The organism is Mammaliicoccus fleurettii (genome assembly GCF_003970575.1).
GTDB classification, from domain to species: Bacteria; Bacillota; Bacilli; order Staphylococcales; family Staphylococcaceae; genus Mammaliicoccus; species Mammaliicoccus fleurettii.
In genome coordinates, this window is the sequence record NZ_RXWZ01000066.1 from 1 (window position 1) to 57,671 (window position 57,671).

Consider the following 57,671-nt stretch of genomic DNA (forward strand, 5'->3'; position numbering starts at 1 on the left):
AATGAATTAACTAAGTATATCCATTTTTATAATACTAATAGAATTACATTAAAAATGGCCGAATCCATAGCTTAGCTATGAATTCGGCCAAAAATCCATTTTTATTATTTAGTTGTCTACTTGACAGGGTACAGTTCAATAAGTCTTTGCTCTTTTTTATATATTTAAGTTTTCTAGTTGTTTTAGTAATTTTTTTGTTCTGAATACAACTCCAACATATTCATCATACATATTATCAATCAAAATTACGATTTCTTTCTTAACTTGATCATTAATTGTAAAGCTATTTAAATGTTGTATTGGTAGCTGGTACATTAAATTCATAAAATATAATGCTCTATTTGAAATTCGATAAGCATGTTCATCATTTACGAGTGCTTGGTTACTTAATGGGCCATTATATTTAAAGCTATACGCATTTAATTGTTGTTGATCCATATCACCTGTAATGACACATGCATTAAATCTAGGTTCATAACCATATTTAGGCATACATTTCAAAGCGACTATCATACTCATTGTATCGGCATCAACGCCTTTTTCAACAGCTTGAAATACACTTAAAAGCAAGTCATAGAAAAATACATCATGTTCATCTTCTTCCAACGCTTTATCAACTATCTCTATACAATAAGCACCATAAGCACTTTTAAAAATATCGCTTTGCATCATTCTATGACTATTTATAATATCAGCTGACGACAACGTTCCCATACCTTTAAACTTTGAAAAAATAAACAAGCCATGTACAAAGGGCTGTGTAGCACCTTGTAAAGGATGACTTGTTTTTTTAGCACCGCGTGCCATTAATGGAACTTTATGTCCATGTTCATTTAATATAGTTATGATTTTATTATTCTCACCATAATTTACTGAGCGAATGACAAATCCTTCTTGTTTAAAAAGCATTTTATCATCGCCTCCATTCTAAATATTACTCGTCTTCTCTGTAACCAATTTGCTTAATGAAATTAGGTTTATTACGCCAGTCTTTTTGAACTTTTACCCATAGATCTAAATATACTTTCGAACCAAGTAACATTTCTATGTCTCTACGTGCACGTTTCCCTATTTCTTTAAGCATTTTACCACCTTTACCGATAACAATGCCTTTTTGAGAATCACGTTCTACATAAATTGTAGCTTCAACATGCACCTTTTCACCTTCAACTTTAGTCATTTTATCAACACTAACGCCAATTGAATGTGGTATTTCTTGGCTAGTTAAATGTAGTGCTTTTTCTCTAATCAATTCTGATACAACAAATTGCTCAGGATGGTCAGAAATTTGATCTTTAGGATAATACATTGGACCTTCTTCTAAATATTTCTTGAATTGTGCTAGAAGCGTCTCAATATTTAATCCTTCTAGTGCAGAGATAGGTACTATTTCTGCAAATTCCATTCTTTTTTGATATTTTTCAATCTCAACTAGTAACTGATCTGGATGTACTAAGTCTATTTTATTTAATACTAAAAATACTGGCGTCTTAGTATCTTTTAACAAATCAATGATAAATTCATCGCCTTTACCGATACTTTCATCTACATTAACCATAAACATAATTAAGTCTACTTCTTTTAATGTATTTTTGGCGATTTTCATCATGTAATCACCTAACACGTGTTTAGGCTTATGGATACCTGGTGTATCAATAAATATCATTTGAGAATCATCAGTTGTTAAAACACCTTGCACTTTATTTCTTGTCGTTTGTGCTTTATCTGACATAATTGCTACTTTATGACCTATAACTTTATTCATAAAAGTAGATTTTCCAACATTAGGTCTACCTATAATAGATATAAAACCTGATTTAAATTCATTCATTTATTCTAAATCCTTTCCTGAGAAACCTAAAGGTAATAAATCATTAACAGTAGTTTCAATTCTTTCATCTGTTTGATGTGTTAAATAAACAGGCATGTCATCATCACAAAGCTCTTTTAAGACTTGTCTACAAGTACCACATGGTGATGAAGGTTTATCTGCATCAACAGTTATTGTAATACATTTGAAGTCTCCAGGTCTATAGCCATCTGACATTGCAGCAACTAAAGCTGAGCGTTCTGCGCATATTGTAGATGGATATGCAGCATTCTCAATATTTGCACCATAATATGCTTTGCCATCTTTAGTGATTAAATATGCACCAACATTAAATTTCGAATATGGTGTATAAGCCCTTTTCTGTGCTTCTCTTGCGCCATCGTACCACTCTTGTTTAAATTCCATAATTCTTCCCCCTTATACTTACTATATAATTTTTGGTAAAAATATAATTATCCCGATTATTGCTGCCATAATTGATGACATTAATACAGCTAATGCAGCTGTATCTTTTGCATGTTTAGCAAGTGCATGATATTTATCTGTATACATATCAACAACATATTCTATAGAAGTGTTTAAAATTTCTGTTATTAAAACACTAAATATCGCAAGTATAATCCATAGCCATTCGTTTTGATTTAAATTTAATATTAAACTAACAATGATGACAATAATTGCAAATGCTAAATGTAAAATAAAATTACGGTCTTTCTTCAGTATCGTTATTAAACCAGCTAAAGGAAATTTAAAACGATTAATAAATTTAATCACGAGTTAAACCAAATTCATTTAAAATTTCATCTTGTCGAGAAAACATTTCTTTCTCATCAACTTCAGTCATATGGTCATAACCTAATAGATGTAAGAAGCCATGTAATGCTAAGAACCCTAATTCCCTACTTAAACTATGATTATATGAATCAGCTTGTTCCTTAGCGACTTCTAAACATATGATTATATCCCCTAATACTCTAGGAATATCTAGCCCTTCAATCTCTGGTTCATCCTCTTCAAGTGAAAATGAAATGACATCAGTAACTTTATCTTTATCTCTATAATCACGATTAATAGCTTGTATTTCTTCTTCATCGACAAATGAAATAGAAAGCTCTGCTTCTTGAGTTATATTTTCTTTTTTAGCAGCAAATGTCAGTAATGATTCAATTTGATTTTTTGTATCTTCATCAATCACTTGTTGTTCATCAATAAAATCCATTGTTAGCATATTAAATCTCCTCTTCGTATGCATTTATTATTTTACCTACTAATGGGTGTCTTACAACGTCTGTTTGTTCTAAATAAGACATTGAGATACCTTTGACTCCACTTAATCTTTGGTCAGCTTCAATCAGACCACTTTTAACGCCTTTTGGTAAGTCGATTTGTGTTCTGTCACCAGTAACAACCATCTTAGATCCAAAGCCTAACCTTGTTAAGAACATCTTCATCTGTGGATGTGTTGTATTTTGTGCTTCATCAAGAATAACAAAGGCATCATCAAGTGTTCTACCTCTCATATAAGCTAAAGGAGCAATTTCAATTGTACCTCTCTCAATTAATCGAGCCGTTTGCTCTGTACCCAGTACTGTATGTAGGCCATCATATAGTGGTCTTAAATAAGGATCTACCTTTTCTTTCAGGTCACCTGGTAAGAATCCTAGTGATTCACCTGCTTCGACTGCTGGGCGCGTTAATACGATGCGTTTAACTTGTCCTAGACGCAATGCTCTTGCTGCCATTACAACGGCTAAGAACGTCTTCCCTGTCCCTGCAGGACCTATACCGAAAACTAAGTCATTTTTTTTAATATTATTAATATAAACTCTTTGGCCCATTGTTTTTGCTCTTATTATTTTACCATTACTATCTTTAGTAATTTCTTCGTCATATAAATTAATAAGCTGATCTATTGTGCCTTTTTCAGCCATTTTAACAGCAGCTTGAACATCATTGATTGTTATACTTGCTCCACTTTCAATCACTTTTAGTAAGTTCATTAGGACTTTTTCTGCTTTTTCAACATTTTCTAAACGTTTTCCGCGAACACTAATTTCTTGTCCTCGAGTTAAAATATCCACCTCGAGTTCATTTTCAATATATTTTATATGCTCATCTCCATTACCTAATAATGCTTGAGCTTGATCCATATTTTCGATTTGAATTAATGTAGGCATTAAATATCTCCTTTATAAGTTGAATTGTTAACACTTTAAATGTACCAAACCTTACTATAACGTGCAATCTTATGCACTTTATTTTGCATATTATTTAATTTTTCTTGTGAAGTTATCAAATGACTTACTTTTTCAAATTCACGTAATCTATTACTGTTATTTAATTTAATTTTAGGATTGATACGCATAAGCGCAATGATAAATTCTCTTTCTTCAAGCGGACTAACCTTTTCAACTAATTCACCACTTGATACGATTTCTAACATGCTATTACCTTCTATAGATTTAGTCATGTTAATTTGCTCAATTTCAAAGATGTTATATGTGTTTTTAAAAAGACCTCTTCTAATCGTTAAAAAATGTTCTTTTATTGTGTACCTTTCAAAAAGAATGTTTAAAATAATAAGAAATACCAAGACGAAAGTTATCATTATTAAGTATTTGTTACTAATAAAAAGAGGTATTAAAGCAATTAAAAACACTATAAATGAAATCCATATAGATAAAAAACTAAGCTTTTTCTTAAATACCATTTTTATCACACCTTCTTGATTCCTACTTATATTGTAAGACTAAATGGTATTTTTGTGAATAAAAAAACAGGCTGAGACAATTAATTTGTCTCAGCCTGTATCAATATATTAGCAGTAGATGACTGAATTGAATATATGATTATATTAAGCTTATTTCAACTCATTTGGTCTTTTAAGTATTTCTGACCAAATTATACCGTTAACCACTTGGTTCTCATCAACGTTTATAGCTTCATCATTAAATTTATGTTTACTGTTCAAATAAAGTTGTTTAACCATTGAACGTCTTGTTCTCTCAGAAAGTTGAATATTCTTAATAATTTGTTCTGCCTCAACTTCAATTTGAGAAATGTTTTCTCTTTGTAAGTTTGATAAAGAATTTTTTTCATCTTCACTAAATTGTAATAGTTGTTTTATTACTTGCTCTTGTTTTTTAGGTCTATTTTTATGAATTTGCTCTTTTTTCTCATTTATATACGCATTTTCATGTTCATTAGATGTGTGTTGAGCAGTATTTTCTTTAGGTCTTTCACTTACTTTAGGTTGTTCAACGTCAATATTATATTGTTTAAGATGAGTTGCAAGTTGGTCAGCTAAATTTTTATAGTGACCTGACATACGATCAGTAGAACTCGTTTCAGCTTTTTGTTTATAAGATTCATATTTATTAACTAAATCTTGTAATTGTTGCTGAGCTTTATCTGTTTTTTCTGTTGCTTGTTTATTTACTGGATTTGGTCTTTGATTATTTTGGGGTTGTTTATTCTTTTTCTTTTTAGAGCTACCTTCAATAATTCCACTAACTACACTAAAAATCACCCAAATAACAAAGACGATAATGCCTATTTCCATTTCAAATCACCTCTCTTATTGGTTCGGTGAATTAGAATCTTGTGGCTTTGTACTCTTGTTAATTGCTTCTCTCATGCCAGTATCAGCTTCTACATTTTTTAAATTGTAGTAATCTTTAACACCTAAATTACCTGATTTAAGTGCTTCTGCCATTGCAAGTGGTACTTCTGCTTCTGATTCAACAACTTTAGAACGCATTTCTTGTACTCTTGCTTTCATTTCTTGTTCAGTTGCTACAGCCATAGCACGACGTTCTTCGGCTTTAGCTTGTGCAATGTTTTTATCTGCAAGTGCTTGTTCAGTTTGAAGATCTGCACCAATATTTTTACCGATATCTACATCAGCTATATCGATAGATAAGATTTCAAATGCTGTACCTGAATCAAGACCTTTACTTAATACAGTTTGAGAAATACTATCTGGATTTTCTAGAACTTTTGTATGGTGTTGACTTGAACCAATTGTAGAAACAATACCTTCACCAACACGAGCGATGATTGTATCTTCACCAGCACCACCAACTAAACGTTCAATGTTAGCTCTAACTGTAATTCTGGCTTTCGCTTTCACTTCAATACCGTTCATTGCAACACCTGAAATAAATGGTGTTGCAATAACTTTAGGGTTTACTGACATTTGAACTGCTTCTAAAACGTCACGGCCAGCTAAATCTATTGCTGCACCTCTTTCAAATGCTAAATTAATTTCTGCTCTTTGTGCCGCAATAATCGCATCTACGACTCTATCAACATTACCTCCAGCTAAAAAGTGAGACTCTAGTTGATTTGTTGTTAATGCTAAACCTGCTTTGTGTGCTTTAATTAATGGATTGATAACACGTCTTGGTGATACACGTCTTAAACGCATACCGACTAAAGTACCAATTCCAACTTTGACACCTGCTGCTACAGCTGAAATCCATAATCCTACTGGAACAAATGAGAATAAAATCATAAGCAGTACGATTAAAATGACAGCAATAATTATAAAGGCAATTAAACCTGATAACATATGCAATTCTCTCCTTCACTATCTTAAATTTCTCTTACAACAACTCTTGTACCTTCAACCTGTACAATCTTTACTTGTTTATCATTCTGAATAAATGTACCATCTGAAACAGCATCTATTCTTTCATCATCAACAAGGATAATGCCTGAGGGCCTTAATGCAGTGTATGTTGTACATATTTTGCCAATCAAATGACTTCTATCTTCGTGAGATGTATAGCCAGATTCTTTATTTGTAGAATCTCTAAGAATGACTTTATCAAAGAATGGTATTTTACGATTAAATCCTTTCACTAATATCACCCACTCTATCGTCGTTAAAATTAATGCTACAGCAATAATCATACCCATAACTAATATATTCTCTCCAACTAATATAAAACTACCTATAATAGCTACAAAGCCTAGGATACCCAAAATTGCGCCAATAACAAATAATTCAATTATTACTAATAACGCTCCAATACTAAAAAGTAAAACAGAAATCAAACTTATTTCATCAATTATAACGTAACCTATAAAGAATATAAGTGTACAAATGAAACTTAAAATTCCAGCAAAATTAATATGTTCAGAATATAATTGATAAAGAGCGCCAAGAAAAATAATACAAGTCAAAATTAACGTCACTAGAGGCGAAGTTATAAAGTCGCCAATAGTTGAAATACTATGACTTGAAACAATACCTAAATTCAAATTATGTTGAATAAAAGCAAATATGTATTCATACGCTGATGTCAATAATCTCACCCCTCATTAATATTATACAATAAAACAACTACGAACTAAAACGTATACACGTATTATTTTATATATATATGTACTTAAATATTTTTAATATAAGCAAAAGAACACATAAACAAGATGTTTATGTGTTCTTCATACATTTTAAACGTTAAATTTGTTCATTATAATTAATTAATATTCATTGAGGGAGTTCAATAAACTATTAATTATTTAACTTTACGTTTACGAGCTGCTTCTGATTTCTTCTTACGCTTAACGCTTGGTTTTTCATAGAACTCACGTTTACGCACTTCTTGAATCGTACCGCTTTTTGAAACTGTACGTTTAAAGCGACGTAATGCATCTTCGATTGATTCGTTTTTACGAACTACTGTTTTAGACATCTGTATTTCCCTCCCTCCAAATATCAACAAAGCTTTATATGTCATTTACATAGTAAATAAATTACTATGTACTTTAACATTATAAAATAACTCATTTTTTAAGTCAATAATCATTTGTTATGAATATTAAAATGTAACTAATCTTTCATCTTTATTAGTTGCATGATTGACTAATTTTACAAGTTTTCCTTCATTTATAGGATAACCTGGTGTCATTACTTTAACTTTCACTATTTCACCAATTAATGTTTCATCGCCATCAAATTCAATCTTCATGTAATTATCAGCATAACCAATTAATTTCCCTTCAGATGAACCACTCTCTTCGGGAATAACTTCTAAAACAGTTTGATCAAATTTAGATGCATAGTCTTTTGCTAATTGGTTAGATAACTCAATTAGGCGATGCACACGATCATTCTTAACATCTTCATCAACTTGATCTGTCATTCGTGCAGCTGGTGTACCTGTTCTCATAGAATAAGGGAATACATGTAATTCTGAAAATTGGTGTTTCACGATAAAATCATATGTTTCTTGAAATTCTTCTTCAGTTTCACCAGGGAAACCAACAATAACATCACTTGTTACAGCTAAACCAGGTAATGCTTTATGAAGTTTCTGCAACCTTTCAGAGAAGTGTGCCATCGTATACTTTCTTCTCATACGTTTTAACACAGTATCTGATCCTGATTGTAATGGAATGTGTAAATGTCTTACTACTTTAGTAGACTTATCAATTACATCAATCACCTCATCAGTAAGTTGACTTGCTTCAATTGAAGAAATTCTAATTCTTTCAAGATTCTCAACTTGTTCCAAATCTCTAAGAAGTTGTGCTAAGTTATAGTCTTTTAAATCTTCACCATAGCCACCTGTATGAATACCAGTTAAAACGATTTCTTTATATCCTGAATTAACTAAAGTTGTTGCTTGACTCACAACTTGTTCAGGATCTCTTGATCTCATTAAGCCTCTTGCCCACGGAATGATGCAAAATGTACAGAAGTTATTACATCCTTCTTGGATTTTTAATGATGCGCGAGTTCTGTCAGTAAAATATGGTACTTCTAATTCTTCATATTTTCTGTTCTTCATAATATTACCTACACCATTAATTGGTTGTCTACTTTGCTTATATTCTTCAATATAAGAAAGTAATTTATGTCTATCTTGAGTACCTACAACTATATCAACACCAGGTATTGCCATGATTTCTGCTGGAGAAGTCTGAGCGTAACAACCCGTTACACAAACAACTGCATCTGGATTTTTACGAATAGCTCGTCTGATTACTTGTCTACTTTTTTTATCCCCAGTGTTTGTAACAGTGCATGTGTTTATAATAAACACGTCAGCATTTGTTTCAAATTCTACTCTTTCGTAATCATTTTCCTTAAATAATTGCCAAATCGCTTCAGTCTCATAGTGATTAACTTTACAACCTAAAGTATGGAACGCTACTGTAGCCAAATATATTCACCTCATTAATTCTAATTGATAGCTTAAAGCAGCTAAAGCATACAATGGAGCAGTTTCAGCCCTTAAAATTCTAGGTCCTAAACTCATCTTTACTGCATCTTTAAAAAGATGGACTTCACTTTCTGTTAAGCCACCTTCTGGACCAAAAATAATTAAAATTTTCTGTCCATGTTTAAGATTAGAACCAATTTGATGTAATTTACTTGTTTCCCCACGTTTAGCCTCTTCTTCATAAGCTATTAATATATAATCATATTCATTCATATTATCATAAATACCTTTAAAATTCGACTTATACTTAATATCTGGAATTGTAAGCCTCATACTTTGCTCGCTTGCTTCTTTTACAATTTTTTGCCATCTTTCGAGTTTCTTATGAAGTTTCTTTTCTTCTAATTTAACAATTGATCTTTCTGATTGAACCGCAATAAAATGATGAGCACCCATCTCTGTTGCTTTTTGAATCATCCATTCGTATTTGTCACCTTTAATGAGTCCACTAGCAATTGTGACTTCAACAGGAAGTTCAGTTTGTCTTGTTGTATCTTCAAGTGTAAGTACTTCAATACAATCATCATGATAAGCAGTTATTTCAGAAATTAGAGATTTTTTATCTTTAAAAGTTAAAATAATTTTTTGTTCCACATTCATACGCATCACATTTTTAATATGATGTATATCATCAGTATTATGTATAAAAAAACGCAGATTTAACTCAGCGTTTTCGAGTAAGAAATATCTTTGCATCATTTCTCCTACTTTCTAGCTCTTATTGAAACCCATCCATCTTCTCGTAATACTTTTTCGATAGTATAACCAGTTTCTTTTAGTTTTTCAATAATTTCATCAGATTTTTCTTCTATAATTCCAGAAGTAATAAAGTAACCATTATCGTTTAGCCTTGTATAACTATCCTCAATCATTAAATCAATGATATGTGCCAAAATATTTGCAATAATCACATCATACTGTTCAGTTTCTTCAGTCAATAAATTACCTGTATCAGCTAATATATCTTGCTCACAATTATTTTTCTCGAAGTTTTCCTTAGCAACTTTAATAGCTAAATCATCTAAATCTACAGCTTTTATTGATTTGACACCAAGCAAATGACAAGCAATACTTAAAATACCTGAACCAGTACCAACATCAATAACTTTATGGTTTGGGTTCACAACTTCTTCTATATGCTTCAGACACATGCTTGTTGTTGGATGGTCACCAGTTCCAAATGCCATTCCGGGATCAAGTTTTATACATAAATCATCATCTTGGTTATCATATTCTTCTTCTTCCCAACTTGGTACTATAGCAAATCTCTCAGAAGCTTTAAATGGATGGAAATAATTTTTCCACTCATTTTCCCAATCAGATTCTTTAATTATTGTTTTAGAAAAAGAAAGAATTTCTGAATTTATTCCTTCGACATCAGCAATTGAAACTTTAATTTCTTTTTCTAAATCATCTGTAAAGACTAATTCATTAAAGTAACATTTTATCCTAATATCGTTATCAGGATAGTCGTCAGGATTCAACTCATATATTTCACCATATACATCTGCATGGTCTTTTTCTAATTCAGCTGAATCTTCAATTACTACTCCATTTGCTCCTAATTCATTTAAAAGAGCAGTAACAACTGGTTCTGCTTCTTTATTAATCATTATAGAATACTCAATCCAATTCACAGGCTATTCTCCTTTAAAAAACTTTTTGGCTCTATCTTTTAAACTAGATGGTTGTTCTGTTAAATCTTCTCCACCAATTTCAGCAAACTCACGAAGAAGTTCTTCTTGTCTTTCTGTCATTTTATCTGGAGTTACAACTTTAACAGTTACAAAATAATCACCTTTTCCATAACCATGAACATTTTGTACACCTTTTTCTCGTAGTCTAAACTGTTTACCTGTTTGAGTACCTGCAGGAACAGATAGAGATACATTACCAGTTAGTGTAGGGACCGTTATTTCATCACCAAGTGCTGCTTGTGGGAATGAAAGGTTTAGATCATAGAATATATCATCGCCTTCACGTCTGAATTTATTATGAGGTTTAACTCTAAATACTACATATAAATCACCAGCTGGACCACCATTAACACCTGGACCACCTTTGCCTGCAAGACGTATTTGTTGGTCATTATCAACGCCTTCAGGTACTTTAACTTTAATTGTAACTTTTTTGTTTTGTGTACCTTTACCATGACAATCTGAACATTTTTCTTCGAATATTTCTCCAGAACCTTCACATTCAGGACAAACTTTTTGAGTTTGCATTCTTCCAAGAATAGTATTTTGTTCTACTGTTACATGTCCTTGACCATTACAATAAGTACATGTTTTTTTCTTAGTTCCTGGTTTAGCGCCTTTACCATGACAAGTATCACATTCAACGTCTTTGCGAACTGTAATATCTTTTTCAGTACCGAATACAGCTTCTTCAAATGTTAGAGTCATACTGTATTGTAAATCATCACCTTGTCTTGGAGCGTTAGGATCTCTTCTAGCGCCACCGCCACCAAAGAATGAACCAAATATATCTTCAAATCCACCGAATCCAGAGAAGTCTTGTCCACCAAATCCTTGTGAACCACCGAAACCTTGTTGCGGTCCATTATGTCCAAAACGGTCATATTGAGCACGCTTATTTTCATCACTTAATATTTCATAAGCCTCAGATATTTCCTTGAATTTAGCGTCAGCACCTTCTTCCTGATTAATGTCAGGATGGAACTTTTTTGATAATTTTCTATAAGCTTTTTTTATTTCGTCTTTAGAAGCATCTTTAGATACACCTAGCACTTCATAATAATCTCTTTTCGCCAATATAATCTCTCCTTTACACACTGATTTATAATACGGATATGCATTAAAAAAGTCAAAGCCAATCACATTGACTTTGACTTTTTAATAATGAGTATTATTTTTTATCGTCTTCGTTAACTTCTGTATAATCAGCATCAACTACGTCGTCATCGTTTGAAGTAGATTGGCCTTCAGCTGATTCAGCACCTTGTTGTGCTTGAGCAGCTTGTTCATACATTTTTACTGATAATTGTTGAACGATTTCTTGAAGCGCATCTTTTTTAGTTCTGATGTCTTCTATATCAGTGCCTTCTAATGCTTTTTTCAATTCTTCTTTAGCATCTTCAGCTTTAGCTTTTTCGCTTTCATCAACATTATCACCAAGATCAGTTAATGTTTTTTCAACAGTAAATACCATTTGGTCTGCTTCGTTTCTTACATCTATTTCTTCACGACGTTTTTTGTCTTCTTCAGCATTTTTTTCTGCATCTTGTACCATACGATCGATTTCTTCATCAGATAATGATGAACTTGATTCGATTGTAATTTTTTGTTCTTTGTTTGTTCCTAAATCTTTAGCTGTAACATTTACGATACCATTTTTATCGATATCAAATGATACTTCAATTTGAGGTACGCCACGTGGTGCTGGTGGAATATCAGTTAATTGGAATCTACCAAGTGTTTTGTTATCTGCTGCTAATTGACGTTCACCTTGTAACACGTGAATATCTACTGCTGGTTGATTATCAGCTGCTGTAGAGAACACTTGTGATTTAGATGTTGGAATTGTTGTATTTCTTTCAATTAATACTGTAGATACGCCACCCATAGTTTCAATACCTAAAGACAATGGTGTAACATCAAGTAATACTACATCTTTAACATCACCAGTGATAACGCCACCTTGAATAGCTGCACCCATTGCTACAACTTCATCAGGGTTAACACCTTTGTTTGGTTCTTTACCAATTTCTTTTTTGATCGCTTCTTGTACAGCTGGGATACGAGTTGATCCACCAACTAAAATTACTTCGTCAATTTCAGAATTAGATAAACCAGCATCTTTCATAGCTTGTTTAGTTGGACCCATAGTTCTTTCAACTAATTCACTTGTTAATGATTCAAATTTAGCTCTTGATAAAGTAGTTTCTAAGTGTAATGGTCCATTTGCTCCACCTGAAATGAATGGTAATGAAATTTGTGTTGAAGATACACCTGATAAATCTTTTTTAGCTTTTTCAGCTGCGTCTTTAAGACGTTGTACTGCCATTTTATCTTGTGATAAATCTATACCATTTTCTTTTTTAAATTCTTCAACTAAGTGTTTAATGATAACATCATCAAAGTCGTCCCCACCTAGTTTATTGTCACCCGCTGTAGCTAATACTTCAAATACACCGTCACCTAATTCAAGGATAGATACGTCGAAAGTACCGCCACCAAGGTCAAATACTAATACTTTTTGATCAGTTTCAGTTTTATCTAAACCGTATGCTAATGCAGCTGCAGTAGGTTCGTTAATGATACGTTCTACTTCTAAACCAGCAATTTTACCAGCATCTTTAGTAGCTTGACGTTCAGAGTCATTGAAATATGCAGGAACAGTGATTACTGCTTTAGAAACACTTTCTCCTAAATAGCTTTCTGCAGTTGATTTTAAGTTTTGTAAAATCATTGCTGAAATTTCTTGTGGTGTATACTCTTTATCTTCTACTTTTTCTTTATAATCAGTACCCATATGACGTTTAACTGATTGAATCGTGTTAGGGTTTGTTACTGCTTGACGTTTAGCAACTTCACCAACTTGTGTTTCTCCATCTTTAAATGCTACTACTGATGGTGTTGTTCTGTTACCTTCTGGGTTTTGAATTACTTTAGGTTCTCCACCTTCTAATACTGATACTACTGAATTTGTTGTACCTAAGTCTATACCTATTACTTTACTCATAATAATTATTCCTCCAATTTATAGTTACGTTTGAATTAAATTATTTATTCGTTCACTTTAACCATTGCTGGTCGTAGAACGCGGTCTTTTAATTTATAACCTCTTTGTAGTTCTTCAGTTACGACACCTGATTCGAAATCAGGATTACTATCTTGCATTACTGCTTGATGTATATTTGGATCGAATTGTTTATTATACGATTCTATTTCTTCTAATCCATTATCTTTCAATGATCTTAGTAAATCGTTATAAACCATATCAACACCCTTTTTGAATGTTAAAAAGTCTTCAGATTCGCCTTCTTGTTGTAAAGCGCGATCCATGTTATCTAAAGCAGGTAATACATCAGTAAGCACTCTTTGTGCTTGATAGTCTTTCATGATACTAGATTCTTGTTTCATTCTGCATTTATAATTTTCAAATTCCGCATATAAACGTAAGTATTTTTCTTCTTCTTCATCAGCTTTTTGTTTTAATTGTTCGAGTTCAGCTTCCGGAATTTCGACTAACTTTTCTTCTTCAACCTCTTCTACATCTTCTACTGAATCATGAGTATTTGCTTCTGCTTCTTCAGTAGCGACAGATTGAGCTTGATCATTTGTTTCGTCGAATTGTTCATTTTGCTTTTCTTCCGTCATTTCATGCCCTCCATATTTTCTTATTTAAAAATGATTCAGTAATTGAATCACTTTGTTATAATGCATAGCAGTTGGACCGATAACGGCTAAATGACCGCTTATATCTCCAGAAATTTCATAATTTGTACTTACAATCGATATACCATGTAAGTCTTTATTAATTTCTTGTCCAATATTGACACTTATTGAATCATTAGTCGTTTCATTTAAAAATTGAGCAATGCGTTCTGATTCAAGATATTTTAATATAGATTGAATCATCGTTATATTCGTAACATCCATTGCCTCAATCAGGTGCATCTTTCCACCTAGAAACATTTCTTCACTTTGATTATTAATTTGAGTTAATAATGCATGTTTAAACTTCTTGATAAAGTTGTGATCTATGAATGACAACGTTAATGATTCTAACGTGTTTATCATTGTAGATAAAGTATTTTGCTTAAAATGTTGATTTAAAAAGTTCATTAGTTTCTCTATTTGTTGCTGATTCAAAGATTCTAATACTTGAACATGAATTTTCTCAACATATCCATCAGTAAATACAATGACACTCATTAGATGAGTAGGGTTAACTCTAACAAAATGAATTTCAAATATATATCTTGAAAATTTATTTGGTCCAAGTACAACAGTCGTATAATGTGAACGATTTGATATTTCTAAAGCTAACCATTTGAGCATAGCATTTACATCGTATTGGTTTTCATCATGGAATTGATTAAACCAATTTGCGCTTTTCTTACTTTGTGACTTAGACTTTAGTAATTGATCTACATAATGTCTAATTCCACTTTCAGAAGGAATACGCCCAGATGATGTATGTGTCTTTTCTAACAAATCTAAATCTTCAAGTTGCTTCATTTCATTTCTAACTGTTGCTGGACTTATAGGCAATTGATGCCTTTCGATAATCGACTTAGAACCTATTGGTTGTCCTAACTCAACATAATCCTCAACAATCACATTTAATATTTGTAATTGTCTCTCAGTAATCATGTCATCACCTCGATTAGCACTCTCTCTTATCAAGTGCTAATTACAATTTATCAAATTGGTCAAAGAAAGTCAACGTTAAAGCATTCGATTTTTCAAAACTTTTTTCAAAATAATAATTAACTTAACAAAAATCTCTCAAACACTTCATTACCAATGTTTTGACCCCTATTACTCAAACGTAAATAATCATTTTCATCTATTAATAATTCTCTTGAAGTTAATTCATTAACATGATCACCGAACACATCTTCTATTGATCTTTTGAATTTATTTTTAAATTTAGACTTGGAAACACCTTCAGTCATTCTAAGACCAAGAAACATTTCCTCTTCCATTTGTTCTTTAATAGATACATCGCTACTTTGTAATTTAGGCATTTCATTATGATTAATCTTTTTAATGTATTGATTAACGGGGTTAATGTTTCCATATCGAACCCCTTTTATATAGCCATGCGCACCTGCACCAAATCCGTAATATTCTTCGTTTTTCCAATAAACCATATTATGTAGGGATTCATGTCCAGACTTTGAAAAGTTTGAGATTTCATATTGATTTAAATTTGAATTTTTCATTTTTTCCTTTAAATGCTGATACATTTCTTCCCCTAAATCTTCATTTGGTAATTTTAATTTACCTTTTCTATATAAATTATAAAATTGAGTTTTTGGTTCAAGTATAAGTGCATAGCTTGAGATATGATCAACATCTAGCGCTAATGCTTTGTTTAGTGAGTCATCAAATTGTTTTAATGTTTGTCCTGGCAAATGAAACATTAAGTCAAGACTAACAGAATCAATTTGATGCTTTCTAGATAAGTTGACTGCTTTTTCAATATCTCCACTATGATGTGTTCTTCCTAACACTTTAAGCAATTCATCGTCAAATGTTTGAACACCTAACGACAATCTATTTACGCCATATTGTTTTAATAATTTTATTTTAGCTTCAGTCAATTCATCTGGATTAGCTTCAAAAGTATATTCTTTTGTAATTACGAACAAGTCATTAATCGCTTGAAGCAATTTTTCTAATTGTAGTTCTGATAAAGCTGTAGGTGTACCACCACCTACGAACATTGTTTCAACTATTTTATCTTCCCTAGTTGCCATTTCTTTAATCAAGCAATCTAAATATTCATCAACTGGTTGATTGGCTATATAAAACTTATTAAAATCACAATAAGTACAAATTCTCACACAGAAAGGTATATGAATATATACACTTTTAGCCATATAAACTCTCCTTTAAAAATAGAAACAGCTACATATTATGCAGCTGTTTCAAAATTAGTCTTCATCCATTTTAAGTACAGCTAAGAATGCATCTTGAGGTATTTCAACATTACCTACTGATTTCATTTTAGCTTTACCTGCTTTTTGTTTTTCAAGTAATTTACGTTTACGGCTAATATCTCCACCATAACATTTTGCTAATACATTTTTACCCATCGATTTAATATTTGTACGTGCGACTATTTTATTACCAATTGCTGCTTGAACTGGCACTTCAAATTGTTGTCTTGGGATTAATTTTTTTAATTTTTCAACTATTACTTTTCCTCTATCATATGCAAAATCTTTATGAACGATAAAACTTAATGCATCCACTTTTTCACTATTTAAAAGTATATCCATCTTAACTAATGTACTTTCTTGATATCCAATTAGTTCGTAATCAAACGAAGCATAACCTTTTGTATTAGATTTTAGCTGATCGAAGAAATCAAACACAACTTCTGATAATGGAATTTCATAAATAATATTCACTCTAATATCATCTAAATAATCCATTGTTTTAAAGTTACCACGTTTTTTCTGACACAGTTCCATAACAGCACCGACATAATCATTAGGAACCATCATTGTTGCTTTAACATATGGTTCATAAATTGTATTTATTTTTTGTGGGTCTGGAAATTGTGACGGATTATCTATTTGAACTTTTTCTCCATCTGTTAGTTCACATTCATATACAACTGAAGGAGCAGTAGCAATCAATTCAATATTAAACTCTCTCTCAATTCTCTCTTGAATGATTTCCATATGCAATAATCCTAAAAATCCAGTTCTAAAACCAAATCCTAGTGCTTGCGAAGTCTCAGCTTCAAATTCTAATGAAGCATCATTAAGTTGTAATCTCTCTAACGCTTCTCTTAAATCATTATATTTACTATTATCAATCGGATATAATCCACAGAATACCATTGGATTCATTTTTTTATATCCTTGTAGTGGTTTTTCAGCAGGTCTATTCGCTAATGTTATAGTATCACCAACGTTTGAATCTCCAACATTTTTAATAGATGCAACAATATAACCTACATCACCAACTGATAAATTTTGAACTGGAAGTTGTTTAGGTGTATTAATACCTACTTCTGTAACTTCAAATGTCTTCCCAGTAGACATCATTTGAATTTTATCTCCTACTTTAACAGAACCTTCAACTACTCTAATTGAAGAAATTACGCCTCTGTATGCATCAAATGAAGAATCAAATATTAAGGCTTGTAATGGATTCTCAGGATCACCTTCAGGAGGCGGAACCATTTCTACTACTTTTTCTAAAATATCTTCAATTCCAATATTGGCTTTAGCACTAGCTAAAACGGCATCACTTGCATCTAAACCAATTACGTCTTCAATTTCTTGTTTCACACGTTCAGGCTCAGCAGCAGGCAAATCAATTTTGTTAACCACTGGTATTAATTCCAAATCGTTATCTAACGCTAAATAAACATTAGCTAAAGTTTGAGCTTCTATCCCTTGAGCAGCATCTACTACTAATATCGCACCTTCACACGCTGCCAAAGAACGTGAAACTTCATATGTAAAGTCGACATGTCCTGGTGTGTCTATTAAGTGTAAAATATATGTTTCCCCATCTTTTGCTGTATAGTTCAATCGAACAGCATTAAGTTTAATCGTAATACCACGTTCTCTTTCAAGATCCATAGAATCAAGCAATTGTGCTTTCATGTCTCTTGTCTCTACAGTTTTAGTATTTTCCAATATTCTATCTGCTAACGTTGATTTACCATGGTCAATGTGAGCAATAATTGAAAAGTTTCTAATTTTATTTTGGCGCTCTAGGCGTTTAGTTCTGTCCATTTGAACTCCAACTTTCTCGTTAATTTTACATCTCTTAAATGTAAGTCGCATCTTTGATATGATACCGTCTTTATGAAATAAATGCAAACGTATTACCAAACTAACAATAAAGTGGTATGCTTTATAAGGAATGTGCAAATAATGATTGCACTTATGTCCTACATTTGATAAAATATTTTTTGTTGCAATCAAATAATTTTTGATCACGGACAACATACTTAGGAGGTGACTCTCATGCCAAACATTAAATCTGCAATTAAACGTGTTTCTGTAACAGAAAAGAAAGACGCTGCAAACATATCACAAAAAAATGATATGCGTTCAGCTGTAAAAGCTGCTAGAACTGCTATCGAAAATAATGCTGATAACAAAGGTGAATTAGTTTCATTAGCTGTTAAAAAAATTGATAAAGCTTCTAAAAAGAACTTAATCCATTCAAATAAAGCTGATAGAATTAAATCAAGCTTAATGTCTAAAGCTAACTAATTATTAAAGCTACAGAATTTTCTGTAGCTTTTTTATTTTTATATTTTTAAGATGAATAGTTCTAAAATAAGCACTTTATCCATATATGAAGATTTTAAATCATAGTCTGTTTCTGCACATACATCAATTGTTGCTAACAATCTTTCCAAAGATAATTTCCTCACTATACGAAGTGCAAGTTTAACTCTATATGGATGAACGCCTATTGTTTTAGCTATTTGTTGTTCACTATAATGCTTACTAGCTAATATTTTACATTGATAATATAACCTATAATTACTTGTTATCAATGCTAATAGTTTAATAGGCTCTTCTTTCATATTAATTAAATCTTTCAATAAGTTTATAGACTTCTCTTTCTGCCCTTTTTGTATATATTCTGTAAGTAAAAATACGTTTTGCTCTAACGAACGACTCACAATATCTTTTACATCTTGTTTATTTATTACCGCTTCATCGCCTATAAATAATACTAATTTATCAAGTTCAGCTTTTATTATATTAAACTGTATACCTGTAAGCTCTAAGAACGCTACTAATGCATCTTCTTTAATATCTTTGTATTGTTCATTTAAATAAGACTTAATCCACTGTTTTATTTCTTGCTCTGTCATTTGATCAATTTTATTTAATCTAGCATTTTTCTTAACAGATTTGACTAACTTTTTCCTTTCATCTAACTTTTCATTGAATACATCAAAAACAACTAATGTTTCCCCGTCATATTGCTCAATAAAACCAATCAATTGATCAACATTTTGATTAATATTATTTGTTACTTTTTCTCCTGTAAAAAGGTATGCATTCTTAATATGTACTACTTTCTTATCTGAGAGGAATGGTAAAGTTAATGCTTCTTCAATTGCGCTCGAAATGGATGTCTCATATAAATCATATTTTACATAGTTGAACTCATCGCGTTCTCCATCTAAATATTGATTGATAATTTCGTCAGATTTTTTCTCTATTAGTGCATCTACTGCACCATAATTCAACACAATATTATCTTCCAAAATAAGTCTCCCTCTCTTATAAAGTTCTAATTAAGTATAGCATTTTTAAGTTTATTATCATATAATGAATGTAAGTATAGGAGGGAGTCATATGAACAGATTTGAAGGTGAAAATACTCAAGGGCGTAACAATGACGTTAAAGACTCTGGAATGGGATTTTTAGTTGGTTTCTTATTCTTGGCTGCAATTTATATAATTGCTCAAGTATTTAGTTTACTTCCAAATTAAGATTTACATAATAAGACCATTTTTATAAAGCGTACAAAAATTCAATGATTTTTGTACGCTTTTTTATTATACTCATTTAATCCATTATTGACTCTTATACTATTTTCTTCGATTACAAAGTTTATCACTCCATAATCTTGTGTATTAAAGACTTTACATTTATTTCCTTCAAGCTTTTTTACTATTTTCTGGCTTGGCAATCCATATCTATTGTTACGACCTGAACTAATGACACATAATTTAGGGTTTACTTTATATAAAAATTCACCACTTGTACTAGTTGAACTACCATGATGACCTACTTTTAAAAGATCATAGTTTTGTTTTAAATCACTTATTATAATATGTTCTACTCTTTCTGTTGCATCCCCTGTTGCTAGTATTTTTTTATTGTATGCTTTTATTTCTGTAACAATAGAAGTATCATTTTTATCTTCATGATTTTCACTATCATTATTATATAATTGATAAATAGATTCACCAATTTTTAATTTATTGATATTTCTACTATCTATTATATTTGTGTTAGTATTAGCAACTTCACTTATTAATAACTTTAAATATGGACTATCCCACGTCTTTTGATTGATAACTAAATTTTTAATTTCAACTTTCTTTATCAAATTGCTCAATTCACCCATATGGTCAGCATGAGGATGCGAAATGATTAAATAATCAATTCGATTATAGCCATTCTCATGTAATTCCGGGACCAGCACTGAATCAGTATAAGTAAATTCTTTATTCCTAATTTGCCATTTTTTCTTCTTTCTCTTATCTTTGCCTCCTGTATCAATCATAACTACTTTATCTACATCTTGATGATAAGCAATCATTGCGTCTCCTTGACCTATATCTAAAAACTTCAAAATCACCCTATCATAATTCGGTCTTATGGATATAGCTAAAATTAATATTGAAAATATAGTTATTGATTTAACGATTTGTTTTTTAAGCACTAAAATTGAAATTGATACTACAACTATAAATATTAAAAAATATAAAAATCCATCTAGATTTCTAACAACTAAATCATTGATTGGTATATTATTTATTTTCTCAATTAAGTCAATTGTTTTACTTAGTAAGGTTTCAATAACATCACTCAATAAAAATGGTACTTTTTTAAATATGATAAATATGATTAAAAATGTCATTACGAGAGGAAATATTATTAGCTCAAAAAGTGGAATAAAAATAAAATTACTTATAAAACCGAGCCATTGAAAAGTATTAAAGTGGAGAATCAAAATAATAAATGAGGATAATTGCGATATTATATTTATGGTGAATATTTTATAGAAGGTTGTAAATGTTTTAATAATTGGAATACATAATAGGATAAATGTGGAAATAATATAAGATAATTGGAAGCCAATGTCAAATATGACATAAAGATTATAAAGGGTATATAAAATGAATGTAATAGATAAAATTTGCAATGAATCAATATTCGTAATTCTTTTAATAACCATATATACCATAACGACACCAACAGCTCTTAAGACGCTAGGACTTAAACCTGTCAAAATGGCGTATAACGGCAATGCTATAAAAATAATCAACTCCGCATGGTTGTATTTCACATTAATTCTTAGTAAAAATCGAAATAAAAATACATTGACTAATGCAACATGAGAACCACTAACAGCATACAAATGATAAATTCCTAAATTTTTTAATTGTTCTATTCTTTCAGATGATAAATAACGTGTTTCACCTAAAGTTAAGGCGATAATATCATCTATATTTTTTACGTCTAGTTTTTTAAGATTTTGTATTAACCTCTCTCTGTAAAGTTGTCCCTTCTCAATAACATTTAAATAACGCTTTTTACAACTTCCTACTGAAAAATTTTTCAGTTTTAATACTCCGTCTATTTCATGCTCTAGCAAATATTCGTTATAATTAAACTTTAAATTGTTAGTGTTAGGCAACGTGATTGTTTTGTTATAAGTAATGATGCAATTCTTCATAAATGGCATTGTGTTTAAAAGCTTATTTTTTTCATGTTCATTTTTCAATTTGTAAAACACTTTATATGATTTACCATTTATATCGCCATTAGCTTGAAATAAATCTCCATCTATAAGCACTTTATCTCCAAATTCTATTACGTTAGTGTAACTTTTATGATCAATAGGAATATTAAAAGAATCAATTTGAGGTAATAATAACTTTGGATATGTTAAATAGCCCATGAAGATAAACGATAAACTCATTATCATTATTTTAAACGAGTGGAGCTTAATAAAACAGCTTAACGAAATGATAATGAGTATGGATAATCCTACATATAAATTTAGATGAAAAATATAGCCACATAATAAATAAAGTGCAAAATAAAACCACATATATTTATTCAACCATTAATTCAAATATTTAATAATATCTTGTGGATGAAAATCAATTTTTTCATAATGTACACCTGACTGTTCTAATAACTGAATTGCATATGTATGATTATGATAATCTTCAGCATAATAAATTTGTTTAATACCTGCTTGAATTATTGTCTTAGTACAATTTAAACATGGAAAGTGTGTAACATATATTGTTGCGCCTTCTGTAGAAACACCGAGTTTAGCACATTGAATAATAGCATTCATTTCAGCATGTATTGTTCTAATACAGTGACCATCTACCACTAAACAACCATTATCGATACAATGTTCTTCTCCAGAAACTGATCCATTATAGCCACCAGCAATTACTCTATTATCTTTCACGATTGTAGCGCCAACCGATAGTCTTTCACATGTTGATCTTAATGATAAGAGATGACTTTGAGCCATAAAATATTCTTTCCATTGTATTCTTTCCATTCCATATCGACCTACCTTTCATATAACCTTATTGTAATTATTTAAAAGTGTAATTGCAATTTCAATCTAATACAATATATTCCTTTAATGATTCAACTGTTTTTTCTCCAAAACCTTTAACTTTTTTTAAATCTTCAATAGTCTTAAACTCGCCTTTTGTTTCCCTATATTGTACGATTGCTTCTGCTTTATTAGGACCAATACCTGGTAATTTTTCTATTTCTGCTTTATCACCTGTATTTATATTAACTTCTATCTTGTTTTCTGTGGGCTGATTTAACATTGCACTAGAAACATGTTCTCCTTGTGATGGCACATAAATATACATTTGGTCCTTTAATTTCTCAGATAAGTTTATTTTTGTAATATCTGCGTTGCCTTTTATTTGTGCTTTCTTTAATACATCATCCACTCTATCTGATGTTTTCATGTTATATGTATTCGGAAAATTGACTGCACCTTTCACATCTACAATGACATTTTTATTTGCTTTTTCTTCTGGTGATGACTTTGCTAACTCTTGTTTATCTTTGTTCTCAATGGATGTTTCAATCGTCTCACGATGAATTGAACGATCTTCCATATTCATTTGTTCTGAGTCTGGCTCAATAAATAAAAATTTAAATACAACAAATAATAAAATTACGCCTATTAAAACGAAATGATAATTGTTACGTATCCAATCTTTTATTTTTATAACATTATTCAAAAAAACACCTCCTACTTTATTAAACGTAAGAGGTGTAAATGATTACTTATTTTTGCGCAACAATAAAATGTCTATCGCCATCTTCATTGTAATCATCGATATTAAAATCTGTAAAAACGTTCTTCACTTCAAAACCAGCAAATTCTAAAAGTTGTTTATATAATGGTATTTCAAATGTTATTTGATAATGTTCTTCATCAAATCTTTCGTATAAACCATCTTCTCTTTCAGCAAAAAATGACATTTGATGATATACACTATTCGGTTCTTCGCCTGCAATTGCTTGCCAAGTTAAAGTTAAGTGTTCTGATTCATCAATATAGTTACAATTATTAAACTGGTGATTCATTTTATGAATTGAATGAACATCAAAAATTAGTAAACCATCTTTCTTTAAGTAATTGTTTATATAGTTAAATACTTGAAGAACATCTTCCGGATCAGTAACATAGTTTAAACTATCACAAAATATCGTAATGACATCATAATTTTTGGGTAAATCTAAATCTCTCATATCTTGGCAATACCAATCAATATTTGGATTTCGACTTTCAGCTATTTCTAACATTTCAGCACTTAAATCAAGGCCACTAACATTACCAAAGTCTAAAAGTTTAGTAGTTAGTCTCCCAGTGCCACAACCAATATCTAAAATTTCATTATCATTACTTTTTAAAAAATGACCGACTATTTCTTTCCATTTGTCATATGGCTGATCATCAGTTAATAAGTCATAATAATTGCTCATACGATTGTATGCCATTAATTAGCAACCTCATCTAAAGTAATGAATGGTGGTGCATCTTTATATAATCTTTCTAAATTATAATAATCACGTTCTTCTCTATGGAAAACATGAACAACTACATCACCTAAGTCGATTAATATCCATCTTGCTTCGTTAAAACCTTCTAATCTTTTTACATTTATGTCATTAATTTCAGCTTCATCTTTAACATTTCTAGCGATAGCTTGAACTTGCTTATCACTATTACCATGACAAATAACAAAATAATCCGAAATGTCACTTATACCTTGCATATTAATTGCTATAATATCTTCAGCACGCTTATCATCACATGCTAATATACTTTGTTTCATTAATTCATTCGAATTCATTTAACCATTCCTTTATTGTTCTGAATGCAAATTATAATAATTCAAACATTCAATAGTTTTTAAGTGTACTGTTTTATCTTTATTAATTAAATGTAAGACAGTACGTTTTGAAATTTCATAAACAGCTTTATCTAAGCTACGTTCTTTGAATACGATATCTCTAATTTCTTCAACACCCGGTGTAGTTCTTTTAGGCTCGATATAATCAGCGATAAAAATAATTTTTTCAGTCTTGTTCATTTGAGCTCTACCTGTTGTATGACTATATATAGCATAATAAATTTCTTCATCATCTATATCATATAGATCTTTAAGACGAGCTGCAGCAACCGGTCCATGTAATATCTCTGATCCATAGCTTAATAAATCATGCCCTAAATCATATTGAGTCACACTTTGATATAAATCTGAAAGCTCTTCATATTTACATAAATCATGCAAAATACCTGCTAATTCAACTTTTTTAGAGTCACCATCAAAAATTTCTGCTATTTTTTTTCCTGTTTCTGCTACTCTAATTGAATGATTATATCTTTTTGAAGGCAAAGTTTCTTCTACTAACTTTACTGCTTTTTTAATTTTCATACAATCGTCCCCTTTTGATATATGTTTCAATTCTTGGTGTAACCAACATCTTTATCGATTGACGATTTTTAGATCGATTACGAATGTCTGTTGAACTTATATCTATTCTAGGTATGTGTAAAGCTAACATACCTTCATGAACATCTTGGGTATCGACTTCTCTATTAACAACTACAAAAGTTAACATATTTTTCAATTCCTCTATGTTTTTCCATTTATTCAAATTTTCATATTGATCGGAACCAATAACAAAATAAATTTGATAATTAGGATATTCACTTTGAAATTCTTTTATTGTATCAAATGTATAACTTGTACCTTTTCTATCAATTTCTCTTTTATCAACTACACCAAATTGTAAATCTTCAATCGCTAATTCTAACATATTTACACGTTCAGATTCTATAAGATAAGCATCATTATGTTCTTTAAGTGGAGACTGATAACTAGGTAAAAATATAAATTCATCTGGTTGAATAAAATGATATGATTCACTCGCGACTAACATATGACCAATGTGAATAGGGTTAAATTGGCCACCATATATCACTAATTTTTCCATAAAAATTAAGGCAGTTCTATTTTTTTGTTTTCGTTAGATTCTTTATATATAACAATGATATTTCCAATAAGTTGTACGAGTTCACCATTAGTCTGTTTTGCAAGAGTCGCCGCTATTTCTTTATGATCATCCATATTATTTTGTAAAATATGCACTTTAATTAATTCTCTTTTTTCTAATGCTTCTTTCACTTGTTCTATCATATTTTCATTTAATCCACCCTTACCTATTTGAAAAATCGGGTCTAAATGATGTGCTTCTTTTCTTAAATATCTCTTTTGTTTACCAGTTAACATAATTATCTCCTTTTTAATTCGTTTTTTACTTTATTTTTCATTTCTTCAATAACTGCTTCTTTGCCAGTCCATATTTTAAAGCTTTCAGCACCTTGATATACAAACATATCCAATCCATTGTATATTGCTAAACCTCTTTTTTCACAAGCTTGTAAAAAAGGTGTTTTATTTGGGATATAAATAATATCACATACTAAAGTATTTTTATTTATATTTTCTATTGGAATAATGAGTTCACTGCTACTTTCATTCATCCCAACAGGTGTTGTATTTATAATAATATCAAATGTATTTAGTATATCCTTAACGTCTGTTAAGCTCATAGCTTCTACATCTAGTTTCCAGTTATCAAACCTAGTTATACTACGATTAGCAACAGTAATTTTATTATTGGTAAATTTCATCATTTCTGACACAATGCCTTTACTAGCACCACCAGCACCGAGCACTAAAATATTATCATTATCTATTGAGCCATGCTTGTCTATTAAGCCTTTAACAAAGCCAATACCATCAGTATTATAACCTATCCACTTATCATCTTTCACTAAAACTGTATTTACTGCTCCTATATGCTCTGCACTTGGAGATATTTCATCTAAATACGGAATAATTGATTCTTTATGTGGAATCGTAATATTAAAGCCATTTAATTCATTTTCTTTAATAATTTCTTTAATGTACTGAAAGTCTTGAGGTGATACGTCCAAAGCGCTATATTGATCATTTCTACCTAAAGCATTAAAATTAGCTACATGCATAATAGGTGAAAGAGAATGGCTTATAGGATGACCAATAACTCCAAATTTCATTTAAATCACCTCTTATAAAATTGATGTTCTCAATGTAACTTCCACTTCTTCAGGTGCAATTACATGTACTTCAGCACCAGCATCAACAGTCACAAATCCTAAACCAGAAATCATAATATCTTGTCTTTCAAATTCAGTTGTAACTTCAGTTTTCTTTAAACGGTCAAAATCAAAGTTTGTAGGATCATATGGTGGCTTTAGAATTTCACCAATTTGACGATTCCATAAATCATCAGCATTTGCTAACTTTGTTCTATGAATATTTAAATCATTAGAAACGAAACATGTTAAAGAACGTCTGCCACCACTTACATAATCCACTCTAACTAATCCACCTAAGAATAAACTTTGTTCTTCATTTAATTGATAAACTTTTGGTTTTATTTCTTTTTTAGGCATTACAACTTTTAACTCTTTGTCCGTTACATAATGTGTCATTTGATGACTTTGAATAATACCTGGTGTATCAAACATATAAGAGTCATCATCTAGAGGGATATCTATCATATCTAAAGTTGTTCCAGGGAAATGACTTGTTGTAATGACTTCTTTCTCACCAACACTTTTCTCAATTAATTTATTAATTAATGTTGATTTCCCGACATTGGTTGTACCTACAACGTACACATCTTTACCGTCACGAACTTTTTCAATTATATCTAGTAAGTCATCAATTCCTTGATTTTTATATGCAGATATTAAAACTACTTCATCAGGATTTAAGCCGTAATCTTTTGCTCTACTTCTAAGCCATATTTCTACTCTTCTTTTATTAATTGCTTTAGGTAAAATATCCATTTTATTTGCTACTAGGACAACTTTTTTCTTACCTACTATATCTTTTAAACGATGTATCATTGATCCTTCTAAATCAAATACATCAACTACATTAACAATCAAACCATCTTCGTTATGGAGTGATTTCAGCATATTTAAAAAGTCTTCACTTGTTAAATCAACATCTTGAACTTCATTATAGTTTTTAAGTCTAAAACATCTTTTACAAATGACATCTTCTTTACTCAAACTAGATTGTGGAACATAACCTGCTTCTTTCGGATTATCAGATTGAAGTGTTGCACCACAACCAATACATTTAGCTATTTCTGTCAAATTTATTCCTCCCAATTAATTAAACCTTTTCTCTTGAAATAGTTTAGGAATCTTCTCTCAATTAAGCGATTGAATTTTGTAACTAAACCATCTGTTTTTTTCACTGGTACTACCATTATTGTATAAAGTCCATTTCTATTACCGCCAAAAACGTCAGTTAACATTTGATCACCTATCACAACGACTTCAGATTTATTAACGTCCATTAAATTCGAAGCTTGTCTAAATGCTTTACCTCTTGGTTTGCGTGCTTTGAAAATATAATCAATGTTTAACGTCGATGAAAATGATGCGACACGTTCTTGATTATTATTTGATACAATCGTTACGGTAATATTTTGTTCTTTCATCTCTTCAAACCATGTTCGTACTTCATCAGTTGGATCTTTAACATCCCAACCAACTAAAGTATTATCTAAATCTGTAATGATTGCTTTTATATTTTTTGATTTTAAATGTTCAGGCTTAATATCAAAAATAGACTGAACATATTCATTTGGCAAAAAGTATTTAGTAAAAATTCCCATTATTACACCTCAATATTATTCTTATTTTAACATAAATTAAAAGGACATTCCTTTTAGTTGAATACAAAATAAAAGTGTTGCAAATCGAATTAGATTCGCAACACTAAATATTATTCAGTAATTTCACGGTCAGATTCTTTTTCAACATCTGTATTCGCAAAAATCACAAAACCAACAAGTGCTGTAGCAATGACAGCGATAGCCATTAATATTAACATGATACTGCCTCCTTATGCCACTCTATTTAATAATAATTTTACAATTTTACTGGAATTCACGCAAGCTACTTTTAAGAATTCTTCAAAAGTAACATCTGATTCTTTATCTGCTAAGTCTGAAACTGCTCTTGTAACAATGATAGGTACGTTAAATTGGTGACACGTTTGTGCTATAGCGCCAGCTTCCATTTCAACGACGCTTGATGTAGGAAAGTTAGATTTGATTTCTTTACGCTGTTCTAACGATCCAATAAAACTATCACCAGTTGCAACTTCTCCAACAATACCATTTAAGTTCAGATTCTCTATAGATGACTTCGCAAGAGATATCAATTCTTCTTTTGTTTCATAATATTCTGGCATACTTGGAACTTGTCCAAATTTATAACCAAATGCAGTCGCATTAACATCATGATAATAAACTTTATTACTGATGATTATATCTCCAATATTTAATTGATTGTCTACTGATCCAGCTGACCCCGTATTAATAACAAGTTCTGGATTGAATTCATCAATTAATAATGTAGCTGTAATAGCAGCATTGACTTTACCAATTCCACTTTGTGCAAGTATAATTTCTTTGCCCTCTAATTGGCCTCTATAAAAAATAACATGTGCTTTTTGGATTGTTTCTATATTTTCAATAGATGACTTTAAAATTTCAACTTCTTCTTCCATTGCTCCAATTATACCAATCATGCTTATCACTCCATCATTTTCATTCTTATTTATATTAACATAATTAGCATACTTTGAAACATGTTTTTAGTTATTCCATAAATCTTGTAATCCTTGTAATGATAATATGCCAGCAATTAATGTAGTTAAGACGGCAATGATACCAATTATAATCATCCAAGCTGGATGTTTATAATCACCAACAATACTTTTCTTTCTAGATGCTATAAGAATTGTTCCTAATGTGATTGGTAATATTAGTCCATTTAATGCTCCCGCAATGATTAGTAATTTTACTGGTTTACCTATTGTTAAGAAGACAATAGATGAAACGACAATAAATATAATTATAACTAAATTTCTATGATTTTTAATAGATGGATGTAATGATTGGATAAAAGTTGTACTTGTATATGCACAACCAATTACTGACGACAGTGCTGCTGCAAACAAAACAACTCCAAACACTTGTTTACCGACTGGACCAAGTACATGTTCAAATACTGACGCAGGCGGATTATCTGGATTTAAAGTAAAACCAGTTATTACTACACCAAGAACAGCTAAGAATAAAAATACGCGCATAACACCTGTTGTTAAGATTCCTGATATTGCTGCTCTATTAACAAATGGTATGTAATGTTTTCCAGTGATACCTGCTTCAAGTAATCTGTGTGCACCTGCAAATGTGATATAACCCCCAACTGTTCCACCCACAAGTGTAATAATTGGTACAATCAGCTTATTTATATCGTCTGGTGCAACCATTTTTTGTGCTGCTTCAACTACTGGTGGTTTTGTTAAAACCATTATATATGCAACTATTGCGATCATCAGTACACCTAAAATTTGTGTAATAATATCTACAACTTTTTGTGCGTTTCTAACTATAAATATTAGAATTGCTAATACACCGGTAATTCCGGCACCTATTCTAACGTCTATCCCAAATATAGCATTTAAACCGAGTCCTGCACCAGCTACATTACCAATATTAAAAGCTAAGCCTCCTATAGCAATTAAAATAGCAATAACTGTTCCTAACCCTTTAAACACGTCATTCGCTATATCTTGCCCACCTTTACCAGCAACCGTGATCACGCGCCATATATTAATTTGAGCACCAATGTCAATTAATATGGATGCGAGAATAGCGAATGCAAAACTCGCCATAAATTGTTCAGTGAATACTGCAGTCTGCGTTAAAAATGCTGGACCGATAGAAGAAGTAGCCATTAAGAAAACAGCACCCCATAAAATTCTTCTATGTTTATTTGTGTATTCAAACGGTTTGTTTAAATCCTCATACCCTTTATTCTGTTTCATAAATTGACCTCCTAGTTCATTGCACTAATTTGTATACTTTCAGATTTAAATTGATTCACAATTTCTTTAACAAAGTCTAGTGCATGTTGGCCATCGCCATGTACACAAATAGTGTCCGCTTCAATCGATATTTCATTGCCATTTATCGTTTTAACTTTAGATTCTTTAACCATTTTAATCACTTGTGCAACAGCCTTTTCAGTATCTTTAATGAGTGCACCTTCTTTTTTACGAGAAACAAGTTGTCCATTATCTTCATAAGCTCTATCAGCAAAAACTTCGCTTTTATAAGTTAATTTGTGCCTTTTACAAGATTCGATTAATTCACTATTTGACAAACCTACAAACAATAGCTGATCATCGAAGTCTTTTACTGCTTTAACAATTGCATCAGCTATCTCAGGATTTTTCGCACCCATTTGGTAAAGTGCACCATGAGGTTTAACATGATAAATCTTAGTATTATGAATTTTACAAAATCCTGACAACGCACCTAGTTGGTAGATCACTAAGTCGTATACTTCATTTGGTGTAACATCCATATTTCTACGACCAAATCCATTTAAATCTTGAAATCCTGGATGGGCACCAATGTGTATATTATGTTCAACAGCCTTTTTAACTGTTTCATTCATAACATGTTGGTCACCTGCATGAAATCCACAAGCTATATTTGCAGAAGTAATCAACTGTAAAATAAGTTCATCATTACCTAGTTTATAATTACCAAAACTTTCTCCTAAATCGCAATTCAAATCAACTTGTACCATGTAGCATTCTCCTTAAACAATTTTATGTTCATGTAAAAATTTAATCGTAATGTCATTTTTTATATATGGTTCATAGCTTAATACGCGATATAGAAAATCTAACGTAGTTGGAAAACCATCTATTACAGTTTCTTCTAAAGTACCTTTCATCTTCTCAATTGCTTCCAGTCTATCTGTTCCTTTAACCAATATTTTAGCAACTAAAGAATCATAATACGGTGGTATTAAATAATTATCATAAAGCATACTATCCACTCTCGTATTAAATCCATTTGGTAAATGTAGTGCTTTTACTTTTCCAGCTGCAGGTCTAAATTCTTTTTCAGGATTCTCAGCATTTATTCTACACTCGATCACATGACCATCAAACCGAATATCTTCTCGACCAATTGTTAAGTGCTCGCCATTTGCCATTAATATTTGCTGTTTTATTAAATCTACACCCGTTAATAATTCCGTTACAGTATGTTCTACTTGGATACGCGTATTCATCTCTAAAAAGTAATATCCATCATCCGTTAGTAGAAATTCAATTGTTCCTGCACTTTCATAATTACAGGCTTTAGCAGCTTTAACTGCATCATCATGGAGTGAAGTGCGTGTATGTTCATCAAGTGCTGCGCAAGGTGCTTCTTCAATTAGTTTTTGATTTTTTCTTTGAATAGAACAATCTCTTTCACCTAAATGAATGACTTCACCATGACTGCTTCCTAACACTTGTACTTCAACATGTCTTGCCTTATCAATAAATGTCTCAATATATACACGTTTGTCGCTAAAATATTTCTCGCCTTCTGATTGTGCCTCTTTAAAGCATTTTTCTAATTCAGATTCGTCATTAACAATTCTTATACCTTTACCTCCGCCACCACTAGCAGCTTTTATTACAAATGGATAATCAACTTCTAATGCAACATTACGTGCTTCTTCAATCGTTTTAACTTCACCAATCGAACCAGGTATAATAGGAACATCAGCATGATACATTGTTTCTCGTGCTTTGATTTTATCTCCCATTAAATCCATTGTATTATAGCTTGGGCCAACGAAAATAATATTCTCTTCTTCTACTCTTTTTCTAAAAATAGTCGATTCAGATAAGAAACCATATCCTGGATGAATAGCGTCAGCTTTGCTCATTTTACAAGCTTCTAATATTCGATCAATGTCTAAATAACTTTCGGCAGATTGATTTGGTCCAATACAAATAGCTTCGTCAGCAAGTTGAACATGCAAACTATTTTTATCGACTTCAGAATATATTGCAATTGTTGTAATGTTCATCATTCTACATGTTCTTATGATTCTAACAGCAATTTCTCCTCTGTTTGCTATTAATAAACGTTTAATCATTTCAATCCCCCTTTACTTTAATGTGATGATTATTTGTCCATATTCTACTGGATCTCCATGACTAATATGAATACCTTCAACAACTCCGTCATATTCACAAATAACTTCATTCAATACTTTCATAGATTCTATGTACCCTATTGTTTGACCTTTTTTAACTTCATCTCCAACTTTAACGAGTGGATTGCTTAATTGTTCTTCATCTTGTAAATAAAATGTTCCTAAGATTTCTGCATCAATAGTTGCATGATTATGTTGTTGTTTATTTTCCGAGATATTGTTATCCTCTTCACTTACTACAGTTTCAGGACTCGTTCCTTCAGATATCTTATTTTTTAAATCTAATTCTAATTCAATAGATTTGTCTTTATAATTCATATAAGAAACGTCATTTCTTTTCATTAATTTGATTACTTCTTCTATTTTTTTGATATTCACGCTTTATTCCCCTTTTATAAGTTTTGCAATTTTTTTAGATTTTGGTCTAATATTACTTAAATCTTTATATTTGTTTAATTTAATAGATTTTATGTCTTGATTCATTTGATGAATATAATCTTTGTAATCTTTTGTAGCTTCTTCTACAGAAACCCACTTAAATTCAATATGGTCATGTGCTTTTAATTGAGCAAGTTTTTCTCGACCTGCAAAACTAACTGTAGCAATTTTGGTATATCCCCCTATAGTTTGGCGATCATTTAAAAGTATAATAGGTTGCCCATTATTAGGTACTTGAACACTCCCTGGTGCGATTGGTTCAGATATAATATCAGCATTTTCTAAATGAACTAAATTTTTGTTACCATTTAATCTATACCCCATTCTGTCTGACATTTCAGAAATACTATATATTTGATTTACTAGTAACTGATGAGATGCCGTATCAAATTGATCAAATTGAAGTCCTTTAATGATCGGAATTGTATGAGGGTCTTCTATACTTTTAATGTTAAAAGTATTGCCTATAATGTCATGATTTAGCGCTTTTTCATTGAAATAAAATACATCATTTCGTTTTAAAGTTCTACCATTATATCCGCCTATTCCACTTCTCGTATGTGTGGAAGCGCTTTCTAAAATGTGTTTAATTTTTAATGATTTATGAAATGCCAAATAACCTCTTGCACCTGATTTAATTGTTTGTATTTTAAGAATTTGTCCCTTCTCAACATATACAGCAGTATTCACCGGAATTTGTTGTTCATCTAAAAATATCTCTGCATCTTGAGCTACAAAAGCAATTATATTTGAAGCATTAAATTGTAATACGGGTCCATTCATCGTAATTTCTAGAACTGCCCCATCATCATTATCAACTAATGCATTAGCTATATTATATAAATATTGACTCATAACTCCTGCTACAGAGAAGCCATCTTTTTCATATTTTGTTCTTCCAATATCTTGTACAGTTGTAAATAGACCTGGCTTTATACATTTCATTTCATTTCACCTACCAATTGACTATAATCAAATCGTCCTCTTTTAATTTCTAAATCAATTTTGTTAAATTCTTCTTCTTCTATAGATTTAAATGAAATATAATCGCCTGCTTCATATAAAATCATAGGATTTCTCTCTAAATTAAATACATCAATTGGTGTACGACCAATAATTTGCCATCCGCCAGGAGACTCTTTTGGATATAAGCCAGTTTGATTATGAGCTATACCGACAGAACCTGATTTAATTTTACTTCTAGGTGTCTCTTTTCTTGGTGTATATATTTTTTTATTTAATCCACCTAAAAATGGAAATCCTGGTAAAAAACCTATTGCATATATTAAATATTTTTCTTCTGTATGTAATTTTATAACTTCAGCTTCAGTTATGTTTGCGTGTTCTGCTACAACATTTATGTCTGGACCATGTTGTTCCCCATAAACAACAGGTAAAGTAATTAATTTTTTAGATTTAACATTATTTTGTAAATTAAAATTAACGTTTTGCAGATTTAACTCTTTAATTAAAGTATCAAAAGAATATTGTTGTGCATCAAAGGCTACCATTAATGACCTATATGAAGATGTCACACTCAATATTGCTGGATGATTAATACCCTCGATATATAACGATATAGTTGAAATTTTTTCTCTTATCACAGAATCAATTTCATTCTTTTCGTAAATCATAAAGTGCGTTTCGTTAATTTGCTGAATATCCAATATACCACCCCTTTATACATTCTTTGTATAATATTCAGATTATTATAACTTTTTTACCTTATCATAATACCATGATTTTTGCATAAAAAAAAAGAGGCTTAGACAAATTAATTGTCTAAGCCTCTAGCTATAATAAGTTCTAGTCTATTTTTACAATTTTAACTTTCATTTCATTGCCGTTTGGTAATGGAACGTTAACTTCGTCATTAATTTTTTTACCAATTAAAGCTTTAGCTATTGGAGATTCATTTGAAATTTTGCCTTCAAATGGGTCAGCTTCTGCAGAACCTACAATTTTATAACTTTCTTCATCATTACCTGGAATCTCAGTAAATGTTACAGTTCTACCAATTTGAATATCATTTTTTGAACCATTATCTTCAATAATTTGTGCATGACGAATCATGTTTTCGATTTTTTGAATTTCTTGTTCAATAAAACCTTGTTCATCTTTTGCAGCATCATACTCAGAGTTCTCAGATAAATCTCCGAAGCTACGCGCTACTTTTATTTTTTCAACGACTTCTGGTCGTTTAACTGTTTTTAATTCTTCTAACTCTTTTTCTAATTTGATATAGCCTTCCTGTGTCATAGGAAATTCTTTTTGTGTTTCCATTCTTCCATCTTCCTTTACTTTGTAATTATTTAAATATTTTTAACTAAGGATTGAATCTTTGTTGTCATGATATCAATAGCTACCTTATTACTACCACCTTCAGGGATGATGATATCCGCGTATTTCTTTGTTGGTTCTATAAACTGGATATGCATCGGTCTTACAACTGATAGGTATTGATCAATTACTGATTCCATAGTACGTCCTCTATCTTTAATATCTCTTGTTAGTCGGCGTAATATTCTCAAATCAGCATCAGTATCAACATAAATCTTAACATCCATTAAATCTCTTAAACCTTCGTTTTCTAAAGCAAATATACCTTCAAGTATTATAACATCTTTAGGTTCGAATCTAATCGTTTTATCACTTCGTGTATGATTTGAATAATCATACGTTGGCACTTCTATTGCATGTCCTTCTTTAAGGTTCTTTAAGTCATGCGTTAATCTTGCATTGTCGAAAGCAAATGGATGATCATAATTTGTCTTTAATCTATCGTCAAATGACATATGTGATTGATCTTTATAATAGTAATCTTGCGCAATTAATGCAACACTATATCCATCTAAGTTTTTCATAATTTCGGATGTTACAGAAGTTTTTCCTGAACCAGAACCCCCTGCAATACCTATAATTGTAGTCTTTCCCATCAAACGATTCCCTTTCTCATCATGTTATTTGGATAAATCGGGCTATCCACTTTTATTTGTACAACTTGTAGTGGATGTCTTGCCGCATCTAATTCTTCTCCATTTTCATCATAAATTTTATTTATGACTTGTGTGAAATTATCTATTTCAGGACCAAAAAACTCTATTTCTTGACCAGGTTTAAAATAATTTCTTTGTTGGATGGTAGCTATTTGTGATTCTGCGTCATAGTCTAACACTAATCCACAAAAATCAAAAGGTGTTTTTTTATTTGCTTCTTTTCCAAACATTTGTTCTTCAAATTGTGGAACACCTTCAAAGAATGCAGGAGCAGTATCTCTGTTCGCACATTTATCCAATTCAATTAACCATCTAGGATCAATTTTAAAGTTTTCAGGGTCTTCAGCGTAACGATCGATCACTTTTCGATATACTGATACGACTGTCGCAATGTAATGAATAGATTTCATACGACCTTCAATCTTTAATGAATCAATACCAATGTCCATCATTGTAGGGATAGATTCAATTAATTTCAAGTCTTTTGGACTCATTGCAAATGGTGTAATGTCTTTACCATCGAAATATGGCTCTAAATCGCCATCATTTTCTACTGAAATTAGATCATAATCCCATCTACAACTTTGGCAACATCCACCTCTGTTAGAGTCTCTTGCAGTCATATGATTACTTAATGTACATCTTCCAGAATAAGCAATACACATAGCTCCGTGAATAAAGGTTTCTATTTCTATATCAACTTTTTCTTTCATTTCTCGCATTTCTTCTGCACTTGTTTCACGCGCAAGTACTACTCTTTCAAGACCTTCTTCTTTCCAATACTGTACAGCACGGTAATTAGATAAAGATTGTTGTGTGCTCAAATGAATCTCTAGATTAGGTGCCACTCTTTTACATGTTTCTATAATAAGTGGATCAGCTACAATGATTCCATGTGCTCCAGTTTCATTTAAATTTTTTAAGTAGTCTTCTAGCCCTGGTATATTTTCATCATGAGCAAAGATATTAGTTGTGACATATATCTTTGCTCCATATTTAGCAGCAAATTCTACACCTTCTTTAATTTCATCCATAGTGAAATTATCGGCATTTGACCTTAATCCATATTCTTGACCACCTAAAAAGACTGCATCTGCTCCGTAATGGACAGCAATTTTCAGTTTTTCTAAATTGCCTGCTGGTGCTAGTAATTCTGGTTTCTTTATTTTGGTCTTACGACTAGCTCCAATAGGTTCTAAAACCTTCATTTTTATCATTCCTTTAATTTAACTTAATAAACAGTTTGTTTAAACATGAATCCTTGATCCATAGGACGATGATCTTTTTGAACTTCTTCAATTGGTTCGAGTAACATAAATTTTTCATCTTCATACAATTCAGGGTCTTCATTAAATAAATCAATGGCTTGTCTGTATTGTTCAGTCACAATATTAATATATTCTTCAGATTGAAGAACACCATCAATTTTAAAAGAGTCGATTTGAGCAGTTAACAAATCTTCTAAATCTTCTATTAAACAAATATCATTAGGACTCATAATATGTGTGCCATTACCATCTTCATAAATTGGATATTTATTACTTCTCTCTTCATCATATAAAAGCATATCTTTATTTTCATTTCTATTTTCAATTTTCATTACTTGATCTTGATACATAAAATAATTTCCAAGTAATTTTCTTTTTGATTGGAACATGCAAGTCATACCGTGGACTTGAACTTCAATTTCAACATTGCTTTTTTCTTTAATTTCTAATACTTCATCAATACTTAATTCACGAGCCAGAACAGCACGTGAAGAGCCTCTATCTCCCCAATAATTACATTGGAAGTGGTTCGTTACAATAGTTTCAGCACTCCAGTTTAATGGGATAGGATTTTCACGATGTTTCATTGACATAACAACGGCAGGATCGCCAAATATAATTCTATCTGCTTTCAATTCATGTAATAAGTCAATATAAGCTTCTAAGTCTTTTATGTGCTCATTATGAAAAATACCATTTACAGCAACGTATGCTTTTTTGCCATGTGCATGAATTAATTCTATAGCTTCTCGAAGTTCAGGTTCTTTAAACTCACCAGCAAGTCTTAAGCCGAATTTTTCTTCACCTATGACAAATGCATCAGCACCTAACTCTATTAGTTTCTCGATATGTTGGACCGATTTAGGTGTCACTAATAATTCTGTCATTTCGTATTCTCCTTTTTAGAAATAGCCATACCATCACCTATGTTTATCAATGTAGTATTAAAGTCAGAACGATTCATTAACCATTGATTATATTGTTGAACTTTCTTAACCATTTGTTTAACATTTCTATTTCTAACAATATCTATATCACTAACAAATCCATGATATAAAATATTATCAGTGATGATAATGCCATCATCATTAAGAAATGGTTCATATATTTCAAAGAATTTCTTTGACTGCGCTTTTGCAGCATCAATAAATATTAAATCAAACTTTTGATTATTAGGTAATAATTCGTATCCCACTGAAGCATCAGCAAACACAACTTGAACTTGTTCTTCAAAATCATATTGTTTAATATTTGTTAATGCTTGTTCATACATTTCTTCACTTCTCTCAATAGTCCAAACTTTAATATTAGGATGACATGAAGCAAAATGCATTGCGCTATAACCAATTGCTGTTCCTATTTCAAGAATATTACGTACATCTTTAATTCTAATCATTTGTTTAACAAATTCTGTTGATATTTTGTCCATTATTGGAACGTTATGCTCTGTAGCATATGCTCTTAGTTCATCTATATTTGATGAATCTTGAAAAAGCAATTGTTCGATATATTCTATATCTTTTTCCATGTTACAACTTCCTTACACTTGAATATAATAAAAAACCCAACTAGTGCTTTGACTAGTTAGTAATTTCAATCATACCATTAATATGTTTTCATAAACATTAGATATTTTACCATATTTCCAGATAAATAGTAAGTATAATTACAAAACAAGAACGCTTATAAATCTTACAATAGCGTTCTTGTTTTACATTTTACTATTTTTCTCTATTCTTTTCTTGTTCTTTTAATGTTTCCGCAAATAATATTTTACCACTTTTCGTGATTGTATAATAATAATATTCTGTATCAGGTGGGTTAATTGTAGAACTTGCAGTTTCATCTGACACGTTACTAATTGGTCCAACTGGAAAACCTTTGTATTCATAGGTATTATATTTAGAATTATTTTTGTAATCTGCATCAGTTAAAGTTTCATTTGGTTCTTTTTTTGTTGCATAACGTACCGTTTCGTCTGAATTTAATGCAATTTGTGGATTATTTTCTATTCTATTCAAGAGTAAAGAAACATACCTAGATTTATCTGTAATTTTTTTCATTTCTAACTCAACCATTGATGACAATGTCAAATACTCATGGAAAGTAATTTTCTTTTCTTCATAATTTGCACGATATTTAAAACCGCCGTTGTCATTGTAAACTTTATATGTGCTATTATAAGTCTCTTTGAGCATAGCTTTCGTTAATTCATCAATTGATACATCATTATTTGAAAATTGATACGTAGATGGCGCTAAATAGCCTTCTAATGGATAACGGATATCTTTATTTAGTACTTCATCAGTAAGCATTTTAGGATATTTTTTCTGTAATTCTTTAATATAATCTTGATCACGCATTTTCTTCAGAAAGTTTTCACGAGTAATTGAAGTATTCTCCTCTATTATACCTGCAATAAGTTCAATATTAGAACCTTCCCTAATTTCAAATTGAACCGCCGTTTTTTGAAATACCTTTCCAGATTCTAAACTTTTAGCTATTTCTTTAGGTGACATAGAAGGTGAAAATTTATATTCTCCAGCTTGAAAACTCGAAATATTATTTAATTTTAAATAATATTTGAAAATAGTAGCATTTCTTATGATTTTCTTGTCAGATAGTTGATGGCTCAACGATTCAATGTTTGTATTTGGGTTCACATTAACGATTATTTGTTCATTGCTATCCGCATTTACTGGTCTCACATTTACTCCTACAACTATTAACCCAACAATAGTTATTAATAAAAATAATAAAAAGAGGATACTGATTATAGTTAAACTAATATACTTCGATAATAATCTAGCATCTTTATATATACTATTTTTTCCCATATGTAACTCCTTATGTAAATTAAATACCCCTAATGATTATATCACATTAAGGGTAAAGTGTACTATTACATATTAATTTTTAAGCTTCATCCATTTCAGTATTAACGATTTCTTCAATCATGTCCCACTCTTCGTCAGTTTCAACAGGTAATAATTTACCGCCTTCACCGTCGTCATTAGCTTCATTAATCATAGGGATTAATTCGATTTCTTCTTCATCATCAGTGCCTTCTTCAGCTAAAATGATATATTCTTTCTTGAATTCAGGATGATAAAACTCTAAAACTTTACGATATAGAACTTCATTTTCATTTTCGTCGATTAAAGTTAATAATTCTTCCTCATTGTTGATTTCTAAGTGTTCTTCATGGTTATGTTCAGTCATTATTCATTCTCCTCATCTTTATTTAATAGAATCTAAATATCCTTGTAAAATAAATACAGCGGCCATTTTATCTATAACTTTTTTTCTTTTTTTACGGGAAACATCTGCTTCTAATAATGTGCGTTCTGCTCCGACTGTGCTCAGTCTTTCATCCCACATCACCATTTTTAATTCTGGTCTTTCTTGTTCAAGTAAGTCCTTAAAATGAATTGATGCCTCACCACGGGGGCCAATAGAGTTATTCATATTTTTAGGCAATCCAATAATGACAGTATCAACATCATATTGATCTATTATTTTAATTAATTCATCAATTCCAAACTCTTCTTTTTCTTCGTTAATACGGAGCGTATCAATTCCTTGAGCTGTCCAACCCATCGCATCACTAACAGCTACACCAATTGTTTTACTTCCTACGTCTAAACCTATTATCCTATTTTTAAGCATTGAGTTCATTTTCTTGCTTTAAATAATTCGATACTAATTCTTCCATAATATCATCTCTATCTAAGCGTCTAATTTGATTTCTTGCTTCGTTATGTCTAGGAATATAAGCTGGGTCGCCAGACAGTAAGTATCCAACTATTTGGTTAACTGGATTATATCCTCGTTCTTCTAAAGTGCGATAAACATTTTGTAGTACTGTTTTGACATCTTCATTCGGAAAATCATCATAGTTAAACTTCATTGTTTTATCAAAATTATTCATCTATTTTTACACTCCCTAACTCCATTAACTTAGTATTGATTATATCATATTCTATTAACACTTAAAATTATAGAGTTTTAATGTAGTTTTTAACAAACTGTAAAGCTTCTGTTACTTTTGATGGATCTGTTCCGCCCCCCTGAGCCATGTCAGGACGACCGCCACCTTTACCATTAGTTATTTGAGCAGCTTCTCTAATAATATCTCCAGCTTTAACTTTATCTGTTAAGTCTTTCGGTACTGAAGATACTAATGAAACTTTTTCACCATTAACACTTGCTAATAATAATACAGTATCTTGTATTCTTGATTTATAATCATCCATTATTGATCTTAACACCTTAGCATTTTCCGCTTCTACTTGTACAGATAATACTTTAATACCGTTAATTTCTTCTACACTATCTTCAATATTACCTGATTTTAATTCAGTAATTGTTTTATTTTTTTGTTGAAGCTCTTTATCTAAGTCTTTATTTTGTTGTTGTATTTGATCAATTTTTTCAATTGTTCTCGCTTGATCTTTAACTTTAACATGTTTCATTACATCTTTTAAAATTTCTTCTGTAGCTTTTAATGTTTCATAAGCTTTTTTACCAGTAACTGCTTCAATTCTTCTTACACCTGCACCAGTACCTGATTCTGAAAGAATTTTAAATAAACCAATTTCGCTAGTATTTCTAACATGTATACCACCACAAAGTTCGATTGAATAAGATGACATTTCAACAACTCTAACTACATCTCCATACTTTTCACCAAATAGAGCCATTGCACCTTTATCTTTAGCTTGCTCAATTGGCATTTCTTGAATTGAAACGGGAATATTTTCCCATATTTTTTCATTAACAATTTGTTCGATTGTTTCAAGCTCTTCTGCTGTTACTTGTCCAAAATGTGAGAAGTCAAAACGTAGCCTTTCACTTTCAACTAATGAACCAGCTTGATTTACATGTGAACCTAGCACTTCTTTTAATGCTGCATGCAATAAATGCGTTGCTGAATGGTTTTTAACGATTGATTTACGAGCTACCTTATTAACAACCGCTTCAACTGTTTTACCAATTTGCACTTGTCCAAATGTAATACGTCCAGCATGTAAGTTTTGACCATTTGGAGCTTTAATAACTTCTGTTACTTCAATTTCAAACTCGTCATGGCTAATAACACCTTTATCTGCTACTTGCCCACCAGAAACAGCATAGAATGGTGTTTCTTTTAAAATGAACTGGATATCTTCTCCACTTTCAGCATGATCGACTAATTGTCCGTTTAAAATAATATCAGTAATTTCTGATTGAATTTCAGATTGTTCATATCCAACAAACTTGCTTGGCGTCGTAATTTTACCTAAAACTTCATTTTGAACTTGCATGGATTGAGTTTTTTGACGTGCTGCTCTTGCTCTTTCACGTTGTTGACGCATTTCATCTTCAAATCCATCATTATCAATTGTGATACCTTCCTGAGCTGTAATTTCCTCAGTAAGTTCAATTGGGAAACCATAAGTGTCGTATAATTTAAATGCATCTGAACCTGAAAGTATATTATCTTTTTGTTTTGCTGAATTCATCATTGTATTTAGAATTGCTAATCCATCTTCTAGTGTTTCGTGGAAACGATCTTCTTCAGATTTAACAACTTTTTTAATGAAATCACTTTGTGCTTTTACATTTGGATAATAAGGTTCCATAATTTCTGCAACTATATCTACTAATTTATATAAAAATGGCTCATTAATATTAAGTGTTTGACTAAAACGTACTGCTCTTCTTAGTAATCTTCTTAATACATATCCTCTACCTTCATTTGCAGGTAAAGCACCATCTCCGATAGCAAAGCTTATTGTTCTAATGTGATCGGCTATAACTTTAAACGCAATATCTTGTTCTTTAGATTGTAAATATTTCACTCCACTAACTGCTTCAACTTGTTCAATAATTGGAATAAATAAATCTGTATCATAATTTGTTGGTACATCTTGTGCAATTGAAGTCATACGTTCTAGACCCATACCAGTATCAATATTTTGATTTGGTAATGGTGTATACGTATGGTCAGCATTATGATTGAATTCACTAAATACTAAGTTCCATACTTCAAGATAACGTTCGTTCTCTCCACCTGGATACATTTCTTCAGCTGGATCTTCCTTGCCGTATGTTTCGCCTCGGTCATAGAAAATTTCTGTATTTGGTCCAGATGGTCCTTCACCTATATCCCAGAAGTTACCTTCTATTCTTATAATTCTGCTTTCCTCTAAACCAATCACTTCATGCCATAAATCATATGCTTCAGTATCTTCTGGATGAATGGTTACATATAATTTTCCAGGATCCATAGCCATCCATTTATCACTTGTTAAGAATTCCCATGCATATTCGATAGCTTCTTTTTTGAAGTAATCGCCAATTGAAAAATTACCTAACATTTCAAAGAAAGTATGGTGTCTTGCTGTAAAACCAACATTCTCAATATCATTTGTTCTGATTGCTTTTTGTGCATTAACTATTTTTGGATTTTTGGGTACTTCTCTACCATCAAAATATTTTTTTAATGTAGCAACACCTGAGTTAATCCATAATAAAGTATCATCATCAATTGGCACTAAAGGTGCTGAAGGTTCTACCATATGTCCTTTTTCAACGAAAAAGTCTATATACATTTGTCTAATTTCACTTGCTTTTAAATTTTTCATTATATTCACTCCTCAAATAAAATAAAAAACGCCCATCCCTCGTAAAAGGGACGAACGTATCGCGGTACCACCCTAGTTATGACAAAATGTCATCACTTTAAGTTTATTCAATTTCTATAAAAGAAGTAGCGTTCAATATATATTGTCATGTTTCGCACCAACCAACATGTCTCTTGTAGCAATATATGATTTACTCGGCTTCTTTATTAGTATTCTATTAGATTATAAGCACTGCGTTTTTAGATGTCAATTATTTCATAAAATCATATGGTGTTTTATCTTTCATATTAATCATCGGATCAATTTCATACATAGTCTCTTCAGTTAAAATCAAATTTTTCATTTGTATAGGCTCGTTTGTATTTTCATTATCTTTGTCATCTTGAAAATACATTTTTAATTTAGTATCGAATGAAGTCATCCGACCATGCCCTAGTGTTTGTATACCTTGGTTAAATGCTTTCTCTTCACCACAAATAACTAATGATTGTTTAGCACGTGTAAGTCCTGTGTATAAAATGTTCTTCTGCAACATTCTAAAGTATTGTCTGACGATAGGCATAATAACAATTGGAAATTCAGAACCTTGTGATTTGTGTATAGAACAACAGTAAGCATGCGTTATTTCTGATAAATCTTGTTTAGTATAAGTAATTTCACTTCCTTCATAATCTACAATTACGACATCTTTACCAAGTGCGTTTTCTTCTGCTTTATACACACCGATGACAACACCTATATCACCATTAAACACATTGTCATCTGGACGATTTATAAGTTGTAGTACTTTATCATTTTCTCTATATTCAATATCACCATACTCTAAATACCTAGTCGATTCATCTTTAGGATTCAGTATATCCTGTAACAGCTCGTTTAATTTATTAATACCAGCTGGGCCACGATAAATTGGCGCTAACACTTGAATATCTTGCATATTATAGCCTTTGTTGACTGCACCTTGTACAACTTTTTCTACGACTGTTGCAATTTGATTACTGCTACATGGAATAAATGATCGATCATGATGTTTCTCATTAATTGAAACTGTCATACCATTTTTAATTTTATGAGCTAAATCAATAATTGAAGACCCTTCTTGTTGTCTATATACCTCAGTTAAATTAACTCTTGGTATTACTTCAGAATCAATCAAATCTTTAAATATTTGGCCAGGACCAACTGAAGGTAATTGATCTTCATCTCCAACGAAAATAATTTGAGCATAATCAGGTACTGCTCTTAAAAATTGATACATTAACCAAGTATCTACCATAGACATTTCATCCAATATAATTAAATGTGCATGTATATCATTATCTAGCACATCATCAGGCTGAGTATCTTTGCTCCACCCTATTAATCTGTGAATCGTCATAGCCTCTAAATCAGTTGATTCACTAAGCCTTTTAGCTGCACGTCCAGTTGGGGCAGCTAATACTATTGGAAAATCAGATCCTTCTTGATAATCGTCATAATTTAAACTAACACCGTGAATTTCAGAATATAATTCACATATTCCTCTTATAACGGTTGTTTTACCAGTACCAGGACCTCCAGTTAATAGCATCATTTTATTGTTAATTGCAGTTTCTAATGCTAATTTTTGTCCATCCGCATATGATACATCATTCATTTCTTCTATTTGCCCAATATGTAGTTGTAAATCACTTTTTTCAATGTCTTTCAATTCATCTTGATGTTGATATAGGCGATGTATAATTTGAACACTTTTAGCTTCCGAATAATATAAAGAAGGTAAAAAGCAGTTATTATCTTCGATTATAAGCTTTTTATCTTCATTCATTTCAATTATCACGCCATTTAATTGATCTTTATTTACCACTTCTGATTGATTATGATTTAACAGTTCGTATGCACCATTTATGAGAATATCTATCGGTAAATACGTATGACCATTTTGTAAGGACTGTTGATCTAAGAAATAGCTTAATCCAGCAATAAGTCGATCATGATGGTCTTTAGATATACCAACTTGTTCAGCAATTTGATCAGCTCTTTGGAAACCTATACCATTTATATCCATAACTAATCTATAAGGTGTTTGTTTAAGAACATTCAGTGTTTCTTCTTTATAGACTTGATATATAGACATTGCTAATTTAGGACCAAATCCAAGTTCATTAAGTTTAATCATAATGCGTTCTATAGCTTGATTTTCTCGTATAGATGCTGCAATCGTATCTCTTTTTTGTTTATTAAGCTTTGGTATTTCTTTCAATACATCTGGTTCATCAATAATTTTTTGAAGTGCATCTTCACCTAGTTTATCAACTATTGTTTCAGCAGTCTTTTTGCCTATACCTTTAAATAAATCACTAGATAAATAATGGATTACACCTTGTTTAGTTTGAGGTAGTTCTTTTTCAAAAGTTTCTGCTTGTAATTGCTTACCATATTTTGGATGGTTTGTAACTTTACCTTTAAAAAGATATGTTTCTCCTTCAACAATTTGAGGAAGATAACCAACAATTGTGACTTCTTGGTCAAAATCTTCATTTGAGTCCATCACATCTACTTTTATAACGGTATAGTAGTTATCACTATTTTGAAATAAGATTCGAATAACTTCACCTTTTACATGTGAAAGATCAAATAAAGATAAGTTTTCCAATGTTAGTCCACCTCTTCTTGTAATTGTTCAAACATATTTATCGCATGACCACTTAGTAAATGATCTGGCTGAATGTTGACTGCTTTTCTAAAATAAATCAATGCTTCTTCTGGATCTTTATTTTTCATATACTTAGCTAATCCTAAATTGTATAATGCATCAACATGATTAGGGTCTTTTTCAAGTACATTTTCTAATTGTGAAATTGCTTCTTCAAACATTTCCAATTGGCAAAGTGTTAAACCATATTGAAAACCTATTTCTACATCATCAGAATTCAATTCATTTGCTCTCATAACGTAAGGCAATGCTTCAGTATGCGCACCTAACTCATTAAAACACATACCTAACATAAAGTTAGTATCAGAGTCATTTAACCCTTTTTGTATAGCAAATTGATATAGTTTAATCGCTTCGTCAAACCTTTGTTGATTGTAATATAAATTTGCAAGACTATAATATGCTCCACCGTGCTCTTCATTTACTGTTATTGCCTTTTGGAAGAACTTCTCTGCCTTTTCAAGTTCATCCGCTTCTGACAAAATAGTACCTGCATTAATATAATTTGTTACTTCATTTGGATTCTCTTCAATATTTTCAAATAAAAATTTGAGTGCTTGATCAAATTTTTTATTTTCTATTAATTTTACGATTTCATTTTCACTATGCATGATTTAACTCCTTTAAATATCATTAATTGTAATTATAACAAAAATAAATAGAGGTGCATCAGAAAAGATAGCACCTCTATGAATTTATACCATATAATCTAATTGTTTTTCAGTTTTGTAAACTTCATCAATAGTTGCGCCACCTAGACAAACTTCGCCATCATAAAGTACAACTGCTTGGCCGGGCGTGATTGCACGGACAGGTTGATCAAATGTCACTTTAATTTGATTGTCAGAAATTTTTTCAACTGTAACGTCTGTATCTTTTTGTCTATATCTAAATTTAGCTGAGCATTTCACAGGTTGTGAGAAATCTATGTCATTAACAAATGATATATCAGATGCAATTAAGTAATTACTATATAAAGCATCATGATGAAAACCTTGTTCTACATATAGAATATTTTCTTTTAAGTTTTTGCCAACTACAAACCAAGGATCACCGTCTCCGCCAATACCGAGTCCATGTCTTTGTCCAATAGTGTAATACATTAAACCTGTATGTTCACCCATATCAACACCATCTAAAGTTTGCATTTTACCATTTTGTGCAGGTAAATATTGAGATAGAAATGTTTTAAAGTTTTTTTCACCTATAAAACAAATACCAGTTGAATCTTTTTTCTTAGCAGTTGCTAAATTTTGTTCTTCTGCTATTCTTCTTACTTCACTTTTTTCTAATTCGCCAATTGGAAACATTACTTTAGATAATTGTTCTTCAGTAAGTTGATTTAAGAAATACGTTTGATCTTTATTATTATCTACTCCACGCAACATTTCTACTTTATCACCTTCACGATTTACTCGTGCATAGTGTCCTGTCGCTACGTAGTCAGCACCTAATTTCAAAGCATGATTTAAAAATGCTTTGAATTTAATTTCTTTATTACACATAACATCCGGATTAGGCGTTCTTCCTTTTTTATATTCATCTAAGAAATACGTGAATACTTTATCCCAATATTCTTGTTCAAAGTTCACCGCATAATATGGTATATCTAATTGGTTACAAACTTCTATTACATCGTTATAATCTTCAGTTGCTGTACATACACCATTTTCATCTGTATCGTCCCAGTTTTTCATAAATATTCCTACAACATCATAACCTTGTTCTTTCAATATATGTGCTGTTACAGAACTATCTACGCCCCCGCTCATTCCTACGACTACACGGGTAGATTGATTATTCATTTTCTTCCTCCTTAAATTGATTATATATTTTCATAATTGCATTTACGATATAGTTAATTTCTTCTTCTGTTGTTAATGAGCTAAAGCTAAATCTAACTGATTGCTTCACTCTTTCGTCCTCACCATACATAGCCTCTAATACATGTGAAGGTAAAGTTGATCCCGCTGTACAAGCTGAACCACTTGAAACGTATATATTAGACATGTCTAATAAAGTAAGCATCGTTTCAACTTCGATAAATGGAAAGTACAAATTCGTAATATGACCTGTTGTTTCAACCATGCTACCATTTAATTCAAATGGTATTGCTCGTTGCTGTAAGCCGACTATTAATTTTTCTTTTAAGTTCATTAAGTGAATATTATTCTCATCCATATGTTCATATGCATCCGTTAAAGCTGTAGCCATTCCACAAATATATGGAACATTTTCAGTACCAGCTCTTCTCTTAAGTTCTTGTTCTCCACCATGAATAAAGGTATCTAGCTGTAATCCTTTTTTTACTAATAGTGCGCCGATTCCTTTAGGACCACCAAATTTGTGTGCCGTAACACTTAACAAATCTATAGGCATTTCATCAAATTCAATTGGCATATGACCTATTGCTTGAACTGCATCAACATGAAAGGTAATATGACGCTCTTCCAAAATTTCAGCTATTTCATATAACGGTTGTACAGTACCAACCTCGTTGTTTACTAACATAATAGAAACTAATGTCGTTTCAGAAGTAATCGTTTGTTTTAATTCTTCTAAATCTATACTTCCTTCAGCATTCACATTTATATATGAAACATCAAAGCCATCACGTTCAAGTTCTTCAAAAACATGTAATACAGAATGATGCTCTATTCTACTCGTTATAATATGGTTGCCCAAATGTTTTCTTTTTTTCGCGATTCCTTTAATTGCTGTATTATTAGACTCTGTTGCACCGCTTGTAAAGATAACTTCATTTGGAGTAGCACCTAATATCGATGCAATTTCTCTTCTAGCTTGATCTAAATACTTCCTTCCATCTCTTCCAATAGAATGAATTGACGATGGATTGCCATAGTGTTCAGATAGTATTTCTGTTATTTTCTCTGTAACAATCGGTTTAACTGGAGTAGTTGCTGCATAATCTGCATATACTTTCATGTTGAACGTCCTTTCTTAGTTTTCAATGTACCTATTCTAGCACCAATTTAAGAAAATGACTAGAACTCTGTTTCTCTATTTCTTTCGTCGGTATATTGCTCTAATTCATTTAATTGATTTTTAATAGAATCAGCATTTAATGGATTCTCAATTTTAAGATTTTCATGTACCAAATCTAGATTCTTTATTGTCCAAATTTGATCTTTAAGCTTTTCTTTAAAATATTTATCATGTGAAATGATAAGTGTTGATCCTTGAAAAGATTGAATTAATTGTATGATTTTTTCTTGCATTTCAATATCAAAATAGTTAGTTGGCTCATCTAATATGAGTATATGTGGATTTGAAAAATACAATTTAACAAACTGTATTCTACATTTTTCACCCATTGATAAATTGGCAACAACATCATTAATTCTATTTTCATTAAAATAAAAATTCGCTAAAATTGTTCTTGATTCCGCTTCTTTCATTTCTTGAATAGACATTATTTCTTCTAACACAGTATTTTTCATATTTAAGTTATTAAAATCTTGTGAAAAATAACCTATTTCTAATTCAGGATGTACGATTACTTCTCCCTCATCAGGTGTCAGTTGACCTAGTATCAACTTGATCAAAGTAGATTTACCTGAGCCATTTTGACCTTCAATGATAACATTTTGATTTCGCTTAATATGAAAAGAGACATCATTAAAAATAGGCTTTTCATTATATGAAAATGTCACATTTTCAAATTTAACTAAATAATGAGATTTGAAGGCGTGATGTTGCATTGAAAATGTTTTTCCTTCCTCTTCAGGATCTGATAAATTGGTTTGTTCAAGTTTTTTATTCATTTGATATTCTTTCGATTTAAACTTTTTCGCAAGCTTGCTAAGTTGTTTTTGTTGATAAGGATTTCTTACTGAAGCTTTTTGTGAAGCTTTTTGATACCATTCTTTATATTTTTTAATTGTTTCTTCAATTGCTCGTTGCTCTTTTTCTTGTTTTTCGTATTGTTGCTTAATCGTTTTATATTCTAAATCTTTTTGTTGCTTGTAATTGTCATACTGACCTGAGTATTTTGTTGCACCACTACTACTCAGTTCCAAAATTGCGTCTGGTGTTTCATTTAAAAAAGTCTTATCGTGAGAAACAAATAATATTGCACGTTTTTCTTGTTTAAATGCATTAGTTAACCACACTTTCATTTCTTCATCCATATGGTTAGTTGGTTCATCAATTAATAATAATCGTGCTTTATCTAATTTAACTTTCAAAAACGAAACTTTTGTTTGCTCACCACCACTTAAAGTAGAAATTAATTGATCAAAGTGCCTTTCTGTTAATCCTAACTTTTTACCTTCAATTGTAATGTTTTGCTCAATTTCGTAACCGTCTAATTCAATATATCTATTTATATTATCCAAATCACTTAGATTTTCTCTTATCGATGATAATTGTGGATAAGTTAACATAATATACTCCATGACATTTAAAGTTCCATATTTAGTTAAATCTTGTTCCATCATTGCTGTTTCAATATTTTCTTTATGATGGATTTTATTTAAAAGTGTAGATTTTCCGATACCATTTATGCCGACTATTGCCAAATGTTCATTTTCTTCAATAATAAATGTTAGTGAAGGTATGAGCAGTCTATTGTCAATCTCTAAAGACTTTTTTGCAAATAAAAATAGCATAATGTTGCCTCCTTATTCCATGCATTACACAGTAAGACACACCATTACACTATTTTAAAATATAATGGTAGCATCAAAATGTAGACATATTTATCCAATCATCATTGTGTAACACAATGGTATTTTTACGTTTTAACATGACGTCGTAAAAATTATTGGATATCCATGCCTATTATTGATGCCACCTCTCTTTAAATTTGGGTTTATTATAACTATAACTATGAAAATAGTCAACTTTTGTTGAGCAGTTAAATAGTGCAACAAGATTACGCTTGATATACTTGCCAATATACAATTAAGTAAGGAGAGTCATATAAATGAAATCTAATTTCCCAGTCTCTGCATTGAACCTTGTCCCATTAAGAAAGGGAGAAACAGAGCAAGACGCTATTAAAAACATGGTCACATTAGCACAAAATGTAGAGAAGTTAGGCTATGAAAGATACTGGATTGCTGAGCATCATAATGCACCTAACCTTGTAAGTTCAGCTACAGCTTTACTCATTCAACATACTTTAGAACATACTGATACAATACAAGTTGGTTCAGGTGGAATAATGCTACCAAATCATGCACCACTCGTTGTAGCAGAACAATTTGGCACAATGGCAACGATGTTTCCTGAAAGATTAAATTTAGGATTAGGACGAGCACCTGGTACTGATATGATGACAGCCTCAGCATTGAGACGTGACTCACATAAAGGTGTTTATACTTTTGGAGATGACATTAAACAATTACTACAATATTTTGGTCCAGAAGAAAATCAATCTTATGTTAGATCTTATCCAGGTGTAGATACAAACATACCCATTTATGTACTAGGATCTTCAACTGACTCTGCTCATTTAGCAGCGCGTTTAGGATTACCTTACGTTTTCGCAGCTCACTTTGCGCCAGAGCAAATGTCACAAGCTATAGAAATATATAGAGATTTATTTGAACCAACAGATTATTTAGACAAACCTTATGTAACAATTTGTTTAAATGTTATTATAGGAGAAACAGATGAAGAAGCAACATTCCTTTCATCAACAATGCATTTAATGTTTTTAGGAATTGTTAGAAATTCACGTTTACCTTTACAACCACCAACAGACCAATTAGAAAATATATGGTCACCACAAGAACAATACATGTCACAATCTAAGACAAACACTTCGTTTATTGGTAGTGAAGAAACAGTTAAACAACAATTTTTAGACTTCCAAGAAAAATATAACGTAGATGAAATAATGGCAGTTAGTTATATTTATGATTTAGATAAACAATATAAATCATTTGAATCATTCAAAAATATCGTTGATGATGTATATGGAGAATAATTAAGAGTAGACAAATTAAAAGAGTCCGGGGCCACAAAGCCCTGGACTCTTTTAATTTATTTCAAGTTACTATTTATGAATTCCTGAATACTACTATTAAATAATACACCACTATTATGACTATCTGGAACGCCACCATAATGTAGTCCAATTACTTGATTATGAGCATTAAATATTGGAGATCCTGAGTTACCACCATATGTACTTAAGTCATATGTTAAGTCACTACCTGAAGCAGACAATACATTACCTTTACTTTCCCATAATGTTGCGATTGGTTTATCTCCAGGATAACCTGTTACTGTAATGTCATCGCCTTTTTGAACAGTTGATGTGTTAGCTAATGTGGCTGGTTGTACCGCATCACCTATAGATTGTCCTTCACTATTTTTACCAACTGTTACGACAGCTAAATCTTCTCCACCTGGTGCTGTTTTATAATCAGTTGCTGTAAATGTTCCAGCTGGGTAATTTCCATTTCCATTTGCTGCTGGAGAAAATTTTAATACTGAAGCATCTCCATTTGTAGCATTTACAACGTGCTTATTTGTCAATACAGTATTTTTACCGATTACAACTCCAGAGGCTATCGATGTTCCACCAATTTCAGTAAAAGCAATTGATTGATAATGTGCTGATGTTGTATTAGTTATTTGTTCACGATCATTTTTAGGTAATATGACTCTTGATGAAGGATCATCTGTTTTGGCATTTGCTTCTAAAGGTAATCCTACAAAACTTAATAATAAAACTGCAACTACGGTTAATATGTAAGCTTTAATATTTTTCATATAATCTCCCCTTTTTTGTAGTGTACAACTATCTTAATATGAATATTAAATCAAAGGAGAAAATTACACTACTTAACCAAATTTCATGCCTAACTGTCATTACAATTCTTTTTAAAGTACAGTTAGGCATGAAATTAAAACAGTTAGGAATTTTTTCCATAAAAAAAGTAGAAATTCAAAGGAAACTGAATTTCTACTTTTTTATATCCCTTTCTGGTATTATTCTGCATACTGTACCAGATTTAATTGTTAAATGATTATATATAGAACATATACCCTTCTAATTCATCTTGATTTGTATAGTTTGCTAAATATTCTAAAGTTGTATTGTCTAATACTTCTTTAACAGCATCACGAATACGAATCCACAATTGTTGTTGTGCTGGTGGTTCATCTTCTATACCTTCAACTGGTGTAATTGGTCCTTCTAACAATCTAATCACATCACCAGCTGTTATATCTGATGGTGCTTTTTGTAATTGATAGCCCCCTTTGGCACCTCTTACACTTTTAATAAGACCAGCATTACGTAATGGTCCTACTAATTGTTCTAAATATAAATCACTTAAATCATTTTCTTCTGCGATAGACTTTAACGATGTACATCCTTGACCGTAACGCTTAGTCAACGATATCATAAGTGTTAAGCCATATCGGCCTTTAGTTGATATTTTCATGTACTACACCTCTTATTTTCTTTAAAAAATATTGTTAACTTATTTTATCATTTTTTATACAATTTGAGTAATTAGAAAGGTTGATCACAAATGAAAAACGAACCATTAGCATATAGAATGCGTCCTAAAACGATCGACGATGTTATAAGTCAAGAGCATTTAGTAGGTCCTAAAGCCATTATTAGAAGAATGGTCACTACTAAAAGATTAACTTCTATGATTTTTTATGGACCTCCAGGTATTGGTAAAACAAGTATTGCTCAAGCTATAGCTGGCAGTACTCAATATAAATTCAGACAACTAAACGCCGTTACTAATACGAAAAAAGATATGCAATTAGTAGTTGAAGAAGCGAAAATGTCTGGTCAAGTCATCCTTTTATTAGATGAAATTCACAGACTTGATAAGGCGAAACAAGATTTTCTCTTACCTCATTTAGAGTCTGGCAAAATCGTTCTTATTGGGGCAACAACATCAAATCCCTATCACGCCATAAATCCAGCAATAAGAAGTAGAACGCAAATCTTTGAACTTTTCCCATTAGAAGAATCTGATATTGTGATTGCTTTAAATAGAGCTTTGGAAGATGCAGAAAACGGTTTGGCAACATATGCACCCGAAGTAGATGATGATGCTATTCAGTATTTTGCAAAAGCTAGTTATGGGGATGTTAGAAGTGCTTTAAATGCATTAGAACTAGCTGTATTAAGTGCTGAAATACTCGATGAAAAGCGTCATGTTACAATTGAAGATGCTCAAGTGTGCATTCAAAAAAATGCTTTTCAACATGATAAGGATGGCGACCAACATTATGACGTTATGAGTGCATTCCAAAAATCAATAAGAGGTAGCGATGTTGATGCTGCTTTACATTATTTAGCTAGACTAATTGAAGCAGGCGATTTACCTACCATTGCAAGACGTTTACTTGTTATTAGTTATGAAGATATTGGCTTAGCTTCACCAGGTGCAGCTGCAAGAACGTTATCTGCTATTGAGGCAAGTGAACGTCTAGGCTTTCCAGAAGCACGTATACCACTTAGTCAAGCTGTAATCGAATTATGTTTATCTCCTAAATCTAACTCAGCGATTGTATCTATAGACGAAGCTTTATCTGATATTAGAAATGGCAAAGCTGGTTTAGTTCCTAAACATTTAAAAGATGGACATTATCAAGGCGCTAAAGAATTAGGAAATGCCATTGGATATAAATATCCACATAACTATGAAAATAGTTATGTGGAACAACAATATTTACCTGACACCCTAAAAAACAAGCAATATTATCATCCTAAACTAACATCCAAATCTGAACAAAAATTTGCTGAAATATATAAAAACTTAAAAAAATGAGGCTGGATATGTCCAGTCTCATTTTTATTTCAAAGTCTTTATTATTTATCTTTGACTCTTTTTACTGGTATATCTTTTAATATATTATTAACGACATAACTCGCACAAATTAAACCTACAACACTAGGTACAAACGCATTTGATGATGGAGGCATTTGAGCTTTTCTCACTTTTGCATTTTTATCTCCAACAACTTCTTTAACATCTTCACGAATCATAATTGGACTTTCATCACTAAAGACTACATTAATTCCTTTATGAATTCCCATCTTTCTTAATTTAAGACGTATAATTTTCGCCATTGGATCAGTATGTGTTTTAGAGATATCTGCGATTTCAAATTTAGTTGGATCTGTCTTATTAGCAGCACCCATACTTGAAATAACGTCTATACCTCTTTCTAAACATTCTTTCATTAAGTGAACTTTATACATAATAGTATCACTCGCATCTACAAAATAATCAATATCATACTCATTGAATAACGCTTCATATGTTTCTTCTGTATAAAACATGTGAAGTGACGTTACTTTACAGTCAGGATTGATTAATTTGATACGCTCTTCCATTAAATCAACTTTAGATTGGCCAATTGTAGTTGTTAAAGCGTGTAATTGTCTATTTACATTTGTTATGTCTACATCATCTTTGTCTATTAATATTATATGTCCGATATTTGTTCTAGCTAATGCTTCGGCTGCAAATGATCCTACGCCGCCAACACCAAGTACAACAACTGTTTTACTTTTCAGTAGGTCTAAACCTTCTTTTCCTACAGCTAATTCATTTCTTGAAAATTGATGTTTCATAGTTTAATTAACTCCTTTACACAAAAATACGCAAGACATAAAGTCTTGCGTACCGATAGAATCCAATTGTGCCGTAATATTAAGTGCTCGATCATTTTGGCCTGCTATATACAGGTGGGTGCCCTGTTTCTTATTTTGCATGTCCTCCTTACGAGGCGTATGCGCTATTAAGAAAACCAATTAAGCTCCCTTGATCAAAAGTGTTAGGTCAAAATATAAAAAGCTTATTACGAACACTTCAGATGACTACCTTATAAATTTATTTTATCATAACTCTTCTAAATAACAAGTATTTAAACTTTTAATTATTTTTCATCTAAATCAAGTTGCAAATGTAATTCATGTAACTGACTATCAGATACTTTACTTGGTGCATCTGTTAATAAACATGAAGCACTTGCAGTCTTAGGAAATGCAATTGTATCTCTTAAGTTTGTTCTGCCTGATAAAAGCATTACTAGTCTATCAAGACCCAATGCGATACCACCGTGTGGAGGCGCACCATATTTAAATGCTTCAATTAAGAATCCAAATTGTTCTTGAGCTTGTTCTTCAGTAAATCCAAGCGCTTTAAACATTTTTTCTTGAAGTTCAGATTTATGAATTCTAATAGAACCTCCACCTAATTCAAAACCATTAAGAACAATGTCATAAGCATTAGCTTCAACATTAGTTGGGTCTGTTTCCAACATTTCTTCATGCTCTTTTTTAGGAGCTGTAAACGGATGATGAGCAGCTACATAACGATTTGAATCTTCGTCATATTCAAATAATGGCCAATCTGTTACCCATAAGAAATTATATTTGTTAGGATCGATTAATCCACGTTCTTTACCAAGTTTGTTTCTTAATTGT

The 57,671-nt window shown here is 31.2% G+C and carries 62 protein-coding genes and 1 other RNA gene (1 of these 63 running past the window's edge); 4 read left to right on the plus strand and 59 right to left on the minus strand.

The genetic code is table 11. From position 1 onward, the window contains the following. Window positions 1–156: 156 nt before the first annotated feature. The 20 genes from recO to lepA all read right to left on the minus strand — a co-directional run bounded on the left by recO (window position 157) and on the right by lepA (window position 18,520). The gene (gene recO / locus CD129_RS05745) at window positions 157–909 is read right to left on the minus strand and encodes a DNA repair protein RecO (protein WP_115337385.1); all 753 of its coding nucleotides are present in this window, start codon (window positions 907–909) and stop codon (window positions 157–159) included. Between the two features lie 25 nt (window positions 910–934). Continuing rightward, entirely contained in the window at window positions 935–1,831 is an 897-nt protein-coding gene (era, locus tag CD129_RS05750; protein WP_078356522.1) for a GTPase Era, read from the minus strand. Further along, a complete protein-coding gene (gene cdd / locus CD129_RS05755) occupies window positions 1,832–2,236 on the minus strand; it encodes a cytidine deaminase (RefSeq protein ID WP_078356521.1) in 405 nt (134 codons plus the stop codon). A 21-nt stretch (window positions 2,237–2,257) separates the two neighbouring features. After that, window positions 2,258–2,605, minus strand: a complete 348-nt coding sequence (locus CD129_RS05760) for a diacylglycerol kinase family protein (RefSeq protein WP_078356520.1) — start codon at window positions 2,603–2,605, stop codon at window positions 2,258–2,260. Beyond that, on the minus strand, window positions 2,598–3,059 hold the full coding sequence (gene ybeY, locus CD129_RS05765) for an rRNA maturation RNase YbeY (RefSeq protein WP_078356519.1): 462 nt from the start codon (window positions 3,057–3,059) through the stop codon (window positions 2,598–2,600). The genes CD129_RS05760 and ybeY overlap by 8 nt, the downstream gene beginning before the upstream one ends. 1 nt (window position 3,060) lies before the next feature. Next, window positions 3,061–4,008: a PhoH family protein gene (locus CD129_RS05770; protein WP_078356518.1), complete on the minus strand. Its 948-nt coding sequence runs from the start codon at window positions 4,006–4,008 to the stop codon at window positions 3,061–3,063. Window positions 4,009–4,043: 35 nt separating this feature from the next. Next, window positions 4,044–4,541, minus strand: a complete 498-nt coding sequence (locus CD129_RS05775) for a PH domain-containing protein (RefSeq protein ID WP_115337384.1) — start codon at window positions 4,539–4,541, stop codon at window positions 4,044–4,046. 150 nt (window positions 4,542–4,691) lie between these two features. Continuing rightward, window positions 4,692–5,393, minus strand: coding sequence for a hypothetical protein (locus CD129_RS05780; RefSeq protein WP_115337383.1), 702 nt, complete (start codon window positions 5,391–5,393; stop codon window positions 4,692–4,694). Between the two features lie 15 nt (window positions 5,394–5,408). Further along, entirely contained in the window at window positions 5,409–6,404 is a 996-nt protein-coding gene (gene floA / locus CD129_RS05785; RefSeq protein ID WP_115337382.1) for a flotillin-like protein FloA, read from the minus strand. A gap of 23 nt (window positions 6,405–6,427) precedes the next feature. Next, entirely contained in the window at window positions 6,428–7,144 is a 717-nt protein-coding gene (locus tag CD129_RS05790; RefSeq protein WP_404932018.1) for an NfeD family protein, read from the minus strand. A 212-nt stretch (window positions 7,145–7,356) separates the two neighbouring features. Continuing rightward, entirely contained in the window at window positions 7,357–7,533 is a 177-nt protein-coding gene (gene rpsU, locus CD129_RS05795) for a 30S ribosomal protein S21 (protein WP_016910862.1), read from the minus strand. 126 nt (window positions 7,534–7,659) lie between these two features. Next, complete coding sequence (gene mtaB / locus CD129_RS05800) at window positions 7,660–9,006, minus strand: tRNA (N(6)-L-threonylcarbamoyladenosine(37)-C(2))-methylthiotransferase MtaB (RefSeq protein ID WP_107509468.1); 1,347 nt, start codon at window positions 9,004–9,006, stop codon at window positions 7,660–7,662. Window positions 9,007–9,012: 6 nt separating this feature from the next. Next, window positions 9,013–9,762 carry a 16S rRNA (uracil(1498)-N(3))-methyltransferase gene (locus CD129_RS05805; protein ID WP_115337381.1) on the minus strand — a complete coding sequence of 250 codons (750 nt, stop codon included), beginning with the start codon at window positions 9,760–9,762 and terminating at the stop codon, window positions 9,013–9,015. A gap of 8 nt (window positions 9,763–9,770) precedes the next feature. Continuing rightward, the gene (prmA, locus tag CD129_RS05810; protein ID WP_107509466.1) at window positions 9,771–10,703 is read right to left on the minus strand and encodes a 50S ribosomal protein L11 methyltransferase; all 933 of its coding nucleotides are present in this window, start codon (window positions 10,701–10,703) and stop codon (window positions 9,771–9,773) included. A gap of 3 nt (window positions 10,704–10,706) precedes the next feature. After that, the gene (gene dnaJ / locus CD129_RS05815) at window positions 10,707–11,840 is read right to left on the minus strand and encodes a molecular chaperone DnaJ (protein WP_078356511.1); all 1,134 of its coding nucleotides are present in this window, start codon (window positions 11,838–11,840) and stop codon (window positions 10,707–10,709) included. A gap of 94 nt (window positions 11,841–11,934) precedes the next feature. Continuing rightward, entirely contained in the window at window positions 11,935–13,770 is a 1,836-nt protein-coding gene (gene dnaK / locus CD129_RS05820; RefSeq protein ID WP_078356510.1) for a molecular chaperone DnaK, read from the minus strand. Between the two features lie 44 nt (window positions 13,771–13,814). Continuing rightward, a complete protein-coding gene (grpE, locus tag CD129_RS05825) occupies window positions 13,815–14,408 on the minus strand; it encodes a nucleotide exchange factor GrpE (protein WP_115337380.1) in 594 nt (197 codons plus the stop codon). Between the two features lie 24 nt (window positions 14,409–14,432). Then, a complete protein-coding gene (gene hrcA, locus CD129_RS05830) occupies window positions 14,433–15,407 on the minus strand; it encodes a heat-inducible transcriptional repressor HrcA (RefSeq protein WP_107509464.1) in 975 nt (324 codons plus the stop codon). 116 nt (window positions 15,408–15,523) lie between these two features. Continuing rightward, the gene (hemW, locus tag CD129_RS05835; protein ID WP_107509463.1) at window positions 15,524–16,642 is read right to left on the minus strand and encodes a radical SAM family heme chaperone HemW; all 1,119 of its coding nucleotides are present in this window, start codon (window positions 16,640–16,642) and stop codon (window positions 15,524–15,526) included. 54 nt (window positions 16,643–16,696) lie between these two features. Continuing rightward, window positions 16,697–18,520: a translation elongation factor 4 gene (gene lepA, locus CD129_RS05840; protein WP_115337379.1), complete on the minus strand. Its 1,824-nt coding sequence runs from the start codon at window positions 18,518–18,520 to the stop codon at window positions 16,697–16,699. Between the two features lie 234 nt (window positions 18,521–18,754). Here lepA and rpsT point away from each other — a divergent pair, with 234 nt between their 5' ends. Then, on the plus strand, window positions 18,755–19,006 hold the full coding sequence (gene rpsT, locus CD129_RS05845) for a 30S ribosomal protein S20 (protein ID WP_078356505.1): 252 nt from the start codon (window positions 18,755–18,757) through the stop codon (window positions 19,004–19,006). 38 nt (window positions 19,007–19,044) lie between these two features. Here the strand turns inward: rpsT and holA are convergent, their stop codons facing one another. Continuing rightward, complete coding sequence (gene holA / locus CD129_RS05850) at window positions 19,045–20,019, minus strand: DNA polymerase III subunit delta (RefSeq protein WP_078356504.1); 975 nt, start codon at window positions 20,017–20,019, stop codon at window positions 19,045–19,047. Window positions 20,020–20,110: 91 nt separating this feature from the next. Here holA and CD129_RS05855 point away from each other — a divergent pair, with 91 nt between their 5' ends. Beyond that, the gene (locus tag CD129_RS05855) at window positions 20,111–20,248 is read left to right on the plus strand and encodes a YqzM family protein (RefSeq protein ID WP_078356503.1); all 138 of its coding nucleotides are present in this window, start codon (window positions 20,111–20,113) and stop codon (window positions 20,246–20,248) included. 41 nt (window positions 20,249–20,289) lie between these two features. On the opposite strand, the gene CD129_RS05860 is transcribed toward CD129_RS05855, so the two are convergent. From CD129_RS05860 to sal(C), 33 genes are all read right to left on the minus strand, one after another. Further along, window positions 20,290–22,470, minus strand: coding sequence for a DNA internalization-related competence protein ComEC/Rec2 (locus CD129_RS05860; RefSeq protein WP_256681894.1), 2,181 nt, complete (start codon window positions 22,468–22,470; stop codon window positions 20,290–20,292). A 147-nt stretch (window positions 22,471–22,617) separates the two neighbouring features. Next, entirely contained in the window at window positions 22,618–23,073 is a 456-nt protein-coding gene (locus tag CD129_RS05865; RefSeq protein ID WP_078356501.1) for a ComE operon protein 2, read from the minus strand. 61 nt (window positions 23,074–23,134) lie between these two features. After that, a complete protein-coding gene (locus CD129_RS05870; RefSeq protein ID WP_078356500.1) occupies window positions 23,135–23,782 on the minus strand; it encodes a helix-hairpin-helix domain-containing protein in 648 nt (215 codons plus the stop codon). 46 nt (window positions 23,783–23,828) lie between these two features. After that, window positions 23,829–24,545, minus strand: coding sequence for a class I SAM-dependent DNA methyltransferase (locus CD129_RS05875; protein WP_115337377.1), 717 nt, complete (start codon window positions 24,543–24,545; stop codon window positions 23,829–23,831). Beyond that, window positions 24,545–24,901, minus strand: coding sequence for a ribosome silencing factor (gene rsfS / locus CD129_RS05880; protein ID WP_078356498.1), 357 nt, complete (start codon window positions 24,899–24,901; stop codon window positions 24,545–24,547). Before rsfS ends, CD129_RS05875 begins: the two co-directional genes overlap by 1 nt. A 12-nt stretch (window positions 24,902–24,913) precedes the next feature. Continuing rightward, window positions 24,914–25,486, minus strand: a complete 573-nt coding sequence (gene yqeK, locus CD129_RS05885) for a bis(5'-nucleosyl)-tetraphosphatase (symmetrical) YqeK (RefSeq protein WP_078356497.1) — start codon at window positions 25,484–25,486, stop codon at window positions 24,914–24,916. Continuing rightward, window positions 25,476–26,048 (minus strand): nicotinate (nicotinamide) nucleotide adenylyltransferase, encoded by a 573-nt coding sequence (nadD, locus tag CD129_RS05890; protein WP_107509082.1) that lies wholly within the window; start codon window positions 26,046–26,048, stop codon window positions 25,476–25,478. Before nadD ends, yqeK begins: the two co-directional genes overlap by 11 nt. A gap of 5 nt (window positions 26,049–26,053) precedes the next feature. Further along, window positions 26,054–26,344 carry a ribosome assembly RNA-binding protein YhbY gene (gene yhbY / locus CD129_RS05895; protein WP_078356495.1) on the minus strand — a complete coding sequence of 97 codons (291 nt, stop codon included), beginning with the start codon at window positions 26,342–26,344 and terminating at the stop codon, window positions 26,054–26,056. Between the two features lie 2 nt (window positions 26,345–26,346). Further along, complete coding sequence (gene aroE, locus CD129_RS05900; protein WP_107509081.1) at window positions 26,347–27,156, minus strand: shikimate dehydrogenase; 810 nt, start codon at window positions 27,154–27,156, stop codon at window positions 26,347–26,349. 12 nt (window positions 27,157–27,168) lie between these two features. Continuing rightward, window positions 27,169–28,269, minus strand: coding sequence for a ribosome biogenesis GTPase YqeH (gene yqeH, locus CD129_RS05905; RefSeq protein WP_078356493.1), 1,101 nt, complete (start codon window positions 28,267–28,269; stop codon window positions 27,169–27,171). A 2-nt stretch (window positions 28,270–28,271) separates the two neighbouring features. After that, entirely contained in the window at window positions 28,272–28,796 is a 525-nt protein-coding gene (locus CD129_RS05910; protein WP_078356492.1) for a YqeG family HAD IIIA-type phosphatase, read from the minus strand. Between the two features lie 230 nt (window positions 28,797–29,026). Continuing rightward, the gene (gene mtnN, locus CD129_RS05915) at window positions 29,027–29,716 is read right to left on the minus strand and encodes a 5'-methylthioadenosine/S-adenosylhomocysteine nucleosidase (RefSeq protein ID WP_115337376.1); all 690 of its coding nucleotides are present in this window, start codon (window positions 29,714–29,716) and stop codon (window positions 29,027–29,029) included. Window positions 29,717–29,782: 66 nt separating this feature from the next. Further along, entirely contained in the window at window positions 29,783–31,021 is a 1,239-nt protein-coding gene (locus CD129_RS05920) for an NRAMP family divalent metal transporter (protein ID WP_115337375.1), read from the minus strand. Window positions 31,022–31,032: 11 nt separating this feature from the next. Beyond that, window positions 31,033–31,791, minus strand: coding sequence for a 5-oxoprolinase subunit PxpA (pxpA, locus tag CD129_RS05925; protein ID WP_107509079.1), 759 nt, complete (start codon window positions 31,789–31,791; stop codon window positions 31,033–31,035). Between the two features lie 12 nt (window positions 31,792–31,803). After that, window positions 31,804–33,144 (minus strand): acetyl-CoA carboxylase biotin carboxylase subunit, encoded by a 1,341-nt coding sequence (locus CD129_RS05930; RefSeq protein ID WP_107509078.1) that lies wholly within the window; start codon window positions 33,142–33,144, stop codon window positions 31,804–31,806. 12 nt (window positions 33,145–33,156) lie between these two features. Continuing rightward, a complete protein-coding gene (locus CD129_RS05935) occupies window positions 33,157–33,582 on the minus strand; it encodes an acetyl-CoA carboxylase biotin carboxyl carrier protein (protein WP_115337374.1) in 426 nt (141 codons plus the stop codon). Between the two features lie 3 nt (window positions 33,583–33,585). Further along, the gene (locus CD129_RS05940) at window positions 33,586–34,587 is read right to left on the minus strand and encodes a 5-oxoprolinase subunit C family protein (protein ID WP_107509076.1); all 1,002 of its coding nucleotides are present in this window, start codon (window positions 34,585–34,587) and stop codon (window positions 33,586–33,588) included. Continuing rightward, window positions 34,584–35,309 (minus strand): 5-oxoprolinase subunit PxpB, encoded by a 726-nt coding sequence (gene pxpB / locus CD129_RS05945; protein ID WP_115337373.1) that lies wholly within the window; start codon window positions 35,307–35,309, stop codon window positions 34,584–34,586. Before pxpB ends, CD129_RS05940 begins: the two co-directional genes overlap by 4 nt. Window positions 35,310–35,448: 139 nt before the next feature. Then, window positions 35,449–35,925, minus strand: a complete 477-nt coding sequence (gene greA / locus CD129_RS05950) for a transcription elongation factor GreA (RefSeq protein WP_078356484.1) — start codon at window positions 35,923–35,925, stop codon at window positions 35,449–35,451. Window positions 35,926–35,954: 29 nt separating this feature from the next. Continuing rightward, window positions 35,955–36,578, minus strand: coding sequence for a uridine kinase (udk, locus tag CD129_RS05955; RefSeq protein ID WP_078356483.1), 624 nt, complete (start codon window positions 36,576–36,578; stop codon window positions 35,955–35,957). Beyond that, entirely contained in the window at window positions 36,578–37,846 is a 1,269-nt protein-coding gene (locus CD129_RS05960) for a peptidase U32 family protein (RefSeq protein WP_115337372.1), read from the minus strand. Before CD129_RS05960 ends, udk begins: the two co-directional genes overlap by 1 nt. A 23-nt stretch (window positions 37,847–37,869) precedes the next feature. Continuing rightward, the gene (locus CD129_RS05965; RefSeq protein WP_107509073.1) at window positions 37,870–38,793 is read right to left on the minus strand and encodes a peptidase U32 family protein; all 924 of its coding nucleotides are present in this window, start codon (window positions 38,791–38,793) and stop codon (window positions 37,870–37,872) included. Next, window positions 38,790–39,434 carry an O-methyltransferase gene (locus tag CD129_RS05970; RefSeq protein WP_107509072.1) on the minus strand — a complete coding sequence of 215 codons (645 nt, stop codon included), beginning with the start codon at window positions 39,432–39,434 and terminating at the stop codon, window positions 38,790–38,792. Before CD129_RS05970 ends, CD129_RS05965 begins: the two co-directional genes overlap by 4 nt. A 193-nt stretch (window positions 39,435–39,627) precedes the next feature. Next, complete coding sequence (mltG, locus tag CD129_RS05975) at window positions 39,628–40,743, minus strand: endolytic transglycosylase MltG (RefSeq protein WP_078356479.1); 1,116 nt, start codon at window positions 40,741–40,743, stop codon at window positions 39,628–39,630. Between the two features lie 79 nt (window positions 40,744–40,822). Then, window positions 40,823–41,128 carry a DUF1292 domain-containing protein gene (locus CD129_RS05980; protein WP_107509071.1) on the minus strand — a complete coding sequence of 102 codons (306 nt, stop codon included), beginning with the start codon at window positions 41,126–41,128 and terminating at the stop codon, window positions 40,823–40,825. An 18-nt stretch (window positions 41,129–41,146) separates the two neighbouring features. After that, a complete protein-coding gene (ruvX, locus tag CD129_RS05985; protein ID WP_078356477.1) occupies window positions 41,147–41,575 on the minus strand; it encodes a Holliday junction resolvase RuvX in 429 nt (142 codons plus the stop codon). After that, window positions 41,568–41,837: an IreB family regulatory phosphoprotein gene (locus CD129_RS05990; protein WP_078356476.1), complete on the minus strand. Its 270-nt coding sequence runs from the start codon at window positions 41,835–41,837 to the stop codon at window positions 41,568–41,570. Before CD129_RS05990 ends, ruvX begins: the two co-directional genes overlap by 8 nt. Before the next feature lie 67 nt (window positions 41,838–41,904). Continuing rightward, window positions 41,905–44,535, minus strand: a complete 2,631-nt coding sequence (alaS, locus tag CD129_RS05995) for an alanine--tRNA ligase (protein ID WP_115337371.1) — start codon at window positions 44,533–44,535, stop codon at window positions 41,905–41,907. A gap of 250 nt (window positions 44,536–44,785) precedes the next feature. Continuing rightward, on the minus strand, window positions 44,786–47,170 hold the full coding sequence (recD2, locus tag CD129_RS06000) for an SF1B family DNA helicase RecD2 (RefSeq protein ID WP_107509069.1): 2,385 nt from the start codon (window positions 47,168–47,170) through the stop codon (window positions 44,786–44,788). A 2-nt stretch (window positions 47,171–47,172) separates the two neighbouring features. Then, window positions 47,173–47,841, minus strand: coding sequence for a tetratricopeptide repeat protein (locus CD129_RS06005; RefSeq protein WP_115337370.1), 669 nt, complete (start codon window positions 47,839–47,841; stop codon window positions 47,173–47,175). A gap of 84 nt (window positions 47,842–47,925) precedes the next feature. Beyond that, window positions 47,926–49,035, minus strand: coding sequence for a tRNA 2-thiouridine(34) synthase MnmA (mnmA, locus tag CD129_RS06010; RefSeq protein ID WP_078356472.1), 1,110 nt, complete (start codon window positions 49,033–49,035; stop codon window positions 47,926–47,928). After that, window positions 49,028–50,176 (minus strand): cysteine desulfurase family protein, encoded by a 1,149-nt coding sequence (locus CD129_RS06015; RefSeq protein ID WP_078356471.1) that lies wholly within the window; start codon window positions 50,174–50,176, stop codon window positions 49,028–49,030. The genes mnmA and CD129_RS06015 overlap by 8 nt, the downstream gene beginning before the upstream one ends. Before the next feature lie 59 nt (window positions 50,177–50,235). After that, the gene (gene sal(C) / locus CD129_RS06020; protein WP_115337369.1) at window positions 50,236–51,861 is read right to left on the minus strand and encodes an ABC-F type ribosomal protection protein Sal(C); all 1,626 of its coding nucleotides are present in this window, start codon (window positions 51,859–51,861) and stop codon (window positions 50,236–50,238) included. A 317-nt stretch (window positions 51,862–52,178) separates the two neighbouring features. On the opposite strand from sal(C), the gene CD129_RS06025 reads away from it, so the two are divergent. Beyond that, window positions 52,179–53,186: an LLM class flavin-dependent oxidoreductase gene (locus CD129_RS06025; RefSeq protein ID WP_115337368.1), complete on the plus strand. Its 1,008-nt coding sequence runs from the start codon at window positions 52,179–52,181 to the stop codon at window positions 53,184–53,186. Window positions 53,187–53,242: 56 nt separating this feature from the next. On the opposite strand, the gene CD129_RS06030 is transcribed toward CD129_RS06025, so the two are convergent. Both CD129_RS06030 and cymR read right to left on the minus strand, forming a co-directional pair. Beyond that, complete coding sequence (locus CD129_RS06030) at window positions 53,243–53,977, minus strand: trypsin-like serine peptidase (RefSeq protein ID WP_078356468.1); 735 nt, start codon at window positions 53,975–53,977, stop codon at window positions 53,243–53,245. Window positions 53,978–54,234: 257 nt separating this feature from the next. Next, a complete protein-coding gene (cymR, locus tag CD129_RS06035; protein ID WP_078356467.1) occupies window positions 54,235–54,654 on the minus strand; it encodes a cysteine metabolism transcriptional regulator CymR in 420 nt (139 codons plus the stop codon). Between the two features lie 90 nt (window positions 54,655–54,744). Here cymR and CD129_RS06040 point away from each other — a divergent pair, with 90 nt between their 5' ends. Next, window positions 54,745–56,007: a replication-associated recombination protein A gene (locus tag CD129_RS06040; protein WP_078356466.1), complete on the plus strand. Its 1,263-nt coding sequence runs from the start codon at window positions 54,745–54,747 to the stop codon at window positions 56,005–56,007. 41 nt (window positions 56,008–56,048) lie between these two features. Here CD129_RS06040 and CD129_RS06045 read toward each other — a convergent pair whose 3' ends face one another. From CD129_RS06045 to aspS, 3 genes are all read right to left on the minus strand, one after another. Beyond that, entirely contained in the window at window positions 56,049–56,816 is a 768-nt protein-coding gene (locus CD129_RS06045) for a tRNA threonylcarbamoyladenosine dehydratase (protein WP_078356465.1), read from the minus strand. Between the two features lie 55 nt (window positions 56,817–56,871). Continuing rightward, a non-coding RNA gene (gene ssrS, locus CD129_RS06050) (6S RNA) lies at window positions 56,872–57,064 on the minus strand. Window positions 57,065–57,121: 57 nt separating this feature from the next. After that, on the minus strand, window positions 57,122–57,671 hold the final stretch of the coding sequence (gene aspS / locus CD129_RS06055) for an aspartate--tRNA ligase (RefSeq protein ID WP_115337367.1). Its footprint extends 1,223 nt past the window's final position; 550 of the gene's 1,773 nt are visible here — the last part of the coding sequence; the start codon falls outside the window, past its right edge; it ends in the stop codon at window positions 57,122–57,124.

Excerpts from the sequence above, each read along its gene's own strand:
- recO (WP_115337385.1), bottom strand. The coding sequence starts at position 909 with ATGCTTTTTAAACAAGAAGGATTTGTCATTCGCTCAGTAAATTATGGT.
- rpsT (WP_078356505.1), top strand. The coding sequence starts at position 18,755 with ATGCCAAACATTAAATCTGCAATTAAACGTGTTTCTGTAACAGAAAAG.
- CD129_RS05780 (WP_115337383.1), bottom strand. The coding sequence starts at position 5,393 with ATGGAAATAGGCATTATCGTCTTTGTTATTTGGGTGATTTTTAGTGTA.
- hemW (WP_107509463.1), bottom strand. The coding sequence starts at position 16,642 with ATGGCTAAAAGTGTATATATTCATATACCTTTCTGTGTGAGAATTTGT.
- CD129_RS05940 (WP_107509076.1), bottom strand. The coding sequence starts at position 34,587 with ATGAAATGTATAAAGCCAGGTCTATTTACAACTGTACAAGATATTGGA.
- CD129_RS05805 (WP_115337381.1), bottom strand. The coding sequence starts at position 9,762 with ATGCAAAGATATTTCTTACTCGAAAACGCTGAGTTAAATCTGCGTTTT.
- lepA (WP_115337379.1), bottom strand. The coding sequence starts at position 18,520 with ATGGACAGAACTAAACGCCTAGAGCGCCAAAATAAAATTAGAAACTTT.
- ybeY (WP_078356519.1), bottom strand. The coding sequence starts at position 3,059 with ATGCTAACAATGGATTTTATTGATGAACAACAAGTGATTGATGAAGAT.
- CD129_RS05965 (WP_107509073.1), bottom strand. The coding sequence starts at position 38,793 with ATGACAGAATTATTAGTGACACCTAAATCGGTCCAACATATCGAGAAA.
- CD129_RS05770 (WP_078356518.1), bottom strand. The coding sequence starts at position 4,008 with ATGCCTACATTAATTCAAATCGAAAATATGGATCAAGCTCAAGCATTA.
- CD129_RS05990 (WP_078356476.1), bottom strand. The coding sequence starts at position 41,837 with ATGAATAATTTTGATAAAACAATGAAGTTTAACTATGATGATTTTCCG.
- yhbY (WP_078356495.1), bottom strand. The coding sequence starts at position 26,344 with ATGTTAACTGGTAAACAAAAGAGATATTTAAGAAAAGAAGCACATCAT.
- ruvX (WP_078356477.1), bottom strand. The coding sequence starts at position 41,575 with ATGCTTAAAAATAGGATAATAGGTTTAGACGTAGGAAGTAAAACAATT.
- floA (WP_115337382.1), bottom strand. The coding sequence starts at position 6,404 with ATGTTATCAGGTTTAATTGCCTTTATAATTATTGCTGTCATTTTAATC.
- rsfS (WP_078356498.1), bottom strand. The coding sequence starts at position 24,901 with ATGAATTCGAATGAATTAATGAAACAAAGTATATTAGCATGTGATGAT.
- grpE (WP_115337380.1), bottom strand. The coding sequence starts at position 14,408 with ATGACGGAAGAAAAGCAAAATGAACAATTCGACGAAACAAATGATCAA.
- nadD (WP_107509082.1), bottom strand. The coding sequence starts at position 26,048 with ATGGAAAAATTAGTGATATATGGTGGCCAATTTAACCCTATTCACATT.
- CD129_RS05920 (WP_115337375.1), bottom strand. The coding sequence starts at position 31,021 with ATGAAACAGAATAAAGGGTATGAGGATTTAAACAAACCGTTTGAATAC.
- pxpA (WP_107509079.1), bottom strand. The coding sequence starts at position 31,791 with ATGGTACAAGTTGATTTGAATTGCGATTTAGGAGAAAGTTTTGGTAAT.
- CD129_RS05855 (WP_078356503.1), top strand. The coding sequence starts at position 20,111 with ATGAACAGATTTGAAGGTGAAAATACTCAAGGGCGTAACAATGACGTT.
- CD129_RS05970 (WP_107509072.1), bottom strand. The coding sequence starts at position 39,434 with ATGGAAAAAGATATAGAATATATCGAACAATTGCTTTTTCAAGATTCA.
- alaS (WP_115337371.1), bottom strand. The coding sequence starts at position 44,535 with ATGAAAAATTTAAAAGCAAGTGAAATTAGACAAATGTATATAGACTTT.
- CD129_RS05910 (WP_078356492.1), bottom strand. The coding sequence starts at position 28,796 with ATGGGAATTTTTACTAAATACTTTTTGCCAAATGAATATGTTCAGTCT.
- CD129_RS06030 (WP_078356468.1), bottom strand. The coding sequence starts at position 53,977 with ATGAAAAATATTAAAGCTTACATATTAACCGTAGTTGCAGTTTTATTA.
- CD129_RS05860 (WP_256681894.1), bottom strand. The coding sequence starts at position 22,470 with ATGAGTTTATCGTTTATCTTCATGGGCTATTTAACATATCCAAAGTTA.
- hrcA (WP_107509464.1), bottom strand. The coding sequence starts at position 15,407 with ATGATTACTGAGAGACAATTACAAATATTAAATGTGATTGTTGAGGAT.
- CD129_RS06015 (WP_078356471.1), bottom strand. The coding sequence starts at position 50,176 with ATGAAAGTATATGCAGATTATGCAGCAACTACTCCAGTTAAACCGATT.
- CD129_RS06005 (WP_115337370.1), bottom strand. The coding sequence starts at position 47,841 with ATGCATAGTGAAAATGAAATCGTAAAATTAATAGAAAATAAAAAATTT.
- CD129_RS05960 (WP_115337372.1), bottom strand. The coding sequence starts at position 37,846 with ATGAAGGTTTTAGAACCTATTGGAGCTAGTCGTAAGACCAAAATAAAG.
- CD129_RS06045 (WP_078356465.1), bottom strand. The coding sequence starts at position 56,816 with ATGAAACATCAATTTTCAAGAAATGAATTAGCTGTAGGAAAAGAAGGT.
- CD129_RS05930 (WP_107509078.1), bottom strand. The coding sequence starts at position 33,144 with ATGATTAAACGTTTATTAATAGCAAACAGAGGAGAAATTGCTGTTAGA.
- CD129_RS05980 (WP_107509071.1), bottom strand. The coding sequence starts at position 41,128 with ATGACTGAACATAACCATGAAGAACACTTAGAAATCAACAATGAGGAA.
- CD129_RS06025 (WP_115337368.1), top strand. The coding sequence starts at position 52,179 with ATGAAATCTAATTTCCCAGTCTCTGCATTGAACCTTGTCCCATTAAGA.
- udk (WP_078356483.1), bottom strand. The coding sequence starts at position 36,578 with ATGGGAAAGACTACAATTATAGGTATTGCAGGGGGTTCTGGTTCAGGA.
- mnmA (WP_078356472.1), bottom strand. The coding sequence starts at position 49,035 with ATGAATAATCAATCTACCCGTGTAGTCGTAGGAATGAGCGGGGGCGTA.
- CD129_RS05865 (WP_078356501.1), bottom strand. The coding sequence starts at position 23,073 with ATGGAAAGAATACAATGGAAAGAATATTTTATGGCTCAAAGTCATCTC.
- mtnN (WP_115337376.1), bottom strand. The coding sequence starts at position 29,716 with ATGATTGGTATAATTGGAGCAATGGAAGAAGAAGTTGAAATTTTAAAG.
- mltG (WP_078356479.1), bottom strand. The coding sequence starts at position 40,743 with ATGGGAAAAAATAGTATATATAAAGATGCTAGATTATTATCGAAGTAT.
- yqeK (WP_078356497.1), bottom strand. The coding sequence starts at position 25,486 with ATGAAAATTAAAAAAGCAGTAAAGTTAGTAGAAGAAACTTTGCCTTCA.
- greA (WP_078356484.1), bottom strand. The coding sequence starts at position 35,925 with ATGGAAACACAAAAAGAATTTCCTATGACACAGGAAGGCTATATCAAA.
- rpsU (WP_016910862.1), bottom strand. The coding sequence starts at position 7,533 with ATGTCTAAAACAGTAGTTCGTAAAAACGAATCAATCGAAGATGCATTA.
- cymR (WP_078356467.1), bottom strand. The coding sequence starts at position 54,654 with ATGAAAATATCAACTAAAGGCCGATATGGCTTAACACTTATGATATCG.
- era (WP_078356522.1), bottom strand. The coding sequence starts at position 1,831 with ATGAATGAATTTAAATCAGGTTTTATATCTATTATAGGTAGACCTAAT.
- cdd (WP_078356521.1), bottom strand. The coding sequence starts at position 2,236 with ATGGAATTTAAACAAGAGTGGTACGATGGCGCAAGAGAAGCACAGAAA.
- aroE (WP_107509081.1), bottom strand. The coding sequence starts at position 27,156 with ATGAAATTTGGAGTTATTGGTCATCCTATAAGCCATTCTCTTTCACCT.
- CD129_RS06040 (WP_078356466.1), top strand. The coding sequence starts at position 54,745 with ATGAAAAACGAACCATTAGCATATAGAATGCGTCCTAAAACGATCGAC.
- CD129_RS05775 (WP_115337384.1), bottom strand. The coding sequence starts at position 4,541 with ATGGTATTTAAGAAAAAGCTTAGTTTTTTATCTATATGGATTTCATTT.
- dnaK (WP_078356510.1), bottom strand. The coding sequence starts at position 13,770 with ATGAGTAAAGTAATAGGTATAGACTTAGGTACAACAAATTCAGTAGTA.
- CD129_RS05875 (WP_115337377.1), bottom strand. The coding sequence starts at position 24,545 with ATGGCATACAATCGTATGAGCAATTATTATGACTTATTAACTGATGAT.